General features: G+C 69.6%; 49 protein-coding genes, 1 pseudogene and 1 riboswitch (1 of these 51 cut by a window edge). Of the genes and pseudogenes, 22 read left to right on the top strand and 28 right to left on the bottom strand.

The window, feature by feature from the left end:
* A protein-coding gene (msrB, locus tag HMPREF0321_RS06910) for a peptide-methionine (R)-S-oxide reductase MsrB (protein ID WP_006945288.1) crosses the window boundary here: on the top strand, nucleotides 1-143 show its 3' portion. Its footprint begins 268 nt before the window's first position; the window shows 143 of its 411 coding nt (coding positions 269-411); its start codon lies beyond the left edge, outside the window; it ends in the stop codon at nucleotides 141-143.
* A gap of 180 nt (nucleotides 144-323) precedes the next feature.
* On the opposite strand, the gene HMPREF0321_RS06905 is transcribed toward msrB, so the two are convergent.
* Nucleotides 324-911, bottom strand: a complete 588-nt coding sequence (locus tag HMPREF0321_RS06905) for a TetR/AcrR family transcriptional regulator (RefSeq protein WP_006945215.1) — start codon at nucleotides 909-911, stop codon at nucleotides 324-326.
* Between the two features lie 178 nt (nucleotides 912-1089).
* Here HMPREF0321_RS06905 and HMPREF0321_RS06900 point away from each other — a divergent pair, with 178 nt between their 5' ends.
* The 3 genes from HMPREF0321_RS06900 to betT are packed head-to-tail and all read left to right on the top strand — an operon-like array spanning nucleotide 1090 to nucleotide 6419.
* Entirely contained in the window at nucleotides 1090-2586 is a 1497-nt protein-coding gene (locus HMPREF0321_RS06900; protein WP_006945275.1) for an aldehyde dehydrogenase family protein, read from the top strand.
* 54 nt (nucleotides 2587-2640) lie between these two features.
* Nucleotides 2641-4383: a choline dehydrogenase gene (betA, locus tag HMPREF0321_RS06895; RefSeq protein WP_006945298.1), complete on the top strand. Its 1743-nt coding sequence runs from the start codon at nucleotides 2641-2643 to the stop codon at nucleotides 4381-4383.
* The gene (gene betT, locus HMPREF0321_RS06890) at nucleotides 4380-6419 is read left to right on the top strand and encodes a choline BCCT transporter BetT (protein WP_006945276.1); all 2040 of its coding nucleotides are present in this window, start codon (nucleotides 4380-4382) and stop codon (nucleotides 6417-6419) included. The genes betA and betT overlap by 4 nt, the downstream gene beginning before the upstream one ends.
* 166 nt (nucleotides 6420-6585) lie before the next feature.
* Here betT and hemQ read toward each other — a convergent pair whose 3' ends face one another.
* On the bottom strand, nucleotides 6586-7263 hold the full coding sequence (hemQ, locus tag HMPREF0321_RS06885) for a hydrogen peroxide-dependent heme synthase (protein WP_231729452.1): 678 nt from the start codon (nucleotides 7261-7263) through the stop codon (nucleotides 6586-6588).
* A gap of 106 nt (nucleotides 7264-7369) precedes the next feature.
* Entirely contained in the window at nucleotides 7370-8779 is a 1410-nt protein-coding gene (gene hemG, locus HMPREF0321_RS06880; RefSeq protein WP_197418861.1) for a protoporphyrinogen oxidase, read from the bottom strand.
* Nucleotides 8780-8985: 206 nt separating this feature from the next.
* Between hemG and HMPREF0321_RS06875 the strand changes: the two genes are divergently transcribed.
* Nucleotides 8986-9714 carry a YitT family protein gene (locus tag HMPREF0321_RS06875; RefSeq protein WP_006945201.1) on the top strand — a complete coding sequence of 243 codons (729 nt, stop codon included), beginning with the start codon at nucleotides 8986-8988 and terminating at the stop codon, nucleotides 9712-9714.
* 136 nt (nucleotides 9715-9850) lie between these two features.
* Here the strand turns inward: HMPREF0321_RS06875 and mptB are convergent, their stop codons facing one another.
* Together mptB and hemE are read right to left on the bottom strand one after the other, a co-directional pair.
* Entirely contained in the window at nucleotides 9851-11344 is a 1494-nt protein-coding gene (gene mptB / locus HMPREF0321_RS06870; protein ID WP_006945291.1) for a polyprenol phosphomannose-dependent alpha 1,6 mannosyltransferase MptB, read from the bottom strand.
* Nucleotides 11319-12332 carry a uroporphyrinogen decarboxylase gene (gene hemE, locus HMPREF0321_RS06865; RefSeq protein WP_231729451.1) on the bottom strand — a complete coding sequence of 338 codons (1014 nt, stop codon included), beginning with the start codon at nucleotides 12330-12332 and terminating at the stop codon, nucleotides 11319-11321. The genes mptB and hemE overlap by 26 nt, the downstream gene beginning before the upstream one ends.
* 449 nt (nucleotides 12333-12781) lie before the next feature.
* Here hemE and HMPREF0321_RS14835 point away from each other — a divergent pair, with 449 nt between their 5' ends.
* The gene (locus tag HMPREF0321_RS14835; RefSeq protein ID WP_006945234.1) at nucleotides 12782-13093 is read left to right on the top strand and encodes a GNAT family N-acetyltransferase; all 312 of its coding nucleotides are present in this window, start codon (nucleotides 12782-12784) and stop codon (nucleotides 13091-13093) included.
* Between the two features lie 52 nt (nucleotides 13094-13145).
* On the opposite strand, the gene HMPREF0321_RS06855 is transcribed toward HMPREF0321_RS14835, so the two are convergent.
* Nucleotides 13146-13997 (bottom strand): EamA family transporter, encoded by an 852-nt coding sequence (locus HMPREF0321_RS06855; RefSeq protein WP_006945299.1) that lies wholly within the window; start codon nucleotides 13995-13997, stop codon nucleotides 13146-13148.
* A 207-nt stretch (nucleotides 13998-14204) separates the two neighbouring features.
* Here HMPREF0321_RS06855 and HMPREF0321_RS06850 point away from each other — a divergent pair, with 207 nt between their 5' ends.
* From HMPREF0321_RS06850 to HMPREF0321_RS06830, 5 genes and pseudogenes are all read left to right on the top strand, one after another.
* A complete protein-coding gene (locus HMPREF0321_RS06850; protein WP_006945278.1) occupies nucleotides 14205-14786 on the top strand; it encodes a DUF3000 domain-containing protein in 582 nt (193 codons plus the stop codon).
* Between the two features lie 3 nt (nucleotides 14787-14789).
* Nucleotides 14790-16169: an HRDC domain-containing protein gene (locus HMPREF0321_RS06845; protein WP_006945306.1), complete on the top strand. Its 1380-nt coding sequence runs from the start codon at nucleotides 14790-14792 to the stop codon at nucleotides 16167-16169.
* A gap of 227 nt (nucleotides 16170-16396) precedes the next feature.
* Nucleotides 16397-17614, top strand: coding sequence for a thiolase family protein (locus HMPREF0321_RS06840; RefSeq protein ID WP_006945282.1), 1218 nt, complete (start codon nucleotides 16397-16399; stop codon nucleotides 17612-17614).
* Nucleotides 17614-19743 carry a 3-hydroxyacyl-CoA dehydrogenase NAD-binding domain-containing protein gene (locus HMPREF0321_RS06835; RefSeq protein WP_006945279.1) on the top strand — a complete coding sequence of 710 codons (2130 nt, stop codon included), beginning with the start codon at nucleotides 17614-17616 and terminating at the stop codon, nucleotides 19741-19743. Before HMPREF0321_RS06840 ends, HMPREF0321_RS06835 begins: the two co-directional genes overlap by 1 nt.
* Nucleotides 19744-20048: 305 nt before the next feature.
* A pseudogene (locus HMPREF0321_RS06830) lies at nucleotides 20049-21395 on the top strand (UDP-N-acetylglucosamine 1-carboxyvinyltransferase); the annotation flags it as partial.
* Nucleotides 21396-21485: 90 nt separating this feature from the next.
* Here the strand turns inward: HMPREF0321_RS06830 and hutI are convergent.
* From hutI to hutH, 5 genes are all read right to left on the bottom strand, one after another.
* Nucleotides 21486-22661: an imidazolonepropionase gene (hutI, locus tag HMPREF0321_RS06825; RefSeq protein WP_006945297.1), complete on the bottom strand. Its 1176-nt coding sequence runs from the start codon at nucleotides 22659-22661 to the stop codon at nucleotides 21486-21488.
* Nucleotides 22658-24073: a formimidoylglutamate deiminase gene (locus HMPREF0321_RS06820; protein ID WP_006945302.1), complete on the bottom strand. Its 1416-nt coding sequence runs from the start codon at nucleotides 24071-24073 to the stop codon at nucleotides 22658-22660. Before HMPREF0321_RS06820 ends, hutI begins: the two co-directional genes overlap by 4 nt.
* The gene (locus HMPREF0321_RS06815; RefSeq protein WP_006945237.1) at nucleotides 24070-25311 is read right to left on the bottom strand and encodes an allantoate amidohydrolase; all 1242 of its coding nucleotides are present in this window, start codon (nucleotides 25309-25311) and stop codon (nucleotides 24070-24072) included. Before HMPREF0321_RS06815 ends, HMPREF0321_RS06820 begins: the two co-directional genes overlap by 4 nt.
* A gap of 99 nt (nucleotides 25312-25410) precedes the next feature.
* On the bottom strand, nucleotides 25411-27066 hold the full coding sequence (gene hutU / locus HMPREF0321_RS06810) for a urocanate hydratase (RefSeq protein ID WP_006945281.1): 1656 nt from the start codon (nucleotides 27064-27066) through the stop codon (nucleotides 25411-25413).
* A gap of 102 nt (nucleotides 27067-27168) precedes the next feature.
* Nucleotides 27169-28731, bottom strand: coding sequence for a histidine ammonia-lyase (gene hutH / locus HMPREF0321_RS06805; protein WP_040014638.1), 1563 nt, complete (start codon nucleotides 28729-28731; stop codon nucleotides 27169-27171).
* A 153-nt stretch (nucleotides 28732-28884) separates the two neighbouring features.
* Here hutH and HMPREF0321_RS06800 point away from each other — a divergent pair, with 153 nt between their 5' ends.
* Nucleotides 28885-29667, top strand: coding sequence for an IclR family transcriptional regulator (locus HMPREF0321_RS06800; protein WP_006945301.1), 783 nt, complete (start codon nucleotides 28885-28887; stop codon nucleotides 29665-29667).
* Nucleotides 29668-29743: 76 nt separating this feature from the next.
* Here the strand turns inward: HMPREF0321_RS06800 and HMPREF0321_RS06795 are convergent, their stop codons facing one another.
* Entirely contained in the window at nucleotides 29744-31672 is a 1929-nt protein-coding gene (locus tag HMPREF0321_RS06795) for a BCCT family transporter (protein WP_006945296.1), read from the bottom strand.
* Between the two features lie 276 nt (nucleotides 31673-31948).
* Between HMPREF0321_RS06795 and HMPREF0321_RS06790 the strand changes: the two genes are divergently transcribed.
* Together HMPREF0321_RS06790 and HMPREF0321_RS06785 are read left to right on the top strand one after the other, a co-directional pair.
* A complete protein-coding gene (locus HMPREF0321_RS06790; RefSeq protein WP_006945287.1) occupies nucleotides 31949-32734 on the top strand; it encodes a glycerophosphodiester phosphodiesterase in 786 nt (261 codons plus the stop codon).
* 231 nt (nucleotides 32735-32965) lie between these two features.
* Complete coding sequence (locus HMPREF0321_RS06785) at nucleotides 32966-33358, top strand: VOC family protein (protein ID WP_006945245.1); 393 nt, start codon at nucleotides 32966-32968, stop codon at nucleotides 33356-33358.
* A 20-nt stretch (nucleotides 33359-33378) separates the two neighbouring features.
* On the opposite strand, the gene HMPREF0321_RS06780 is transcribed toward HMPREF0321_RS06785, so the two are convergent.
* The 3 genes from HMPREF0321_RS06780 to HMPREF0321_RS06770 form a co-directional block, all read right to left on the bottom strand.
* Nucleotides 33379-34398, bottom strand: a complete 1020-nt coding sequence (locus HMPREF0321_RS06780; protein ID WP_167539834.1) for a phosphotransferase family protein — start codon at nucleotides 34396-34398, stop codon at nucleotides 33379-33381.
* A 16-nt stretch (nucleotides 34399-34414) separates the two neighbouring features.
* On the bottom strand, nucleotides 34415-36451 hold the full coding sequence (gene dxs / locus HMPREF0321_RS06775; protein ID WP_006945305.1) for a 1-deoxy-D-xylulose-5-phosphate synthase: 2037 nt from the start codon (nucleotides 36449-36451) through the stop codon (nucleotides 34415-34417).
* Nucleotides 36452-36623: 172 nt separating this feature from the next.
* Nucleotides 36624-37001 (bottom strand): hypothetical protein, encoded by a 378-nt coding sequence (locus tag HMPREF0321_RS06770; RefSeq protein WP_139023579.1) that lies wholly within the window; start codon nucleotides 36999-37001, stop codon nucleotides 36624-36626.
* A 112-nt stretch (nucleotides 37002-37113) separates the two neighbouring features.
* A riboswitch (TPP riboswitch) is annotated at nucleotides 37114-37219 on the top strand.
* Between HMPREF0321_RS06770 and HMPREF0321_RS06765 the strand changes: the two genes are divergently transcribed.
* On the top strand, nucleotides 37213-38541 hold the full coding sequence (locus tag HMPREF0321_RS06765; protein WP_006945286.1) for an MFS transporter: 1329 nt from the start codon (nucleotides 37213-37215) through the stop codon (nucleotides 38539-38541). It overlaps the preceding riboswitch by 7 nt.
* Before the next feature lie 89 nt (nucleotides 38542-38630).
* Nucleotides 38631-39263: a hypothetical protein gene (locus tag HMPREF0321_RS06760; protein WP_006945283.1), complete on the top strand. Its 633-nt coding sequence runs from the start codon at nucleotides 38631-38633 to the stop codon at nucleotides 39261-39263.
* Between the two features lie 222 nt (nucleotides 39264-39485).
* Here the strand turns inward: HMPREF0321_RS06760 and HMPREF0321_RS14830 are convergent, their stop codons facing one another.
* Nucleotides 39486-40100, bottom strand: coding sequence for a D-alanyl-D-alanine carboxypeptidase family protein (locus HMPREF0321_RS14830; RefSeq protein ID WP_217490523.1), 615 nt, complete (start codon nucleotides 40098-40100; stop codon nucleotides 39486-39488).
* Nucleotides 40101-40493: 393 nt separating this feature from the next.
* Between HMPREF0321_RS14830 and HMPREF0321_RS06750 the strand changes: the two genes are divergently transcribed.
* The 3 genes from HMPREF0321_RS06750 to HMPREF0321_RS06740 all read left to right on the top strand — a co-directional run bounded on the left by HMPREF0321_RS06750 (nucleotide 40494) and on the right by HMPREF0321_RS06740 (nucleotide 43835).
* Nucleotides 40494-41201, top strand: coding sequence for a B3/4 domain-containing protein (locus HMPREF0321_RS06750; protein ID WP_006945243.1), 708 nt, complete (start codon nucleotides 40494-40496; stop codon nucleotides 41199-41201).
* Nucleotides 41202-41379: 178 nt separating this feature from the next.
* Nucleotides 41380-42879, top strand: coding sequence for an AMP-binding protein (locus HMPREF0321_RS06745; RefSeq protein WP_006945239.1), 1500 nt, complete (start codon nucleotides 41380-41382; stop codon nucleotides 42877-42879).
* Nucleotides 42876-43835: a phosphotriesterase gene (locus tag HMPREF0321_RS06740; protein WP_006945246.1), complete on the top strand. Its 960-nt coding sequence runs from the start codon at nucleotides 42876-42878 to the stop codon at nucleotides 43833-43835. Before HMPREF0321_RS06745 ends, HMPREF0321_RS06740 begins: the two co-directional genes overlap by 4 nt.
* A 121-nt stretch (nucleotides 43836-43956) precedes the next feature.
* Here the strand turns inward: HMPREF0321_RS06740 and HMPREF0321_RS06735 are convergent, their stop codons facing one another.
* From HMPREF0321_RS06735 to HMPREF0321_RS06720, 4 genes are all read right to left on the bottom strand, one after another.
* Nucleotides 43957-44595, bottom strand: coding sequence for a VOC family protein (locus tag HMPREF0321_RS06735; protein ID WP_217490522.1), 639 nt, complete (start codon nucleotides 44593-44595; stop codon nucleotides 43957-43959).
* A gap of 100 nt (nucleotides 44596-44695) precedes the next feature.
* On the bottom strand, nucleotides 44696-44848 hold the full coding sequence (locus HMPREF0321_RS06730) for a ribbon-helix-helix protein, CopG family (RefSeq protein WP_006945277.1): 153 nt from the start codon (nucleotides 44846-44848) through the stop codon (nucleotides 44696-44698).
* Nucleotides 44849-44993: 145 nt separating this feature from the next.
* Nucleotides 44994-47798 carry an aconitate hydratase AcnA gene (gene acnA, locus HMPREF0321_RS06725; RefSeq protein ID WP_006945233.1) on the bottom strand — a complete coding sequence of 935 codons (2805 nt, stop codon included), beginning with the start codon at nucleotides 47796-47798 and terminating at the stop codon, nucleotides 44994-44996.
* A gap of 253 nt (nucleotides 47799-48051) precedes the next feature.
* A complete protein-coding gene (locus HMPREF0321_RS06720; protein ID WP_006945213.1) occupies nucleotides 48052-49335 on the bottom strand; it encodes a class I SAM-dependent RNA methyltransferase in 1284 nt (427 codons plus the stop codon).
* Between the two features lie 84 nt (nucleotides 49336-49419).
* Between HMPREF0321_RS06720 and HMPREF0321_RS06715 the strand changes: the two genes are divergently transcribed.
* Together HMPREF0321_RS06715 and HMPREF0321_RS06710 are read left to right on the top strand one after the other, a co-directional pair.
* Nucleotides 49420-50160, top strand: a complete 741-nt coding sequence (locus HMPREF0321_RS06715; protein WP_006945206.1) for a TrkA family potassium uptake protein — start codon at nucleotides 49420-49422, stop codon at nucleotides 50158-50160.
* Between the two features lie 41 nt (nucleotides 50161-50201).
* On the top strand, nucleotides 50202-50903 hold the full coding sequence (locus HMPREF0321_RS06710; protein WP_006945289.1) for a TrkA family potassium uptake protein: 702 nt from the start codon (nucleotides 50202-50204) through the stop codon (nucleotides 50901-50903).
* Between the two features lie 18 nt (nucleotides 50904-50921).
* Here the strand turns inward: HMPREF0321_RS06710 and HMPREF0321_RS06705 are convergent, their stop codons facing one another.
* The 8 genes from HMPREF0321_RS06705 to HMPREF0321_RS06670 all read right to left on the bottom strand — a co-directional run bounded on the left by HMPREF0321_RS06705 (nucleotide 50922) and on the right by HMPREF0321_RS06670 (nucleotide 56506).
* Entirely contained in the window at nucleotides 50922-51722 is an 801-nt protein-coding gene (locus tag HMPREF0321_RS06705) for a DUF3159 domain-containing protein (protein WP_006945307.1), read from the bottom strand.
* Nucleotides 51719-52117 (bottom strand): OB-fold nucleic acid binding domain-containing protein, encoded by a 399-nt coding sequence (locus HMPREF0321_RS14825; protein WP_006945280.1) that lies wholly within the window; start codon nucleotides 52115-52117, stop codon nucleotides 51719-51721. Before HMPREF0321_RS14825 ends, HMPREF0321_RS06705 begins: the two co-directional genes overlap by 4 nt.
* Complete coding sequence (locus HMPREF0321_RS06695; protein ID WP_006945294.1) at nucleotides 52117-52983, bottom strand: DUF3710 domain-containing protein; 867 nt, start codon at nucleotides 52981-52983, stop codon at nucleotides 52117-52119. Before HMPREF0321_RS06695 ends, HMPREF0321_RS14825 begins: the two co-directional genes overlap by 1 nt.
* 2 nt (nucleotides 52984-52985) lie before the next feature.
* The gene (gene dut, locus HMPREF0321_RS06690; protein ID WP_006945217.1) at nucleotides 52986-53471 is read right to left on the bottom strand and encodes a dUTP diphosphatase; all 486 of its coding nucleotides are present in this window, start codon (nucleotides 53469-53471) and stop codon (nucleotides 52986-52988) included.
* A 2-nt stretch (nucleotides 53472-53473) separates the two neighbouring features.
* Entirely contained in the window at nucleotides 53474-53770 is a 297-nt protein-coding gene (locus HMPREF0321_RS06685) for a DUF4193 domain-containing protein (protein WP_006945221.1), read from the bottom strand.
* 99 nt (nucleotides 53771-53869) lie between these two features.
* Entirely contained in the window at nucleotides 53870-54748 is an 879-nt protein-coding gene (locus HMPREF0321_RS06680; protein WP_006945261.1) for an inositol monophosphatase family protein, read from the bottom strand.
* A 4-nt stretch (nucleotides 54749-54752) separates the two neighbouring features.
* Nucleotides 54753-55871, bottom strand: a complete 1119-nt coding sequence (locus tag HMPREF0321_RS06675; RefSeq protein WP_006945293.1) for a ferrochelatase — start codon at nucleotides 55869-55871, stop codon at nucleotides 54753-54755.
* Entirely contained in the window at nucleotides 55868-56506 is a 639-nt protein-coding gene (locus tag HMPREF0321_RS06670) for a trimeric intracellular cation channel family protein (protein ID WP_006945303.1), read from the bottom strand. The genes HMPREF0321_RS06675 and HMPREF0321_RS06670 overlap by 4 nt, the downstream gene beginning before the upstream one ends.
* Nucleotides 56507-56593: 87 nt before the next feature.
* Here HMPREF0321_RS06670 and sepH point away from each other — a divergent pair.
* Nucleotides 56594-57184, top strand: a 591-nt coding sequence (gene sepH, locus HMPREF0321_RS06665; RefSeq protein ID WP_006945309.1) for a septation protein SepH, incomplete at its 3' end; no start/stop codon positions are given.

Below are 57184 nucleotides of genomic sequence, written 5' to 3'. Positions count from 1 at the left end.
GCATGATACGCACCGAGGTGCGCTGCGCGAAGTGCGACAGCCACCTCGGCCACGTCTTCCGCGGTGAAGGTTTTTCGACGCCGACGGACGAGCGCTACTGCATCAACTCGATCAGCATGACGTTGCGGCCCGCCACGAACTGACGGTCGCCACGCCCGATCCTGACGTAGCCCCAACCCTGCCGCGGAGGATCTGCTCGAAAATTACGCATCTGCACGAGGAATGTGCCGCACACTCCTCGTGCAGATGCGCATTTCTCGTGCAGTTTGCGTCACCGCGCCCTGTCCGCCGGCCCACGCGCGAGCACGAGCGGCGCTCCAATCTCAGACCGCCCGCTCCCGCGCGACGCGATACGAGCGCACGAGCATCTCGGCGGCACGTCGCCCCTCCTCGAGGGCGTCCTCGTACGGTTCGCGAAGCATGAGCGCGAGCGTCCCGGCATAGATCGTCATGAGCGCTGACGCCAGGTGCGGCGCCGCCGCCCCTGCAACGGGTTCGCTGTACGCCAGCAGCCTGTCGCGCAGTAGCGCCGTTTCCTCCTCGAGCACGGCGCGCAGATCCGGGCCAGGGTTGACGATGGCGGCGCTCGTCCCGCTGAACGCGCACCACCGCTCGGGCAGGCGCTCCGCCTGGTAGGTCGCGAGCGCCGGCCACAGCGCGAGCAGGCGTTCCTCATCATCGGCGGCGGCGGCGATCGCGTCGTCCCACACCTGGGTCCAGATGTTCAGGCGACGTCGCAGCGCCGCGGCGATCAGCCCCTCCTTGTTGCCGAAGTGGGCGTAGAGGCTGGGCGGCGATGCGCCCGCGCGCTTGAGGATCGTGTCGACGGGCGTCGCGAAGGCACCTTCGATGAAGAGGAGCGAGTCGGCCGCGTCCAGCAGCCGTTCGCGCACGGGTGTTCGGGTGTTCACATCACCAGAATATAACGTGCGTTATCCTGGTGTCGATAACGCACGTTATATTCCCTCTGGCCACCCGCCCGTCGCGTCGCACGGGCAGGCCAGACCCGCGTCGCGCACGTCACGAGACGCCCGCACCCAGGGCGGCCGGCTCGTCGCCTGCGTCACGCACCGAGCACGAGGAGGCCGAATGAACACCCTGTACATCGACGGCGAATGGGTCGCCGCAGCGTCCGGCGAGAAGCGCACCATCACCTGCCCGGCCGACGGCAGCGAGGTCATCGTCGTGGACGAGGCCGGGGCCGAGGACGCGGCGAAGGCCATCGCCGCCGCACGTCGCGCGTTCGACTCGGGTGAGTGGCCGAACACGCCCGCCCCCGAGCGCGCCGCCCTGCTCGCGAAACTCGCCGACCTGCTGGAGCGGGACAAGGAGAAGGTCGCGCGCATGGAGTCGCAGGACACGGGCAAGCGCTACGCCGAGTCGCTCATCGACATGGACGACATCATCGGTGTCTTCCGCCACTTCTCGGCGCTGACGACGCAGCACGCCGGCCGCGTCGTCGAGACGGGCATGCCGGACGTGTCGAGCCGCGTCGTCACCGAGCCCGTGGGTGTGTGCTCGCTCATCACGCCGTGGAACTACCCGCTGCTGCAGACGGCGTGGAAGGTCGCACCGGCGCTCGCGGCGGGCAACACGTTCGTCCTCAAGCCCGCCGAACTGACGCCGCAGAGCGCGATGTGGCTCATGGACGCCCTCGCCGAGGCCGGCCTGCCCGCGGGCGTCGCGAACCTCGTCCTCGGCCCGGGCTCGAGCGTCGGCGTCGAGATGACGGAGAACGTGGAGGTCGACCTCGTCTCCTTCACCGGTGGCGTCGTCACCGGCCGCGCGATCATGGCCGCGGCCGCCCCGACGGTCAAGCGGGTCGCCCTCGAACTCGGCGGCAAGAACCCCAACGTCGTCTTCGCCGACGCCGACCTGCCCGCCGCCATCGACAACGCCCTGACCGCGATCATGCTCGACTCGGGCCAGGTGTGCTCCGCCGGTGCGCGTCTGATCGTCGAGGAGTCGATCCACGACGAGGTCGTCGACGAACTCGTGCGTCGCTGCGAGCTGATCCGCCTCGGCGGCCCGTTCGACGACGACGCCGAGACGGGCCCGCTCATCAGCGAGGCGCACCTCGAGAAGGTCGACGCCTACGTGCAGCGGGCCGTCGCCGACGGCGCCGTGCTGCGCACCGGAGGCAAGCGCGGCGAGGGTGAACTCGCGAACGGCTCCTACTACCTCCCGACGATCCTCGACGCGTGCGACGCCTCGATGGCGTGCGTCCACGACGAGTCGTTCGGCCCCGTCCTCACGGTCGAGACGTTCTCCGGCGCCACGCGCGAGGAGGCTGAGGACGCCGCCGTCGCCATCGCGAACGACACGATCTACGGCCTCGCCGGCGCGGTGTGGACGGAGAACGCCGGCCGCGCGGAGCGCGTCGCGAAGCGTTTGCGTCACGGCACGATCTGGATCAACGACTACCACCCCTATGTCCCGCAGGCCGAGTGGGGCGGCATGAAGCAGAGCGGCATCGGCCGCGAACTCGGTGAGGCCGGCCTCGGCGAGTACGTCGAGACCAAGCACATCTGGCACAACACGCGCCCCGCGCCCGCCGACTGGTTCTCCGGTCGCGAGCAGGCCTGAGCGCACCCACGACACCGAGACCGATCGAACGATCGAACGATCAGGAGAGACACCATGAAGAAGCATTATGACTACGTCATCGTCGGCGGTGGATCCGCCGGTTCCGCCCTCGCCAACCGCCTCTCGGCGGACGCCGGCACGAGCGTCCTCGTCCTCGAGGCGGGGCGCGCCGACTTCAAGTTCGACCCGCTCATCCACATGCCCGCAGCGCTCATGTTCCCCTCGGGCAACCCGCTGTACGACTACAAGTACGAGACCGACCCGGAGCCCTACATGGGCGGCCGCCGCGTCGCGCACACGCGCGGCAAGGTGCTCGGTGGCTCGAGCTCGATCAACGGCATGATCTTCCAGCGCGGCAACCCCGGCGACTACGAGAAGTGGGCGTCGTTCGAGGGCATGCAGGACTGGGACTACAAGCACTGCCTGCCGTACTTCAAGCGCATGGAGACGACGCTCGCCGGCGCTGACGCCTGGCGCGGCGGCTCCGGCCCCCTCGTGCTCGAGCGCGGCCCCGCGTCGTCGCCGCTGTTCCAGGCCTTCTTCGAGGCGACGCAGCAGGCCGGCTACGCGCTGACGGACGACGTCAACGGCTACCGCCAGGAGGGCTTCGCGCCCTTCGACCACAACACGTTCAACGGCTCGCGCATGAGCGCGTCGCGCTCGTACCTGTGGCCGATCAAGAACCGCAAGAACCTCGACATCGCGACGCTGTCGTTCGTCACGAAGCTGCGCTGGGACGGCAACCGTGTCACGGGTGTCGACTTCGTGCGCGGCGGCCGTCGTCACCACAGCGTCGACGCCGGCGAGGTCATCCTGTGCGGTGGAGCGTTCAACACCCCCCAGCTGCTGCAGCTTTCGGGCGTCGGCAACCCCGAGTACCTGCGCGAGGCCGGCGTGACGCCGCGCGTCGAACTGCCCGGAGTCGGCGAGAACCTTCAGGACCACCTCGAGGTGTACCTGCAGCACGAGTCGAAGCAGCCCGTCTCCATCCAGCCGTGGCTGAAGAAGTGGAAGGCCCCGTACATCGGTGCGCAGTGGCTGTTCCTCAACTCCGGTGTCGGCGCCTCCAACCACTTCGAGGCCGGCGGCTTCCTCCGCACGAACGAGGACGTCCAGTACCCCAACCTGATGTTCCACTTCCTGCCCGTCGCCGTCCGCTACGACGGCACCGGCGGTGACCACGAGCACGGCTACCAGGTGCACATCGGCCCGATGAACTCTGACGTGCGCGGTCACGTGCGCATCAAGAACGCCGACCCGAAGCAGCACCCGAGCATCCTGTTCAACTACCTGTCGACGGAGAACGACCGTCGCGAGTGGGTCGAGGTCGTGCGCACCGCGCGTCACATCCTGTCGCAGTCTGCGTTCGCCTCGTTCGACGGCGGCGAGATCAGCCCCGGGCCCGACTGCGCCACCGACCAGGAGATCATCGACTGGATCGCGAAGGACGCGGAGACCGCCCTGCACCCGAGCTGCTCGGTCAAGATGGGCACCGACGAGATGTCGTGCGTCGACCCGAACTCGATGAAGGTGCACGGCACCGAAGGCCTGCGCGTCGCCGACGCCTCGGTCTTCCCGAGCATCACGAACGGCAACATCTACGCGCCCGTCATGATGGTCGCCGAGCGCGCCGCCGACCTCATCGCCGGCAACACGATGCTCGAGCCGCAGGACCCGCCGGTCTACCGCGCGAAGGCCGGGATGCCGCTGTGGCCCCAGGGAGACGCGCGCAACGACGCCTGGGACGCCAAGGACGAGATCCCGAGCGCCGCGAAGGTGATGGCGGAGCAGCCGTGAGCAGCCCCGCCACCGTCAGCGCCGAGGACGAACAGGTCGTTGACCCCAAGGTCAAGCCTGTCGTCCTCGGCGGCACGGCCGTGTTCATCGTCCTCGTCGCCGGGTGGTGCCTCGTCGCCCCCAAGACCGCCGAGAAGCAGCTCGGTGATCTGACGGCGTGGATGGGCGACTGGTTCGGCTGGTTCTACATCCTGCTCGCGACGGCGACGCTCGTCTTCGTCGCGTACATCGCGCTGCGTCACCCGAAGGTGCGCATGGGCGCCGACTCGGACCGGCCCGAGTACTCCACGTTCTCGTGGGCATGCATGCTGTTCGCCGCCGGCATCGGCACGGACCTCATGTTCTTCGCGGTGGCCGAACCGGCGACGCAGTACCTCAACCCGCCGACCGGGAAGGGCGGCACCGTCGAATCCGCACGTGAGGCGACGGTCTGGACGCTGTTCCACTACGGCATCACCGGGTGGGGCATGTACACGCTGATGGGCCTCGCCCTCGGCTACTTCGCCCACCGCAAGGGGCTGCCGCTCGCCGTCCGTTCAGCGCTGTATCCGCTGTTCGGCAAGCGCATCAAGGGTGGCATCGGCAACGCAGTCGACATCGCCACCGTCCTCGGCACGATCTTCGGTGTCGCGACGAGCCTCGGCATCGGTGTCGTCATGCTCAACGTCGGCCTCGACGTGCTGTTCGGCGCGCCGCAGGGCCTGCCGGTGCAGATCGGCCTCGTCGTCCTCGCCGTCGTCATGGCGACGATCTCGGCGACGTCCGGCGTCGACAAGGGCATCCGCATCCTCAGCCAGCTCAACGTCATCCTGGCGCTGCTGCTCGCGGGTTGGGTGCTCGTGTTCGGCGACACGTCGTTCCTGCTGCGCGCCGCCGTCATGAACGTCGGCGACTTCGTCTCGATGTTCCCCGGCATGACGATGGACACGATGGCCTACGACTACCCCGCCGACTGGATGAACGGCTGGACGCTGTTCTTCTGGGCCTGGTGGATCGCGTGGGCGAGCTTCGTCGGCATGTTCCTCGCGCGCATCTCGAAGGGGCGCACGATCGGGCAGTTCGTCACCGGCACCCTGACGATCCCGTTCCTCTACATCGTCATGTGGGTGACGATGTTCGGCAACAGCGCGATCGAGCGCATCCGGGGCGGGGACGCGGCGTTCGGCGAATCGGCCGTCAACGCACCGGAGACGGGGTTCTTCGACCTGCTCCAGCAGTACCCGGCCGCGACGTTCATCATCGGGCTCGCGACGTTCGTCGGCTTGCTGTTCTACGTGACCTCGGCCGACTCCGGCGCGCTCGTCATGGCGAACCTTTCGTCGACGCTGCCCGACCCGGAGACGGACGCGAAGCCGTGGGTTCGCATCCTGTGGGCCGCCGCGACCGGTCTGCTGACGGTGGCGATGCTCGTCGTCGGCGGCATCAAGGCGCTGCAGTCGGCGACCGTCGTCATGGGGTTGCCGTTCGCGGTCGTCATGGTGCTCGTCATGATCGGGTTGCATCGCGCGCTCGAGGGCGAGCGGCGTCAGAGCGACGCGCTGCGTGCTTCGCTGCGCTCGTCGGTCGTGTCGGCGCCACCCGCGCCGACGCAGGGTTCGTGGCGCAACCGGCTGGCACGCCAGTTCGGCACCGTCTCGCTGCGCACCCTCGAGACGCGCATGACGAGTGTCGTCGAACCGGCCCTCGAGGAGGTCGCGGCCGAACTGCGCAACAGCGGCGTCGACGCCGTCGTCGGGAGGAACGCGGATCCGAGCCGTCACGTCGCGCGGACGGTGACGCTCACCGTCCACGCGCAGGAGCCCGGTTTCGACGACTTCCACTACTTCACGCACATCCGACGGGTGAAGGTCGCCTCGTACGGATCGCGCATGGTGGAGGCCGACGACACCTCGTGCCAGCTCGAGGTCGTCGTGCCCGGCGGCGGCACGTACGAGATCGACACGTACACGAAGGAACAGATCGCGCACGACGTGCTCGATCACTACCAGTGGTGGGTCGGCTCCGTCGACGCCGTCGCGACGGAGGCCGCCCGCTGACGCAGCCTCCCCCGCGTCGTTGAGGTGCTGACGTGACGGGACGCGGGAGGCCGCGGTGAGGCCGCATGACGAAGGCCCGGTTCGAGTGAGAACTCGAACCGGGCCTTCGGGGCCTTCGTCATGACCGGGCGACGATTGCCTCGCCCCGCGGGGCCTCGCGAGAGCGTCAGCGCAGACGCGAGACGAACTTGTCCATCGTCGTCATTGGGCCGGTGAAGAACGGGATCTCGTGACGCACGTGACGGCGCGCCTCGGTGTAGCGCATCTCGCGCATGAGGTCGAGGATGCGGTGCAGGTCGTCGGCCTCGAACGCGAGGATCCACTCGTAGTCGCCGAGACCGAACGAGGCGATTGTGTTGGCGCGCACGTCGGGGTACTCGCGCGCGGCCATGCCGTGGTCGTGGAGCATCTTCTTGCGCTCCTCGTCGGGCAGCAGGTACCAGTCGTAGCTGCGCACGAACGGGTAGACGCAGATGTACTCGCGGGCACGCTCGTCGGCCATGAACGCGGGGATGTGGCCGCGGTTGAACTCGGCGACACGGTGCATCGCCATGTTCGACCAGAACGGCGTGAGGTGACGCCCGAGCTGCGTCGCGAGGAATCCGCGGTAGGCGCTCTGCAGTTCGTCGACGGATTCGCTGTGCATCCACAGCATGAGGTCGGCCTCGGCGCGCAGGCCGGCGAGGTCGTAGGCGCCGCGGACGGTGACGCCCTTGTCGGCGAGCGAGTCCAAGAAAGCCTGCGCCTCGGCGGCGATGGCGTCGCGGTCGCCGTCGATCTCCTTGGAGACGGAGAAGACCGACCACATCGCGTACACGAGCGAACCATTGATGCGATCGACCATGACGTGCTTCGGTTCGGCCTTGCTCGCGGTGTCTGCGGGGGTGTTCGTCTCGGACGTCATCGTCCGCCTCCTTGTCGTCGCACTTCTTCGGATTCTGGTGGAAAGTCTAGGCGCGCGGCGCGCTCGAAGTGACGGCGCGATCCGCGGCCGCGCGGGCCGTCGCGACGCACGCGGGGATGCCGACACCGTGCATCGCAGCCCCTGCGACAGCGAGTCCGGGCAGGTCGGCGAGCGCGTCCTCAGCCCGTTCGATGCGCGCCAGGTGGCCCAGGGCGTACTGAGGCAGCCCGTCCCGCCAGCGCTGCACGTGCTGATCGCGCGGCGTCGGCAGCGGGTGGCCGAGGGCGTGCTCTAGGTCGGCCAGGCCCGCTGCGGCGAGGGCGTCGTCGCCCTCGTCGAGGATCGCGTCGTCGCGGTGGCGTCCGAGCGAGACCCGCACGTACGTGACGTCGGGGGCAGCCTCGGCGAGCCACGGCCACTTGATCGACGAGAACGTCGACGCCTTGATCGTGCGGCCGTCGACGGGCGGGACGAGGAAGCCCGTACCCTGCGGAAGCTGCTGTGCGACAGTCGAATCGAACGCGTAGGTGACGATGGCCATCGAGGCGTACTCGATCTCGGCGATCGCGTTGGCCGCCGCGGGGGCGAGGTCGGCGAGCAATCGGGCTGTGACGGGCGCCGGCGTCGCGAGGACGACGGCGTCGAACGTATGCGGCTCGGGCAGGCCGTCGACGTCGACCTCGACGTGCCAGCCGGCGCGGTGCGCGAGGGCGCGACGCAGGTCTGTGACGGTGGCCCCGGTGCGGATCGCCACTGCCCTGGCGTCGAGGGCTTCGCGAAGTTTCTCGGGCAACGACCCCATGCCCCCGGCGGGTGCGCCGAACACCTGGCGGGCGTCGATCGACGAAACGGCCGACGACGCGGCCGCAGCAGCCTGCGTCAGCGGGGTGCCGGCGCGCAGCGCGGCGTACAGGGCGGGGACGCAGGCGCGCGTCGACAGCTCGCGCGCGTGGCCGGCGTACACGCCACCGAGCAGCGGTTCTACCATGCGGTCGACGACGGCCGAGCCAAGTGCCTGCTCGACGGCGTCACCGACGCTGATGTCGGCGTCAGCATCGTCGAGGGTGAGGCTGACGGCCCGTTCGTCGGCGGCGCGCGCGACCTCGGCGTCGTCGAGGAGACCGGCGGCGGCGTGTGGGTCGGACGGGATGCCCATGAGCGTGCCCGCGGGCAGCGCCTCGAGCGAGCCGCGCGACCACAGCATCGCTGGAAAGCGTTGCGGGTGAACGGAATCGACGCCGAGCTCGGCGAGCAGCGCGACGACTTCGGGCCGACGCCAGAGCGCCGACTCGGCGCCGACGTCGACGGCGTGCCCGGCGATCACCTCTTGGCGCAGCTTGCCCCCGACGCGTTCGTCCGCGTCGAACACCGTCACCTGCGCGTCCGGGTGCGTCGTGCTGACGTGCCACGCTGCGACGAGCCCCGAGATGCCACCACCGATGATGCCGACCTTCATGTGATCCAGCATTTCACCTCGCATCCCCAGCCACGTCGTCGAGAGGCGCCTGCGGCCCAGATGGTGACGAAGGTCCTACGTGCGTACCCGCCGGCATCATTGCGCCGCCTCTGCGCCCCTGGACACGACGCGCACGAGACTCGACTCGCCCCTAGGGTGACGCCATGCGCACGCCCCACCCTACCGCCGACGTTCCAAAGCAGGGCATGCCCACACCGCCACCTGACGATGCGGCCTCGACCGGCGGCGTGCGGCGCCGTCACCGAACCTTGTCGAACCTGACGCCCACCGAGCAACTGCGCGCCGGGCGTCTCGGGCTGCGTCTGCCCCAGTTGTTCGTCGGCCTGACGCTGTACGGCGCCGCGATGGGTCTGTTCGTGCGCAGCCATGTCGGCCTCGACCCGTGGGACGTGTTCCACATGGGCGTCAGCGAACACACGGGGCTCGACATGGGCACCGTCACGATCATCACGTCGTTCGCCGTGCTGCTGTTGTGGGTGCCGCTGCGCCAATGGCCGGGGCTCGGGACGATCGCGAACTCCGTCTGGATCGGGCTCGCCCTCAACGCGACGCTCGCCGTCACGCCCGACGTGCACGGCGTCGCCTGGCAGGTGGCGGTCTTCGCGCTCGGGCTGGTCGTCAACGGCATCGGCGGTGCGATGTACATCGGCAGCCAGCTCGGCCCCGGCCCGCGCGACGGGTTGATGACAGGCCTGCACCACCGCACCGGTGCGAGCCTGCGGCTCATCCGCACCGGCATCGAGGTGAGCGTCCTCGTCATCGGGTGGCTGCTCGGCGGCGTCGTCGGGCTCGGCACCGTGGCCTACGCCCTGCTCATCGGCCCGCTCGTGCAGTTCTTCCTGCCGTGGTTCATCGTCGACCTGCACCGTGGAGCTGCTACGCCCCATGAAGACGTCGGCCCCGAAGCGCACTGAGCCACTCGCGCCGCCCTCCACCTTCACCGCGCTGCGCGCCTCCCGAGCGCAGCTGAGTCACTTCGTGCGACCCGCGTCGGTCAGGACTGACTCACGTGGCACGAAGTGACTCAACCGCAAGAACGAGCGCCGAACCTCAGGCACTCAGCCAGCGACGCACCCGCGGTGGCAGGTCGTCGCTACGGCGCGTCAGCGCGAACTGGTGCGCCGCGACGACGACGGCCGCAACGAGCAGACTCGCGCCGGCGAGCGTCGTGTCCCACATGACGGTGAGCGCGGACGCCACCCCGAGCGTCATGACGAGGTGGATGCGGCGGGTGCGCATCGCGAGCAGCACACCGCACGGCAGCACGGTGAACGCGTACCAGGAGTGCACGACGGGCGCGAGCAGGACGACTGCGGCGAACACTCCCGCGTTCGTCACCATCGCCGACGGCAGTTTGCCCGTCGGCCGGCGCAGCGCCGCCCAGATGACGAGGATGACGGCGAGACCCATGCCGGCGCCGCGGATGAGCGCCATCGCGAGGTCGCCGGCCTCGTCGCTGACGAAGCCGAAGAAGTAGCGGGGCAGGTAACCGAGAGCCGTGGGGATCGAGGCGGGCGTGACGACGACGCCCGGCACGCTGAGCGCGCGGATCCAGCCGACGCCGAGGCCATACGGGATGCCGCACAGCGCCGTCACGAGAGCCCCCAGCAGCCCCGCCTGTGCGAGGCGGGCGAAACGTCGACGCAGGTCGACGCCCACCGGCAATGACAACAACACGACGGGGACGACGGCCACGATGGCGGTGAACTTGACCCCTGCGGCGATACCGACGAAGACGGTGGCCCACACCCAGCGCCCCGCCGCTGCCCACACGAGCGCGACCGTGACGAGGCCCATGAGGAGCACGTCGTTGTGCTCGCCACCGAAACCGTGGGCGAGCATGAGCGGGGAGGCCAGCGTCAGGGCGCTCGCGAGCGCGGGGCTGACGTCGAGGCGACGCGCGAGACGCGGCACGGCCCAGGCGGCGAGGACGAGCCCGATGATGATCGGGACGCGCTGCAGCCACACGAGAACCGTCGGTTCCTTCACGACCTCGGTGCACAGGGCGCCCCACGTCAGGGGCAGCGGCCCGTATGGCGTCGGCGTGTAGCGCCAGATCGGGTCGACCATCGAGGTGAGCAGTTCGGGCATCTCCCCCGGGGAGACGACGTACGGGTCGCGGCCCGACTGCGTCAGCGCTCCCTGCGCGAGGTAGCTCCAGCCGTCGTGGGAGAACATCGGCGGCGCGATGAGCCACGGCAGGGCCCACAGTGCCGTCAGGCGCCTGACGACGGCCGTCGCCGCGCGTTGCGCGACGCCGTCGCGGGGCGTGTGCCGGGTGGCGCGCACGAGGTCGATCCAGGCCCACGCGAGCAACAGCATGCCGGCAGCGACGATGATCCAGCCCGCGACGCGCCCCAGCTGCTGCTGGTAGAGCCAGTGCAGCGGCGCGAGCACGTCGCGCACCGGGCCCGGCGGCAGGTCGTTCGTCATGAACCCGCCGAGCATGGCGAGCGCGGAGCCGACGACGCCGCGCGCCGTCAGCCCCTTGCTCGTCGTGAGCGCCTGGGCGGGGCGCTCAGCGCGCGGAAACGCTGTGGACACGCTCTACGACCCGAGTGACGACGTCGGGGTCGGTGCTCGGCAGGACGCCGTGACCGAGGTTGAAGATGTGGCCCTTCGCGCGCCGCCCGGCTGCGACGATCTCGTCGACACGCGCCGCGAGCGGCTCCCACGGCGCGAACAGCAGCGCCGGGTCGAGGTTGCCCTGCAGCGCGTACTGGTTGCCGGTGCGCTCGCGGGCCGCGTCGAGGCTGACGCGGAAGTCGACGCCCACGACGTCGGCGCCCGCCTCACCCATCGCACCGAGCAGCTCGCCCGTGCCGACGCCGAAGTGGATCTTCGGCACGTCGATGCCGGGCAGATCGTCGACGGCGGCGAGGGCCGTGCGGGAGTGGGGCTGGACGAAGCGCAGGTAGTCGTCGAGCGGCAAGTTGCCGACCCACGAGTCGAACAGCTGGATGGCGCTCGCGCCCGCTGCTGCCTGAACGCGCAGGAAGGCGCCCGAGATCTGCGCGAGGCGCGCGCACAGGTCGTTCCACAGCTGCGGATCGCCGTACATGAGCGCCTTGGTGTTCTCGTGGTTCTTCGACGGCCCACCCTCGATGAGGTACGACGCGAGCGTGAACGGCGCGCCGGCGAACCCGATGAGCGGAGTGCCACCGAGCTCGGCGGTGATGAGCTGCACCGACTCGGTGATGTCGGTGACCATGTCGGGCGTCAGCTCGGGCAGACGCTCGAGGTCGGCGCGCGTGCGGAACGGTTGGGCGACGACGGGGCCGACGCCCGCGACGATGTCGAGGTCGACACCGGCCGCAGCCAGCGGCACGACGATGTCGGAGAAGAAGATGGCCGCATCCACGTCGTGGCGGCGCACGGGCTGCAGCGTGATCTCGGTGACGAGGTCGGGGCGGCGGCACGACTCGAGCATCCCGACGCCCTCACGCACCTTGCGGTACTCGGGCAGCGAACGCCCCGCCTGCCGCATGAACCACACCGGCGTGTACGGCACCTCCTCGCCGCGGGCAGCCATGATGAGGACGGAGTTGCGCGGGTCTGCGTTCACTTCGGTCACGTCGTGGATTCTCTCACGCGCCCCTTGCCGCGACGCGGTGATCCGCGCGTCGAGGGTGTGACGTCTCACGCGGTGAGTGTCGACCGACGCACCACGAGTGGTAACAGCACGGCGCGTGGCGGCAGCGTGACGCGTGGCGGGAGCACGGCGAGTGGCCGCGGTGGTCCGTCGAGGTGCGTCGCACGCCCCGGAACCGCCCCTCCTGCGATCTGCGACCACATCTGCAATCTCGTCCCCTTCGGCGATTCCTGTTCCCTTTCGCGATTCTTGGCCACCCTCGCGATTCCTGTCCTCATCGGCGATTTCTGTCCACGTTCGCACGTCCGACATAGAGTCGCGCCTTGTCGGAGTCGCTCCCAGTCCGTCCCGCTCCTGCGGCGCGTCAGCCGCCCGCTCATGCTGGCCCCATGACGACCGACACGCCGACGCCGTACGCCGACGGCGCCGCACGTCCCGCTGACGAACTGCGCACCCCGCGCCTGACGCTGCGTCGATGGACGAATGACGACGTCGACGCCTCTCACACCGGCCGCGGCTACGTGACGGAGGCTGCGCGCGCCATCCTCGACGAAGCGCTCGCCGGCGGCCTGCGCCGCGTCGTCGCCGTCACCGATCTCGACAACCACGCCTCGCAGCGGGTGGCCCGCAGGATCGGCATGCACCACGTCGGCCGCGCACGCGTCCATGACGACCAGGAACTCGAGTTCTTCGTCAGCTGACGACGGACGCGCGCAGCGCCCGCGACGCGCACGGCGCCGAGCGGACGTCCCGTCACACCGTCACGAGAACAACGCCGACGACCGTCAGCGCCACCCCGACGAGCTGCACCATTCGCAGCCGCTCGGCAAGCACGACGCGGGCGAGGACGAGCGTCGCGACGGGGTACAGCGAGCCGAGCACGGCGACGATCGACACCTGCCCCTGCGCCGACGCCCCCGCGAACAGCAGGTTCGCCGTCAGGTCGCCCATGCCCAGCAGCGGCAGCACGAGCACGTCGCGGCGCGTCAGCGGTTCCCGGGCCAGCCCCCTGGAGCGCAAGGTGAACAGCGTCGGCAGCAGCAGCGTCAGCGACCCGCAACGCATCGCCAGCATGGCTCCCGACAGGTCGTGCCGCGCGCCACCGTCCATGCAATACAGCGACACCCCGAATCCGAGCGCGGAGATGCACGCGAGGACGACGGGGCGTCGTCCGACGTCGCCGCTCAGTTCCGGTCCGCTCGCGAGCACCGCGCCTGCGAGGGCCACGAGCAACCCGATACCGATCGCGGGCGTCCACGCGTCCCCGCGCACGAGGCCGAGGACGACGGGGACGATCGCGCCCAGCGCCGTGATCGGCGAGACGACACCCATCGTCCCGCTGGACAGCGCCGCATACAGACACATCAGCCCGACGGCACCGCTCAGCCCCGCGCCGACGCCCCACGTCGCCCACGACGTCCAGTCGGACGAGCCGTGCGTGCCGGAGAGGGAGACGACGCCGAAGAAGATCAGTGCCGCGACGAGTCCCCCGAGCTGCGACAGGGCCACCACCTTGACGGGGTGGAAGCGTTTCGCCCACAGCCCGCCCACGAAGTCGGCCGTGCCCCACACGGCGGAGGAGAGCAGCGCCACGAACGTCACCATTCGCGCCACTCTAGGGCCATACGCCCGGCGAGACCCCAGCGCACCGCCTGTCCCCATCTGCGATTTTCGTCCACATTCACTCCTGGTGAATGTGGACGAAAATCGCAGATGGGGACAGGAATCGCCGATGGGTCCGGGCGGGGCCCTTGACGACCCGCGCGGCGTGGCTCCCAGGTTTCGCGTGATAACGCCCCTAGGGTTACCGCCATGGGCATGCACACGTTGAGGCACGATGACGCGACGTATTTCGCCGACGTCGTCGAAACGGTCAAGGCCGCCGCCGTGCGCCCGCAGGTGCACCTCACCGAGGTGCCCGCGCCGCGTCGCATCGCCCCGCACGCCGTCGCGTTCTCGGCGGAGGTCGTCGACCCCAAGAACGCTGACGACGTCCTCGGCACCGGCCGTTTCGTCCTGCTGCACGACCCCGCCTCCCCCGAGGCGTGGCACGGTACCTGGCGCATCGTGACGTTCGCGCGCGCCGAACTCGAATCCGAGATGGCGACCGACCCTGCGCTCGGCGCCGTCGGTTGGGACTGGCTCCTCGAATCGCTCAAGGACGCAGACGCGACCTACTCCGCGGAGGCCGGCACTGTCACCCGTGTCGTCAACGAGAGCTTCGGCGGTCTCGGCGAGCGCCCCTCCAGCGTCGAACTCGAGGTCCGTGCGTCATGGACGCCCGACGAGTCGAACATCGCCGCGCACCTGCTCGGCTGGTCGAACCTCATGTGCACCGTCGCCGGTCTGCCCCCCGTTCCGGAAGGTGTGACGGCGCTTCCCGGGCGCTTCTGATCCATGAACGACTCCCCCACCTCACGACCCGCGGCGCACCGCGACGAAGCCCCGCCAGCGCGGCGAGCGAGCGCCGAGCCTGTATCGGCCCGCTCTTCCTCGAGTGAATCCCCGGAACCGCAGGAAACGCCTGCGTACCCCCTCCTCGAAGCACCGGCGGACGGCGTCCCGGACGTCATCACGACCGCTGCTCAACTCAAGGAATGCTGCGCCGCCATTCGTGCTGGCCACGGCCCGGTCGCCATCGACGCCGAGCGCGCCTCGGGTTTCCGCTACGGCAACGACGCCTATCTCGTGCAGTTGCGCCGCGAGGGCGCGGGTACGTGGCTCATCGACCCCGTCCCGCTCAACGATCTGAGCAGCCTCAACACCGCGATCGGCAGTGCCGAGTGGGTGCTGCACGCCGCGACGCAGGATCTGCCGTGCCTCAAGGCCCTCGGTCTGCGCCCGCGCAAGCTGTTCGACACCGAACTCGGCTCACGTCTCGCGGGTCTGCCGCGCGTCGGCCTCGCCGCCGTCACCGAGCACTTCGTCGGTGTGACGCTCGCGAAGGAGCACTCGGCGGTCGACTGGTCGACGCGCCCCCTGCCGCACGATTGGCTCGTCTATGCGGCGCTCGACGTGGAGCGGCTCGTCGAGGTGCGTGACGCGCTCGCCGCTGACCTCGAGGCGCAGGGCAAGGCCGAGTGGGCGCGTCAGGAGTTCGAGGCACTGCTCGACTTCGAGGGCCCGACGCCGAAGAAGGAGCCGTGGCGACGCACGTCCGGCCTGCACGCCCTGCGTGATCTGCGTCAGCTCGCCCGCGTTCGCGCCCTGTGGCAGACGCGCGAGGACATCGCGCAACGCCGCGACACGACGCCCGGGCGCGTTTTGCCCGACGCCCTCATCATCGACCTCGCACGACGCAACCCGCACGACACCTCCGGCCTCGTCGGCCCGCCCGCCATCCGCCCGCGCGTCGGTGACGGTTCCGCGCGACGCCGCCGTCCGCGTCCTGCGCACCGGGGTCTCGCGCGCTACGGCGAGCGTTGGCTCGCGGCGCTGAAGGCCGCCGACGCCTTGCCGAACCGCGAGCTGCCGACGGCGACGCAGCGAACCTCGGCTCCCCCGCCGATCCGCGCGTGGCATGACAAGAACCCGGCAGCGGCCGGGCGTCTTGACGACGTCCGTTACGGCTTGCAGCGCTTCAGCGAGGAGCGTCGCGTACCCGTCGAGAATCTCGTGACGCCCGATCTGCTGCGCCGCGTCATCTGGTCACCGCCCGCCGACACGAGCGAGGACGGCTGGCACGCGGCGCTGAGCGCCGGCGGAGCTCGCCCGTGGCAGTGCGACATCGTCGCTCCGCTGCTCGCCGAGGCGGCTCTCGACCACCCGTCGCGCTGACGCCCTGCACGCCCGGCCCACGGGTCCCCGCCGTGCCTGCACGCCCACCGAACGCCCGCTGCAGCTGCGTCACGTGCCGCTGCGTGCGGTCAGTCAGGACTGACGCACGCAGCGCCGGGTGACTCACCCAGCCCCCTCCCGTGCACGAATCCACCCCCTTTCGTACTCAGCGGTAACAAAGCGCGTTAGCCTGGGCACGTCAGCTTCGTCTAGCTTCGGGAGGCATCGTGCCCCGCACGCTCCATGAGGTCGTCTTCGTCGACGGTGTTCGCACGCCGTTCGGCAAGGCCGGTGAGAAGGGCATGTACGCCCAGACCCGCGCCGACGACCTGGTCATCAAGTGCATTCGTGAACTCATGCGCCGTCAGCCGAACCTGCCGCCGGAGCGCGTCGACGAGGTCGCCATCGCGGCCACGACGCAGATCGGCGACCAGGGTCTGACGATCGGGCGCATGGCTGCTCTGTTGTCGGGCCTGCCCAAGTCGGTGCCCGGTTACGCCATCGACCGCATGTGCGCGGGCGCGATGACGGCCGTGACGACGTCCGCGTCCGGCATCGCGTTCGGCGCGTACGACGTCGTCATCGCCGGTGGTGTCGAGCACATGGGCCGTCACCCCATGGGTGAGGGCACCGACCCGAACCCGCGCATCGTCGCCGAGAAGCTCGTCGACCCGAGCGCCCTGGTCATGGGCAAGACGGCCGAGAACCTGCACGACCGTTACCCGGCGATCACGAAGGAGCGCTGCGACGCGTTCGCCGTCGCCAGCCAGAACAAGCTCGCGAAGGCGTACGCGGAGGGCAAGATCCAGCAGGATCTCGTTCCCGTCGCGACGCGCAACGTCGAGAAGGGCTGGGGCCTGGCCACGGCCGACGAGCCGCCGCGCCCCGGCACGACCGTCGAGGAACTGGCCAAGCTGAAGACGCCGTTCCGTGCGCACGGCAACGTGACGGCCGGTAACGCGGCTGGTCTCAACGACGGTGCGACGGCGTGCATCCTCGCCTCCGAGGAGAGCGCGCAGGAGCTCGGCCTGCCCGTCGGCATGCGCCTGGTCGACTTCGCGTTCGTCGGCGTCGACCCCGAGGTCATGGGCATCGGCCCCGTCCCGGCCACCGAGAAGGCTCTCGCCAAGGCGGGCCTGACGATCGACGACATCGACCTGTTCGAACTCAACGAGGCCTTCGCCGTGCAGGTGCTGGCCTTCCTCGACCACTTCGGCATCGACGCCGACGACGAGCGCGTCAACGCCTACGGCGGCGCCATCGCGACGGGTCACCCGCTCGCGAGCTCCGGCGTGCGTCTCATGACGCAGCTGTCGCGCCAGTTCGCCGAGCACCCCGAGGCGCGCTACGGCGTCACCGCGATGTGCATCGGCATCGGCATGGGTGGCTGTGTCATCTGGGAGAACCCCAACCACCCTGACTACGGCAAGGAGAAGACGGCCTGATGAGCGACAACCAGACTCAGTCGAGCGCCGAGAACGCGCGCGCCGAGGTCGTCACGCACGCCCTCAGCCAGGACATCACGCTGCCGTCGACCGACGGCAAGGGCGCCGGGACGTTCGTGCTCGTCACCCTCGACAACGGCTTCGACCACACGAAGCCGAACAGCTTTGGCCCACAGGGCCTCGCGGAGCTGGAGAAGGCCGTCGACGCCGCCGCCGAGCGCGCCGCGAAGGGCGAGATCGTCGGTTTCGGTGTGACGGGCAAGCCGTTCATCATGGCCGTCGGCGCCGACCTCATGGCGTTGCCGTCGATCACCGACCGTGAGCAGGCCGTCGACATCGCCGAGCAGGGTCACCGCGTCTTCTCGAAGATCGCCGACCTCGACGTGCCGACGTTCGCGTTCGTCAACGGCGCATCGATGGGTGGTGGCGTCGAGATCGGTCTCTACTGCGACTACCGCACGATGAGCGCCGACGTGCCCGCCTACTCGCTGCCCGAGTGCTTCCTCGGCCTCGTGCCCGGCTGGGGCGGCACGTACCTGCTGCCGAACCTCATCGGCGTGGAGAACGCGCTGCAGCTCATCATCACGAACCCGCTGAGCAACAACAAGATGGCGACGGGTGCCCAGGCGTTCAAGCTGGGTGTCGCCGACGAGCTGCTCGCCCCCGTCACGTTCCTCGAGGACTCCCTCGCCTTCGCGGCCGCCGTCATCAGCGGCGAGAAGAAGGTCGAGCGCCCGGAGGTCAACAAGGACGAGGCCGCGTGGAAGGCCGCGTGCGACAAGGCCCGCGCCTTCACGATGCAGAAGACCGGTGGCGCCGCCCCCGCTCCGCTGCGCGCCATCGACCTCGTCGAGGCCGCCCGCACGAACACGCGGGCGCAGGGCTTCGCCGGTGAGGACCAGGCGCTCGGCGACCTCATCATGAGCGACGAACTGCGCGCCGGTCTGTACGCGTTCAACCTCGTCCAGAAGCGTGCGAAGCGACCCGCTGGTGCGCCGGACAAGGCGCTCGCGCGCAAGGTGACGAAGGTCGGCGTCGTCGGCGCCGGTCTCATGGCCAGCCAGATGGCGCTGCTGTTCATCCGCCGCCTCGACGTGCCCGTCATCATGACGGACCTCGACCAGGCACGCGTCGACAAGGGTGTCGGCTACGTCCACGACGAGATCGACAAGCTGCTCGCCAAGGGCCGCATCTCGCAGGACAAGGCGAACCGTCTCAAGGGCCTCATCACGGGTTCGACGAGCAAGGACGGCTTCGCGGACGCCGACTTCGTCATCGAGGCCGTCTTCGAAGAGATGGGTGTCAAGAAGAGCGTCTGGGCCGAGGTCGAGCAGATCGTCACGCCCGAGTGCGTCCTCGCGACGAACACCTCCTCGCTGTCGATCACCGAGATGGCAGCGGACCTGAAGCACCCCGAGCGGGTCGTCGGGTTCCACTTCTTCAACCCCGTCGCCGTCATGCCGCTGCTGGAGATCATCCGCGGCGAGAAGACGGACGACGCGACGCTCGCCACGGCGTTCGCCACCGGCAAGTCGCTGAAGAAGACGTGCATCCTCGTGAAGAACTCCCCCTCGTTCGTCGTGAACCGCCTCCTCGGCCGGTTCATGGGCGAGGCGGGCAAGATCGTCGATGAGGGCACGCCCGTCGAGGTCGTCGAGAAGGCGTTCGCCGGTGTCACCCCGATGCCGCCGTTCATGCTCATCTCGCTCGTCGGCCCCGCCATCGCGCTGCACAACTCGGAGACGCTGCACGGCGCCTTCCCGGAGCGCTTCTACGTCTCGCCGAACCTCGCGAAGGTCGTCGAGGAGAAGATCCCGAGCTTCTACGGCGCCGACGGCAAGCTCGACGACTCGATCTTCGAGAAGTTCAGCAAGCCGGCGGACGCGAAGGTGCTCAGCGAGGAGCAGGTGCGCGAGCAGGCCCTGTCGGCCCTGGCCGACGAGACCCGTCGCATGCTCGACGAGGAGGTCGTCGCGGCCCCGATGGACATCGACCTCGCGATGATCACCGGCGCCGGCTTCCCGTTCTGGAACGGTGGCGTGACGCCGCTGCTCGACCGCACCGGCATCGCCGAGAAGGTCACCGGTCAGCGCTTCCTGCCGAAGGGCGCCGCGAGCGTCGCCCGCTGATCGCGGTCTGACGGCGGCGTGAGCCGCCCACGCGGGGCGTACCTCTTGACGGGGTGCGCCCCGCACCCGCGTCTCGACACGCCGACCGCGACGATTCGGGGCGCTCGCGGCGGTGGCATACCATCGTTGAATCGCTGCGCATCGGCGAACCGCGACCGGCCGCACGGCCCGGTCGGCCGGCTCGCACCGGTGCGCGTGGGAATGACGGGGTGAACCGCAGTGTTCTTCCCGCCGACGCGTGACGTGCCCCCGGGTCGCGTCGCCGCTCGTCACACCTCGGCGTGATGGGTTCATCTGCACCAACTGATTCGGAGATTGTCACTGTGTCCAGCAACGCGCCCCTGAACCTTCGGATCATCGGCGGCAAGCAGCTGTCCGGGTCTATCGACGTGCGCACGAGCAAGAACGCCGCCGTCGCCTGCCTGTGCGCCGCGATGCTGAACAAGGGGCGCACGACGCTGCGCAACCTCGCGCGCATCGAAGAGGTCAACCGCATCACCGAGGTGCTCGACTCCATCGGCGTGCAGACGCGCTGGCTGCCGGGCACGAGCGACCTCGAGATCACGCCGCCCGCCAAGATCGACCTGTCGACGATCGACGAGGTCGCGGCGCGCCGCACCCGCACGATCCTCATGTTCCTCGGCCCGCTCATGCACGAGTTCGACTCGTTCGAGCTGCCCAACGCCGGCGGGTGCGACCTCGGTGCGCGCACCGTCGAGCCGCACCTGCACGCGCTGCGCGCGTTCGGCATGGAGGTCGTCGCGAAGGACGGGTACTACAACGTCGAGGTCAACAACTCGATCCGCCCGACGAAGCCGATCGTCCTCATCGAGCGCGGCGACACCGTCACCGAGAACGCCCTGTTCGCCGCAGCCCGCTACGAGGGCACGACGATCATCCGCAACGCCTCGAGCAACTACATGGTCCAGGATCTGTGCTTCTTCCTCGAGAAGCTCGGCGTGACGATCGAGGGCATCGGCACGACGACGCTCAAGATCACCGGCGTCGCCGAGATCAACGAGGACGTCGAGTACTTCCCGAGCGAGGACCCGATCGAGGCGATGAGCCTCATCGCAGCCGCCATCGTCACGAAGTCCGAGATCACGATCAAGCGCGTGCCGATCGAGTTCATGGAGATCGAACTGGCCATCCTCGAGGAGATGGGCTTCCAGTACGAGATGAGCGACGAGTACACCTCGGACAACGGCTTCACGCGCCTCGTCGACATCACGACGAAGCCGGGCCCGCTCAAGGCGCCGACGGACAAGATCCACCCGCTGCCCTTCCCCGGCCTCAACATCGACAACCTGCCGTTCTTCGCCGTCATCGCTGCGTGCGCCGAGGGCAAGACGCTCATCCACGACTGGGTGTACGAGAACCGCGCGATCTACCTCAACGAGCTGACGAAGATCGGTGCGACGGTGCACCTCATGGACCCGCACCGGGTCATGATCGAAGGCCCCGCCAAGTGGCGCGCCGCCGAGGTCATGTGCCCGCCCGCGCTGCGCCCCGGCGTCGTCATCCTGCTCGGCATGCTCGCCTGCCCCGGCACCTCGACGCTGCGCAACATCTACGTCATCAACCGTGGCTACGAGGAGCTCGACGAGCGTCTCAACGCCCTCGGCGCCGACATCACGAGCTTCCAGGACTGATGCTCGACGGCTGCCTGCGCGGCATGCCACGACGAAGCCCGCCCGGTCGCGTACCGGGCGGGCTTCGTCGTGCCTGGGGCCCGTCGTTCCTCAGACCTCCAGCGTCCGCGCGATCGGCACGCCCGGTCGGTAGCAGAGGTGACGGTGGCTTGGCGCGTCGAGAACGGCAAGGTCAGCGCGCGCACCGGGGCGGATGACGCCCACGTCGTTGCGCCGCAGCGCCTGCGCGCCGCCGGCCGTCGCAGCCCACACGGCTTCGGCGGCGCTCATGCCCATCTCGCGCACGGCGAGGGCGATCATGAACGGCATCGAATCGGAGTAGCACGTGCCCGGGTTGCAGTCGGTCGCGATGGCGACGCTGACGCCCGCGTCGATGAGGCGCCGCGCATCCGGGTAGGGCGAGCGGGTCGAGAACTCGACGCCGGGCAGAAGCGTCGCGACGGTCGACGAATCGGCCAGTGCCGCAACGTCACTCGCCGACAGATAGGTGCAGTGGTCGACGCTCGCCGCACCGAGCTCGACGGCGAGTTGGACGCCCGGTCCCTCCCCGAGCTGGCCGCCGTGCACACGCAGTTCGAGCCCCGCGTCTCGGCAGGCGCTCAGGATCGTCGCGCTCTCGTCGCCGTCGAAGGCGTGCGCACTGCCCGGCTCGCAGAACACGTCGGCCCAGCGAGCGTACGGGCGGCACGCCTCGAGCATCTCGCCGCAGACGAGGTCGACGTAGGCGGCACGATCGCTGCCGCTCGGCACGACGTGGGCACCGAGATAGGTCGTCTCCGGCGTGAACTCGCGGGCGATGCGCAGCGCTCGCGCCTCGTCCTCGACCGTCAGCCCGTAGCCCGACTTCACCTCGACGCACGTCGTGCCCTGCGCGCGCATCTCGGCGATGCGCCGCGCGACGAGCGCGGTGAGGCGGTCGTCGTCAGCGTCGCGGGTGGCGGCCACCGTGGTGGCGATCCCGCCCCCGTCGTAGCGCTCGCCCGCCATACGGGCGGCGAACTCGGCCGAGCGGTCGCCGTCGAAGACGAGGTGTGCGTGGCTGTCGACGAAGCCGGGCATCAGTGCGGCGCCGTTGACGTCGACGCGGCGGTCGGCGTCCGGCGCTCGGCGCGCCTCGCCGACCCAGGCGATGCGGTCGTCTTCGACGACGATCGCCGCGTCGGTGAGGAGGCCGAGCAGGCGCTCGTCCTCGCTCGCGCCAGCGCGGGCGTGCTGCGGGTCGTTCGTCACGAGTTCGGCGATGCCGGTGACGAGCGTCGTCGTCATGTCTGCCTCCAGAAGGGGTCGATGGCGTCGTGCAGGAGCCGCCCGATGCCGCCGGGCGCGGGCGTCTCTTCGAGGCGGTGGCGCCCGCCGCGCACGACGACGCGTCCGTCGACGATGACGTCCGTGACGTCCTGCGCAATCGCGGCGAGCAGGATCTGGTCAGGCGAACAGCCTGCGGTGCGCAGAGATTCGGCCTCTACGACGACGAGGTCGGCGCGCGCTCCGATGACGATCTCACCGGCGTCCGCCCAGCCGATGCTCGCGTGCCGCGTCGCCGCCGCGAGAAGGTCGCGCGGGCTCAGGCGACCGCGCTCGTTACTCGTCAGCCGCTCGTGCATCTCGAGGCCGCGGGCTTCTTCGAACATGTCGATGACGGCGTGCTGGTCGCTGCCGAGGCTCAGCCGCGCGCCCGCGTCGTGCAGTGCAACGGCCGGCCCGATGCCGTCGGCGAGGTCGCGTTCGGTCGTCGGGCAGAAGCAGGCCGTCGCACCCGCGCGGGCGAGCGTCGAGACGTCGTCGTCGCTCAGATGCGTCGCATGGACGGCGGAGAAGCGCTCGCTCAGTGCGCCGGCTTCGTGGAGCAGACCCACGGGCGTGCGCTGGTAGTGGGCCAGTGCGGCGGCGTTCTCCGCAGGCTGTTCGGAGACATGGGCGTGGAGGATCTCCCCCGGCGTCGCGGCGACGACGTCCGCCAGTTCGTCGCGAGCGACAGCGCGCACCGAGTGAATGGCCGCGCCGACCACGGTGTTCTCGTCACTGAGTGCGTCCTCGCGCAACTGCGCGTGACGCCGCGCCCAGGCGTCGACGGAGCCGTCGCTGAAGCGCCGCTGCTCAGCGCTCATCGCGGCGTGGCCATCGGTGTCGAGGCCTCCGTGGAGGTAACACGTGTCGAGCAGCGTGAACCGGATGCCGGCCTCGCGGGCCGCTTGACGCAGCGCAGAACCCATGGCGTTCGGGTCGTCGTAGGGCGTGCCGTCGGGGCGGTGGTGGACGTAGTGGAACTCCCCCACCGCCGTGACGCCGGCCAGCGCCATCTCGGCGTACACGGCGCGCGCCAGTGCGAGGTATGTCGACGGATCGAGCTGCGCCGCAACGCGGTACATACGTTCACGCCACGTCCAGAACGTGCCACCGTCGTCATGCGTGCGCCCGCGCAATGCGCGGTGGAACGCATGGCTGTGGCAGTTCGCGAAACCGGGCAGTGCGACCCCGTCGAGCCTGATCACGTCGTCCGAGGATGCGTCGTCAGAGGACACGCCACTCGGCGTCCCGCCACTCGATCCACCCGACAGCCCATCTCTCGGTGACGCATTCGCCGTCACCTCGACCCATCGCCCGTCCTCCTCGACGAGTCGGACGTCGCGCGCGAGGCCGTCGCGAAGGTGCGCGAACGGCACGTGGTAGATGGTCATGAGGCGAGATCCTCGAGCACGCGGACGAGTGCGTCGACGCCGCGCAGGCAGTCGTCGGTCTGCGCGAACTCCTCGGGCGAGTGCGACGTGCCCGTCGGGTTGCGCACGAACAACATGACGCTGGGGATGCCGTGGTTGGCGAGGATGCCAGCGTCGTGGCCGGCACCGGTGCCGAGCATCGGCACACCTTCACCGAGTGTGCGGTGCACGCGCGCGACGAGGTCGGCGTCGAACGGGGTCGTCGGCGTCCATGACTCCTCCCGCCATTCGCCACCGAGTTCCGCTGCGCGACCTGCGATCTCGTCGATCGCTGCGCGCACGTCGTCCTCGCGGACGCCGCGGGCGTCGACCCACGCCGTCACGTGGGAGGCGATGGCGTTGATGCCGCCGGGCGTGACGTCGAGCTTGCCGACGGTCGCGACGACGCGGCGCGCGGCACCGTCGTCACGCGAGGTGGCCGCCGCCCGCACCTGCTCGATGAACCGGGCGGCCTTGACCAGCGCGTCGTCGCGGTCGCCGAGCGCCGTCGTCCCGGCGTGGTCGGCGTGCCCGGGCAGGTCGGCGCGAAACCGTCCGTGCGGCCAGATGTCGGTGCCGACCGCGACGGCGGCGCCGAACGGATCGCCCGCTGCGTCACGGGGCAGGTCGACGAGGGCCCGCCCCTGTTCGACGTGCACCTCGACGAAGCACGCGAGGCGCGCGAGGGCCGCGTCGTCCCGCCCGAGATCCGACGGCTCACGCCCAGCGCGCTCCCACGCCTGTGCCATCGTGACACCGTCGGTGTCGCGTAGGCCGAGGGCGCGCTCGGCCGTCACCGCTCCGGTGATGAGGCGCGAGCCCGCGCAGGCGACGCCGAAGCGCGCGCCCTCCTCGTCGACGAAGTTGACGACACCGATCGGGCGCGCGGGCGCGAACCCCGACTCCTTGAGTCGGCGCACCGCGAGCAACGACGAGACGACGCCCAGGGGTCCGTCGAACGCCCCGCCGTCGGGCACCGAGTCGAGGTGCGATCCGGTGGCGACGCCAGGCGTCCGATCCGGCTCGCCCCACCACGCCCACTGGTTGCCTGCGCGGTCCTCGACGACGTCGAGACCGAGCGCTTCACACTCGCCGTCGAACCATTCGCGGAGCATGGAATCCTCACGGCTCCAGGCGAATCGGCGGTATCCGCCACTGTGCTTGTCGCGCCCCACCGGGGCGAGGTCGGCCCACAGGCCCTCGAACGTGCGCTCGGTCATCGAAACCCTCCGGGTCCTCGTCGTCATCGGACATGTCCGGCCGGAAGCGGGGCGGGGCATGCCGAGCACGCCACGCCCCCGCGTCCGACGCCGTCCCGCTCAGCCCTCGCTCATCGGGATGCGGACGCCGCGCTCGGCGGCAACGTTCTCGGCGGTGTCGTAGCCTGCGTCGACATGGCGGATGACACCCATGCCGGGGTCGTTCGTCAGCACGCGCGCGATCTTCTGCGCGGCCAGCGGCGTGCCGTCCGCGACAGAGACCTGCCCCGCGTGCATCGAGCGTCCGATGCCGACACCGCCGCCGTGGTGCAGCGAGACCCAGCTCGCGCCGCTCGCCGTGTTGACGAGGGCGTTGAGCAGCGGCCAGTCGGCGATGGCGTCGGAGCCATCCTGCATGGCCTCCGTCTCGCGGTAGGGCGAGGCGACAGAGCCGCAGTCGAGGTGGTCGCGCCCGATGACGATGGGGGCGCTCACCTCGCCGTTCGCAACCATGTCGTTGAAGCGCAGGCCGGCCTTGTCGCGTTCGCCGTAGCCAAGCCAGCAGATGCGCGCCGGCAGACCCTCGAAGTGCACCTTCTCGCGGGCGCCCTTGATCCAGCGGTGCAGGCGCTCGTTGTCCGGGAACAGGTCGAGCACCGCCTCGTCCGTCGCGTAGATGTCCTTCGGGTCGCCCGAGAGCGCCACCCAGCGGAACGGGCCCTTGCCCTCGCAGAACAGCGGGCGGATGTACTTCGGCACGAAGCCCTCGAACTCGAACGCGCGGTCGTAACCGCCCTGGCGCGCCTCGTCGCGGATCGAGTTGCCGTAGTCGAACACCTCGACGCCCTTGTCCTGGAAACCGACCATCGCCTCCACGTGACGCGCCATCGACTCCTGCGCTCGCTCGGTGAACTCCTCGGGCTTCTTCGCTGCGTACTCGAACCAGTCGGCGACGTCGATGCCGATCGGCAGGTAGCTCAGCGGGTCGTGCGCGCTCGTCTGGTCGGTGACGATGTCGATGGGCACGTCGCGGCGCAACAGCTCTGGGAAGACCTCGGCGGCGTTGCCGACGACGCCGATCGACACGGCCTTCTTCGCGTTCTTCGCAGCGACGGCGCGGTCGATGGCGTCGTCCAGATCGTCGGCGATCTCGTCGAGATAGCCGTGCTCGACGCGGCGGCGCAGACGCGCCGGGTCGACGTCGACGATGAGGCACGTGCCACCGTTCAGCGTGACGGCAAGGGGCTGGGCGCCGCCCATGCCGCCGCAGCCGCCGGTGAGCGTCAGCGTGCCCGCGAGGGTGCCACCGAACATGCGCTCGGCGATCGCCGCGAAGCACTCGTACGTGCCCTGCAGGATGCCTTGGGTGCCGATGTAGATCCACGACCCGGCCGTCATCTGGCCGTACATCGTGAGACCCATCTGCTCGAGGCGGCGGAACTCGGGCCACGTCGCCCAGTCGCCGACGAGGTTCGAGTTCGCGATGAGCACGCGCGGCGCCCACTCGTGCGTCTGCATGACGCCGACGGGCCGGCCCGATTGCACGAGCATCGTCTCGTCGGCCTTCAACGTCTCGAGTGTGCGCACCATCGCGTCGAAGCTGCGCCAGTCACGTGCGGCGCGGCCGGTGCCGCCGTAGACGACGAGGTCGTCGGGGCGCTCGGCGACCTCCGGGTCGAGGTTGTTCATGAGCATGCGCAAGGGGGCCTCGGTGGCCCAGCTGCGAGCGTTCAACTGGGTGCCGCGGGGTGCGCGGACGGGACGGGCGCCTTCCATGGGGTGCTCCTCGGTCTGATTCGGCGGAACTGCGGGTGGGTCGATGCGGAGGGTGGAGGGACGATCGCCCGCTGGTGTGCGTGAGCAACCGTCCAGGACGCGTCAGTCGAGCGAGCCCGCGGCTCGGGCGGCGGCGTCACGGACGGCGCCGCTCTTGACGAGCGCGACGGCGCGTTCGATCTCCGGCGAGAGGTAGCGATCCCGCCCCGGCATGCCGGCGGGCTGGCCGGCCTCGTCCGTCAGCGCGGCGATGACGGCGGCCGCGACCGGCCCGGGCGCCAGCGGTGCGCGCAGCTTGATGCCGCGCGTCGCCGTCAGCGTCTCGATGGCGAGGACGCGGGCGAGACCGTCGACGGCCCGACGCAGCTTTCGGGCGCCGGCCCAGCCCATCGAGACGTGATCCTCCTGCATCGCGCTGCTCGGGATCGAGTCGACGCTCGCGGGGCTCGCGAGCCGCTTGAGTTCGCTGACGATGCCGGCGGCCGTGTACTGCGCGATCATGAGGCCCGAGTCGGTGCCCGGGTCGTCGGCGAGGAACGGCGGCAGGCCGTGGTTGCGGGCGACGTCGAGGAAGCGGTCGGTGCGGCGCTCGCTCATCGACGCGACGTCGGCGATGACGATGGCGAGGAAGTCGAGGACGTACGCGACGGGCGCTCCGTGGAAGTTGCCGTTCGACTCGACGCGGCCGTCGAGCGTCACGACGGGGTTGTCGACGGCGGCCGCGAGCTCACGGTTCGCGACGGTCGTCGCGTGCTCGAGGGTGTCGCGGGCCGCGCCGATGACCTGCGGCGAGCAGCGCAGCGAATAGGCGTCCTGCACGCGGGTGCAGGCGCCCGGTTCACGGTGGGATTCGCGGATGCCGCTGCCCGCGAGCACCTTGCGCAGGTTCGCCGCCGAGAGCGCCTGGCCGGGGTGTGGGCGCAGCTGCTGCAGGTCGTCGGCGAAGACGGCGTCCGAGCCGAGCAGGCCCTCGACGCTGAGGCCGGCGGCGACGTCGGCGCTCGTCAAGAGCATGCGTAGATCGGCGATGGCGAGGCACAGCATGCCGAGCATGCCGTCCGTGCCGTTGATGAGCGCCAGGCCCTCCTTCTCCTGCAGCTGGACAGGCTCGATGCCGGCGGCGCGCAGCGCGTTCTCGCCGTTCGTCAGGTGGCCGGCGGCGTCGACCACCTCGCCCTCGCCCATGAGCGCGAGCGCGCAGTGCGCGAGCGGCGCGAGGTCGCCGGAGCAACCGAGCGAGCCGTACTCGCGCACGACCGGGGTGATGCCGGCGTTGAGCATCGCGACATACGCGTCGAGCGTCTCGGGACGGATGCCGGTGCGCCCGGTCGCGAGCGTCGAGATGCGCAGGAGCATGAGCGCGCGCACGACCTCGCACTCGACCGGTTCACCGCTGCCCGCGGCGTGCGAGGCGACGAGGCTGCGCTGCAGCTGCTGACGCTTCTCGAGCGGGATGTGCTGCGTCGCGAGCGCACCGAAACCGGTCGAGATGCCGTAGTGCGGCACCGGGTCGTTGGCGAGGGCGTCGATGATCGCGCGGCTCTTCGCGACCTCCGCGCGACTCGCCTCGCTGAGCACGATGCGCGCGTCATGGCGGGCGACGGCGACGACGTCGTCGATGCTGAGGGCGCCGATGCCGACCTCGACCTCGCAGGCAGCGCTCATGTCAGGGGGCGTGACGCCGGCGCCGGGCGTCGCGGCGGGGTCGTGGTGGTGCTGAGGCATCGAGGCGTTCGTCATGACACCACCTTCGCCCGTGACCACACTCGTGCGTGACCCAGGACGCGCTTTTTGTCTCGGATACGAGACACTGGGCGCATGTCGTCGTACGTCCCCGCCGCCGAGCACGTCCTCGCGCTCTTGCAGCGCATCGCCGCGCGCCCCTCGCCCGCACCGGCGGCGGCTCTCGCCCGTGAGCTCGACCTGCCCCGCTCGTCCGTCTACAAGTTGCTCGGCGTGCTGCGCGCCGCAGGGTTCGTCACGCACGACGAGGGGACACGACGCTGGGGGTTGGGGCCAGCCGCGCACGAGCTTGGCTCGGCCTACCGGCGTCAGGCGCCGCTGCAGCGCGCGGCGCAGAGCATCGTCACCGACCTCGCGGAGCGGACGGGGGCCTGCGCGCACCTCGCCGTCCTGCACGGGCGCGACGTCGTGTACGTGCTCGAGGAGCGACCGCTCGGGGTGCCGCCACTCGTCACCGACGTCGGCGTGCGGCTGCCCGCGACCGTGACGGCGAGTGGCCTTGCGATTCTCGCGGCCCTGCCCGCTGCGCAGGTGCGTGCGCTGTTTCCGCGCAGCGACGACCTCGTCCGACGCCGTGAGAACGGCAATGCGCCGGGGACGCTCAAGGAGCTGCGCTCACAACTCACGCAGGTGCGCCAACGCGGCCATGCCTGGGAGAACGGCTCGGTGACGGAGGGCTTTGCGTCCGTGGGGTGCGCGGTGCTCGACCACAACGAGCTACCGGCCGCGAGCCTCGCGGTGACGTGGGACGAGGGGCGTCTCGCGCGCCACGGTGAGGATCCGGCCGAGCGACACGATCGGTTCGTCGCGGCGTGTCGAGCGAGCGCGCAGGCCCTCACTCGCCGATTGAACGGGTGAATGATTGCGGGGCTGAACGGCGCGAGGCCCCCGTGGAGGTGAACTCCACGGGGGCCTCGGGCGAACGGCGCGCTGCTCAGGAGCGCCCGTCGTCCTTGGCGTGCTTGCCGCCGCCCCACGGGCCCGTCGTGCGACTGATGCGGTAGTCGATGCGGTTGTCGACGCGGTGGTCGACCTGGCGGCCGAAGTGCTCGTCGAAGTTCGACTGCAACTCCTGACGCACGTACTCGACGCGACCGAGGAACTCCTTCTCCTCACGACGGCGGTAGTCGTAGCGCACCGCCTTGAACGTCGCGACGCACATGAGCACGAGCACGACGCTGAACGGCAATGCCGTCGCGAGAGACGCCGCCTGCAGCGCCTTGAGCCCGCCGGCGAGGAGCAGGCCGATGGCGATGGCACCTTCCATGAGGGCCCACAGCACACGCGACCACGTCGGCGGGTTGGGGTGACCACCGGAGGCGAGCATGTCGACGACGAGTGAACCCGAGTCGGAGGAGGTGATGAAGAAGACGGCGACGAGCAGGATCGCGATGACGGACAGCACCTGCCCGAGCGGCATGTCCTGCAGCACCGTGAACAGCACCTTCTCCGCGACGACACCGTCGGTCTTGTCGACGAGACCGCCGTCACCGAAGAGCTGACGGTGGATGCCGGCGCCGCCCATGACGGCGAACCAGACGAACCCGACGAGCGTGGGCACGAGAAGCGTGCCGGCGATGAACTCGCGGATCGTGCGCCCGCGGGAGATGCGGGCGATGAAGACGCCGACGAACGGCGCCCAGCTGATCCACCAGCCCCAGTAGAAGATCGTCCACGCAGAGTTCCAGTCAGCGCCCTTCTCCCCCGTGTAGGCACCGACGTCGAAGGTCATGCCGAGCACGTTGGCGAGGTAGACGCCGAGCGCCTCGGTGAGGTTCTGGAACAGGAACAGCGTCGGGCCGAGCAGCAGCACCGAGATGAGCAGCAGACCGGCGAGGCTGAGGTTGATGTTCGACAGCCACTTGATCCCCTTGCCGAGGCCGGAGACACACGACAGCGTCGACAGGAACGTGATGCACACGATGAGGATGACGAGGATCGTGTTGTCCGTGCTGTCGAGGATGCCGATGGACTTCAGACCGGAGGCGATCTGTTGCACGCCGAGACCCAGCGACGTCGCGACACCGAACACGGTGCCGAAGATGGCCAGGATGTCGACGAGGTCGCCCATCCAACCCTTGACGCGCTCGCCCAGGATCGGCTCGAGAGCCCACCGGATCGAGATGGGGCGGCCGCGACGGTGGATCGCGTACGCGAGGGCCAGCCCGATGACGGCGTAGATCGCCCACGGGTGCAGACCCCAGTGGACGAAGGTCTGCGCCATCGCGAGCTGTGAACGCTCGGCCTCGCCTTCGGGCCAGCCGGGCTTCGGCATCGTCGTCGCGTAGGTGAGTGGCTCACCGACGCCGTAGAAGACCAGGCCGATGCCCATGCCCGCGGCGAACAGCATCGCGAACCAGGAGAAGACCCCGAACTCGGGCTTCTCGTCGTCGTTGCCGAGCTTGATCGAGCCGTAGCGGCTGAGACCCATGAAGGCGGCGAAGGCGATGAACCCGCCGATGACGAGCATGTAGTACCAGCCGAAGTTCGTGACGATCCACGACTGCATGTTCGTCAGCACCTCACCGGTGCCGTCGGGGAAGGCGACGCCGAGCACGGCCACCGCCAGGATGACGATGAGTGCCGGCCAGAAGACGCGTGGCGCGACTCCGCCCTTGCCGAGGCGCACGCCCTGGCGTCGCAACTTCTCTGCGATGACCTCGTCGTCGTCGTCCTCGGCGATCTGCGCGGCGTCAGACAGATCGGAGGGCAGCGGGTCCGACGACTCGCCCTCGTGGCGCGCCGCTTCCTCTGGTGTCTGCGGGGTTGCGGCCTCCGTCTCCGGCGCAGCGCTGTCGTCGGTGATCGCCGTTGCCGGGGTGGCGCCCGGCGGGCCGTCGGCCTTCGGTTCTTCGTCTTGCATGCGATGTCCTCCCTGGTGTCCATCGTGCGGTCGGAAGTCACGACTCTTCCGGATCGCAGGCCACATCTCAAGTTGTTACTGGCCGGTACCCGGTCGGATCTGCTCGCGATCGAGTTCGGTCCGCGGTGGTCTGCCGCGACCGTGCGTGCTGGACGATGCCGCCTGTCGACCGAACACTGCTGATGCCCGCGATGCCGAATGAGCGCCCCGGACGCCTGACTGTGGCACGATGCGGGAACCCGTTTCGTCTCCCGTCGCACGTGAGGACCGCTGCTCATGACCAAGGCAACCTCGCATCTCGCGTCGGGGCCCGTCGCCCTGGCCCACCGCGGTTTCTCCGGTGGCACCTCGCATGCGCTGGAGAACTCGATGGCGGCGTTCCGCGCGGCTGCCGAGCTCGGCTACCGGTGGGTCGAGACCGACGTGCACGCCACCGTCGACGGGGTGGTCGTCGCCTTCCACGACACGACCCTCGACCGCACGAGCGACGGGGCCGGCGCGATCGCGCACCTGCCATGGGAGGTGGTCGCACGGGCGCGCATCGCCGGGCACGAGCCGATCCCGCGACTCGAGGAATTGCTGACGCAACTGCCGCAGGTGTGCGTCAACATCGACGTGAAATCGGCCGGCGCGGTCACATCGCTCATCGAGTGCATCGAACGGTGCGGCGCGCACGATCGCGTCCGCATCGCCTCCTTCTCCGACGCGCGGCGCCGAGCCGTCCTCGCCGGCCTGACGCGACCGGTCCGTTCATCGCCAGGGCAGTCGCGCACCATCGCGCTGTGGCTCGCGGCGCACCTGCCGGTGCTCGGTTCGCCCCTCGTCGCGCGCCTCGCGCACGGCATCGACGCCGTGCAGATCCCCGAACGTCAGGGCCGCCTGCGCGTGCTGACGCCGAGACTCCTGCGCGTCCTGCACGGCGCCGGGCTCGACGTCCACGTGTGGACGGTCAACGAGCGCGCCGACATGGAGCGTCTGCTCGACCTCGGCGTCGACGGCCTCATCACCGACCGCGCCGACGTGCTCAAGGACGTCCTCGTCGAACGGGGTGAATGGGGCTGAGCAGAGCGGCTCGATGGGCGATCGCCTGGTTTCGTCAGCCTGCAGCGCGGACCTCGTCTTTGATGGCGTGACCGTGCAGAGGCCAGGTGCGGTGTGCTGGACGCACGTGGTTGGGAGTGCGCCGAAGTGGCGAGGCGCGATCGCTGAGCCGCGACCGTCGAGAATCGTTGACACGGCGGGTATCCGGCGAAAGTATCTTTACGTCAAGATACTTTCACCGGAAGGCGCCTCATGCTCACGTTGCATCATGTCCAGGTCTCGATGCCCGAGGGTCGCGAGGACGACGCCCGACGTTTCTACCGCGATGCCCTCGGCCTCGACGAGATCGCCAAACCCGGCGTGCTCGCACAGCGCGGCGGCGCGTGGTTCCGCGCGTTCGCTGACGACGGCGCCGTCGCGGCCGAGATCCACCTCGGGATCGACGAACCGTTCGTCCCCGCCAAGAAGGCCCACCCCACCCTCGTCGTCGAATCGACAGCTGCCCTGGAGGCCCTTGCCGCGCGCATCGAGGGCGCCGGTTTCGACGTGAACTGGGCCGAGCGCCACACCCTCGACGGCTACGAACGCTTCCACTGCCGCGACGCGTTCGGCAACCGCGTCGAGGTGCTGACGCCCGAGCTCTGACGGCTCGCGAGCGCGATGCGTCAGTCGTGCGACGGCTCGGGCGCATGCCCGAGGGAACGGTTGATCTCGGCGATCAACCGGCGTCCGTGCACACCCCACGCGTGCCGCTCGTCGGCACTCGCGCGCGTCAGGGCGCGCTGCCACGTGAAGACGCGCCCGACCCGGGCGATGAGCAGGGCGTCGTCGACGGCGGCGCTCAGCGCAGTGCTCGAGACGACGTCGCTCCACACGCTGAGGTAGGCGCGCAGGATGCGCTCACGGGCTGCGCGGGCGGCGTCGTCGTCGAGTCCCTCGCCGATGCGCTCGAGCGGGACGAGCAGCGAGCACAGCGGGTTGCCGACGCTCGCGTCGCCCCAGTCGAAGATGCGCGCGTCGTGAGCGCCCGCCGAGGTGCCGTCGGCAAAGACGTTGCCGGCGTGCAGGTCGTCGTGCTGAATGGTCAGCGGCAGCCCGACGGCGTCGAGCCGCTGCGCGGCGCGGCGCACCTCACGTGTCGTGTCGGGTTTGAGCCCAAGGCGTTGCCACCGGCGAGCAGATTCGCGCGGCGACATGTCGGGCACGCCCGCGTCGCGCAGTTGATCGACGACCCGCGTCGACGAGCGTTGCAGTCGCGCGTAGCGTCGCACCACGGACGACATGAGGCTGACGGCGTCGTCGTCACGCTGTACGTCACGCAGCACCGGGCCCTGATCGGGCATGAGCAGCCAGCCGCGCTCGGGGTCGTCGGCCCACACGACCGGAACCGCGTCGGGCGTGACGGAACGCAACGCGCGCAGGATGGCGGCCTCGGGGCTCATCTCCGGGCTCGTCGCCTTGAACCACACGCGCCCTTGATCGGTCGTCTCGGCGACGAGCACCGTCGACCAGGGACGCACCCGCGGCTGCAACGGCGTCGTCGGCACACGTTCGAGACCGCGCCGCGCGAGGGCCGTGTCCATCCAGCGCACGGCCTCCCAGCGCCACGTCTCACTGCTCCAGATCGCGCTCGCGGGCGCGACCTGATCAGAGCCGGGGAGAACAGGAAGATCGGGTGACTTCACCACGTCGTTCGACCGCTCAGTCGATGTCGGCGTGAGCGGCGACCGGCATGGCGTCCCCGAGATCACCCGTCGCACCGGCATCACGTCCCGCGGCCTGCGTGCCTGCGTCACCGTCGCGGGTGCCTGCACCGCCGCCAGGCGCGTGTGCACCACCGTCGTACACATCGGCGCGCGTGAGTGCTGCGTCGTCGCGCCCGAGAGCGTCGACGATGTCGGCGGCCGTCAGCCCCACGGTCGCGAGCACCTCGCCGCGCGAGGCGTGGACGAGGAACTCCTTGGGAATGCCGAACGTGTCGAGCGGCGTGCGCACACCGGCTTCACGCAGGCGTCGCGCGACGGCGCTGCCGACGCCCGCCTCGACGAGGTTGTCCTCGATGACGACGACCCGGCCCGCGGCGCGGGCGAGGTCGACGAGTTCGTCGGCCACCGGGTAGGTCCAGCGCGGGTCGATGACCTGGACGCGACGGCCCTGATCGGTGAGCAGATCGGCGACGCCGAGTGCCGTCGAGACCATCGACCCGACACCGACGACCAGCACGTCCACGCCGTCGCCGCCGTCGGGTTCACGCATGACGTCGAGGCGACCGAGACGCCTCTCGGCGACGAGCGGGTCGGCGACGTCGCCCTTGGGGAAGCGGATGACGCTCGGCGCGTCGTCGATGTCGACGGCCTCGCGCAGCAGTTCGCGCACCTGTGCGCCGTCGCGCGGGGCGGCGAGGTGCAGGCCGGGCACGATCGAGCAGATCGACATGTCCCACATGCCGTTGTGCGAGGCGCCGTCGGAGCCGGTGACGCCGGCACGGTCGAGCACGAACGTCACGCCCTGACGGTGCAGTGCGGTGTCCATGAGCAGCTGGTCGAACGCGCGGTTGAGGAACGTCGCATAGACGGCGACGACGGGGTGCAGGCCGCCGTACGACAACCCGGACGCCATCGTGACGGCATGCTGCTCGGCAATGCCGACGTCGAACACGCGCTCGGGGTACTTCTTCGCGAACCCGTCGAGCCCGACGGGGATGAGCATGGCAGCCGTGATGGCGACGATGTCGTCGCGCTCGGCGCCGAGGGCGACCATCTCGTCGCTGAACTCGTCGGTCCAGATGCGGCCACTCACCTCGAACGGCAGGCCGGTCTCGGGGTTGAACTTGCCGATGCCGTGCCACTGGTCGGCCTCGTCGGAGAACGCGGGCTCGTAGCCGCGGCCCTTCTGCGTGATGACGTGCACGAGGGTCGGCCGGCCGTAGTCGCGAGCGCGGCGCAGCGCGGCCTCGACCGCCGCCTCGTCATGTCCGTCGATCGGGCCGAGGTACTTGATGCCGAGGCTCTCGAAGACGCCCGTGTCGGGGTAGACGATGTCCTTGAGACCACGCTTCACGCCGTGCAGCGCCTCGTACATCTTCGTCCCGACCTTCGGCGTCGCCTGCAGGCGGTTCTTGCCCCAGTCGAGCACCTGGTCGTAGGTGTGCATCGTGCGCATCGTCGCGAGGTGGTGCGCCATCCCGCCGATCGTCGGGGCATAGGAGCGCTCGTTGTCGTTGAGGACGATGACGAGCGGCAGGTCGGCGTCGGCGGAGATGTTGTTGAGCGCCTCCCACGCCATGCCGCCGGTCAGGGCGCCGTCACCGATGACGGCGACGGTGTGACGGTCGCTCTCACCCTTGAGGCGGCGCGCCTTGGCGATGCCCTCGGCCCAGCTCAGCGACGTCGAGGCGTGCGAGTTCTCGACGACATCGTGCTCGGACTCCTCGCGGCTCGGGTAACCCGACAGTCCGCCGGATTTCTTGAGCTTGCTGAAGTCGTGACGCCCCGTCAGCAACTTGTGGACGTAACTCTGGTGGCCGGTGTCGAAGACGAACGTGTCCTTCGGCGAGTCGAAGACGCGGTGCATCGCGATGCTCAACTCGACGACACCCAGGTTGGGGCCCAGGTGCCCACCCGTCTTGGAGACGGATTCGACGAGGAACTGACGGATCTCGGCGGCGAGCGCGTCGAGCTCCTCGGCGGGGATTCGCTTGAGATCGTCCGGACCCGAGATGGTTTCCAGCAGCGTCACGTCTCACTCAGCCTTTCGAAAGTGCAGTCTCCTGAGTCTAGGTCGTCGACCGCGCAGCCGCCATGCGGGCGTGGGCACCCTCCCGTCGCGCCCCCGTCGGAGCCGGTAGCGCCGTCGGAGATCAAAGGCCGGGACTCTGCCCGCCCACGCACCCGCCCCGAACGCCGGCGCATCACAGCCGAGGGACGAACGTCTTGCCGCGCATCGCCTCGTGCACGAGACGGACGGCGCGCGCCGTGGCACGCAACCGCAGCCCCTCCGCGGACAGGTGCTCCATCACCTGCGGCACCGCGCGCGGTGGCAGCTCGTCAGCGAGGTCGACGCGGATGCGGCGATATGACTCGCGCATCGCGCCGAGTTGAGCGTCGACATGCCACGTCGCCACCCAAGCGAGCGCCACCGGGTGACGGCGCCATGCGTCGTAGGCGCGAAAATCCGAGGGGCACTGATCGAGCAGCCACTGCGTCGCCGCCTCCTGCCACCCCGGCGCACCCGGCGGCGGCACACCTTTCGGCCAGCCCGGAGGGCCGGTGTTCACCTCGTCCGACATGACCCCAGCGTACCCCATTGTTCGAACACGTGTTCTATTTGATGACCGCCCCACGAGACCCGCAGACCGGCGCGACGCACTCCCCCGAAGCCGGGTGCTCTGTGGCATGCTGAGCCCGTCACACGGGAGCCCGAGGCGCGGGCTGAGAGGGCATCGCCATGCCGACCGTCCAACCTGATGCGGTTCATGCCGCCGTAGGGAGTGTTCGATCGTGTCTACCCTGACGCCTGCCCCTTCCCCTGCCCACGACGATGCGCCGCGCCTGGCGCCGGCCGCCGCCACCCCAGAACGGCGCGAGGCCCGCCGCAGCGCCCTCGTCGGAAATTTCGTCGACCAGTTCGACATCTTCCTGCCCGTCATTGCGCTGGGTGGGGTGCTGTCGACGCGTTCGACGATTCCCGACGGCCTCGTCTTCGCCGCGACACTCCTGGGCCGCCCCCTCGGGGCGTTCGCCCTCGGCACCCTGGCCGATCGTCGCGGACGAGCCCGCGTGTCACGCGGCGCACTGCTCGGCCTGAGCGTGTGCACCGGCCTCATGGTGACGCTCCCCCTGCACACCTCGACGTGGGCCGTGGCCGCTCTCCTGGCGTTGCGCTTCGCCGCCGGATTCTTCCTCGGCGGGCAGTACTCCGCGGCCATCCCCCGCGCCCTCGCGCTCACAGAGCCGCAACGACGCGGCCACCTGAGCGGCCTCGTCATGGCGATGTCACCCCTCGCGAACGCCACCATCGCTGCCGCCACGATGATGCTGACGGCCTCACTCGGCGGCGCGTACACCACGTGGGGGTGGCGCCTGCTGTTCGTCGTCGGCGCACTCCTGCCGTTGATCCTGGCCCTCACCGCGAGGTCAGCGCACGCCGGGCCGGCAGGTCACAGCCACTCTTCCCACGAATCCGACAAGCGCGATCCCGCCGCGCACGTCGCGACCGACGACGAGGAAGAGCGCGTGACGGGCCGTGTCGTGGCCGCATTGTTCACCCTCATGACGGGGTTGTGGTTGTTCACGATGATGGGCGTCTCGGTGCTGACGAGTTCGCTGCGCCCGCACTTGTCCCCCCATGACGTCGGGCTCGTCATGCTCGTCGCGACGGCCTTCAGTGCGCCGACGATGGCCGCGGCGGGTGCCGTCTCGACGCGTGTGGGCCGTTCACGCTTCTTCATGGCGTTCGGAGCACTGGCCTGCATCGCCGCCCCCGCCGCCTATCTCGCGGCGATGCATGCGGCGTCATCGGGCAGCATCGTCGCCACGACGATCGCCGCCGCGGCCGTCCAGATCGTCACCGTCTCCGCCTACGGCCCGGTCGGCGCCTACCTCGCCGAACACTTCCCCGAGTCGCGACGTTCGCGCGGCTACGGCAGCGTCTATTCGGCGTCGGTCGTGCTGCCCGGCCTGTACCCGTTCTGGCTGCCCACCGTGACGCAGTGGCTCGGCCGTTCGGCCGTCGTCCCGCTCGTGCTGTGCGTCGCGGGCCTCCTCGTCACTCTTGCCCCCGCGTGGATACGCGGAAGTAACGTTGGTGGTTACGAAAAAGTAAGTTGAGTGGGTGAAATCAGCTCGAACCGGTGGCGACGCCGTGATGATCTTGTTAACGTCGTGACTCGGTTCACATCGACTATCGAAGGATGAGCATGTTCACCACACGCCGTACCGCCAAGATCGCCCTCGTCGCCACCGCCGTGGCCGGCACCGTCACGATGGCTGCGCCCGGCGCGCAGGCCGCGACGAGCGACACGACGAAGGACACCATCTGGAACCTCGGCTACGACACGTCGGCGACGACGACGATCAAGAAGTCCGGGCAGTCCTCGACGACGACCGGCTTCACCTTCTCCACCCTCCACGTCGAGAAGGGTGACTTGAGCTCCGACATCATGCTCAAGGACTTCAAGATGCCGGTGAAGCTCGGCAAGCTGCAGATCGCCATCGCGACGATCTCGCAGGAACCCGTCGGCAAGGCCGTCGGAACGATCGACCCGAACACGCACAAGATCGTGCAGACCCAGAAGGTCAACCTCCACATCAAGGATGTCTCGGCCACGGGTAAGGGCCTCATCAACCTCGTCGGCAAGAACTGCCGCACGAGCAGCCCCATCACGCTGACCGTGACGGGCAAGCAGGGTGGCTTGTTCGACCCGATCAACCTCTCGGGCACGTTCACCATCCCGAACTTCGCCAACTGCGGCCTGTCGACGAGCCTCGTCAACAGCCAGGTGGCCGGCCCCGGCAACACGATCAACATGACGCTGACGCCGCACGGCTGATTACGGCCAGCCTCACACGCATCATCTCGGCCGCCGGTACCCCACGGGTGCTGGCGGCCGACGCGTGTCGACTGACGGCAACCGCCACCCGCCCCGATAGCCGCTCGAGCATCACGCACCTGCACGACGAATGTGCGGCACATGCTTCGTGCAGACGCGTAATCGTCGAGCAGCTGATGGCCGGCGCGGTTCACCCAGCGGTTGCGACCTCCGTCACCGTCGTCACCCGACGAAGTTGTAGTGCCACCACTCGGGGTTGGACCCGCGCCGATCCATGTAGTCGGGGCGGTCGAATCCCCAGCGCTTGGAGTTGGCCGTCAGCCACACGTCGTAAGAACGCCCGAAGTACAGAGGCGAGTTGATCGCGTTCGTGCGGGCGATGCCGAAGTCGATCGCGTTGCCCAACCCGTGGTTCGAGGTGCCGGGGACGGCCGCGCGGGGGTAGCCGAGAGTGCGGTAGAGCAGCTGCTGACGGCTCAGGGTGCGGTAGGCCTCGGTGATCGTCAGCGCCACACCGAAACGAGCCTTGAAAGCCGCGGCCAGTCCGAGATATCCGACGGCCGCCGCGCGCGAGAGATACCGCGGCTCGTGCGGCAGGTTGCTGACGTTGACGCTCCAGCTCGGCAGTCGCGTGACGGCCGACATCGGCAGACGGCCGTTCACCGCGCGCGCCGTCGTCGCGACGAGGACTGCGGACGTCACCCACCGCCCCTTGAACGCACCCTCGGCGATGCGGAACCACAGGCCGCTCGCGTCGTAAGAGCCTGTCAGCGTCGTGGTGCTCGCCAGCGTCCCGACGATCCGGGCGCGCGGTTCCAGCGTGGGCTGATCGCGCACGTTGACGCGGTAGGAAAGCGTCGCGGTCGTCCGTCGCACGAGGACCGACGTTGCCCCCGCACGGGCCACCTGCCTCGACGCAGGAACCGCTGCGAAAGCCTGCGGCGCCCCTTCGATCACGAGGGCCGTCGTCGCCGCAGCGAGGCCGGCGTGTCGAAGTGCGCCACGTCGCGTCAGTGTCTGCATCGCAGAATTCCCCCGTCACTCGTCGGCGCGCTGCCCGCCCCGCCATCTGCCTCTTGAGTGTGACACACATCACCGCGGCTCGCGGGATCGTGCGTCACGCTCGTGAGACAGCGGCGCGCTGCGGCAGCACCGGTGCGGCCACCGCCTCGAGACACACCCCCACCCGGGGGCACCCACGCGTCGTGCCGTCCGCGCGAGAATGGGCCCATGACTTCTTTCGACGCCTGGCTCGAAGCCGCTTCCATCGATGACTCCGTGCGCGAACTGCGCCCCGATTACCGTGCCGTTCTCGTCGTCGCGCGGGGCCTGCACGGCGGTGCGTCGAACGAGGAGAGCGAGACGCTGCTGTTCGCCGCCGAGGAGCACGTACGCGGCATGCTCGAGCACACCCCTCCCGAGGAACTGCCGCACATCGCGGCCTGGCGCGACGCCTACCGCGCGTTCGGCGCGAAACCGCAGCGCACACGCAACTCGGCGGAGGCGCTGCTGCGCCGAGCCGACGCCCTCCCCCGCGTCAACGCGCTGACGGATGCCTACAACGCGGTGTCCGTGCGTCACCAGACGCCCCTCGGCGGTGAGGATCTCGACGCCTACGACGGTCCGCTGCGCCTCACGCGCGCCACCGGCGACGAGGAGTTCTCGACGATGTCCTCGGGCGCCGAGACGCTCGAGCACCCCGACGCCGGCGAAGTCGTCTGGCGGGACGACGCCGGCGTCACCTGCCGCCGTTGGAACTGGCGTCAGTGCTATCGCACGCGTCTGACGGACGACACGACGAACGCCATCTTCATCTGCGACATCCTCGACGTCGAGCCCGGCGACGGCGAGCAGCGCGCCACCGAGGTGCGCGACGCCCTGTGCGAGGCGCTCGAGGCCGTCAGCCCCGGAGTGACGCTGACGAGTCGCATCCTCTGATCCATCGGCGGCGCCGATGGTGCCCGGGTTTCGCGACATCGGCGCCCCGTTTCCCGGGCAACACCGGGGCGGCGACGTCACGTCGCGCGCCTGCCGACTCACTCGAACTGCCGAATAACGCCCATGAGGGGCCTCTCACCTCTACCGTGATTCACATCACGATGACATGAGGTGACGCATGCCGAACATGGCCGACCCGATCTGGACGCACGCGACGAGCGCACCCGAGCGCCCCGCGCTTCGCAGCCCGAGCACGACCTGGAACTACGCCACGCTGAGGGACAAGGCGGCCGCGTTCGCGGGTCATCTACGTGACCGCGGCATCAGCCAGGGCGACCGAGTCCTGCTCATCGCCCCCTCCGTTCCGGAGTTCGCCGTCGCCTACTACGCCGCGCAGGCCGTCGGGGCGATTGCGGTGACTCTCAACACCATGTCCACTCCCGCAGAGATCGAATACGTGGCGACGGACTCGGGCGCTCGGCACATCGTCGCGTGGCACGCGAGCGCCGCGGCTGGCGAACGCGTCGCGAGCAAGCTGACGATGGACCTCGTCATCCTCGATGCCGGCGCCGACGCCGCCACGCGGGCCCCGCTCGACGAACCCGTCGAGCGCGCTGACGCCGACACGGCCATCCTGCTGTACACCTCCGGCACGACCGGCCGCCCCAAGGGGGTGCAGCTGACGGTGGCGAACCTGTTCGCTGTGGCGAGCGCGTTCATCACGCAGCTGAACTTCGCATCGACGGAGAAGTTCGGTACCGCGCTCCCCCTGTTCCACGTCTTCGGTCAGTGCGTGTGCATGAACACCGTCATGCTGGCCGGCGGGTCGTTCTCGGTGCTCTCTCCCTTCGAACCACGCGCGATGTTGGCGATGATCCGCGACCACGAGATCAACGTCGTCGCGGGTGTGCCGACGATGTGGAACTACCTCGTCCACGTCGAGGGCGATTTCGGGCCGAAGGACTGCCCCGACCTGCGCCTCGCGGCCTCCGGCGGTGCGAGCCTGCCCGTCGAGGTCATCGCCGCCTTCGAGCGTCGCTTCGCCTGCACCATCCTCGAGGGGTACGGCCTGACGGAGACGACGGGCGCCGCGAGCTACCACCGCGACGGCATCGAGCAGCGCGCCGGCACCGTCGGCGTCGCGCTGCCCGACACCGAGATCGTCATCGAGAGCCTCGACGGGGGCCGCGCGCCCGTCGGTGAGGTCGGACAGGTGCTCGTCAAGGGCCCGACGGTCATGAAGGGGTACTGGAACAACGAGGCGGCCACCGCCGCGGATCTGAGCGACGGTTGGCTGCGCACCGGCGACCTGGGCCGTCTCGATGGGGAAGGCTACCTGGCGATCGTCGACCGGGCGAAGGACCTCATCATCCGCGGTGGGTACAACGTCTACCCCCGGGAGGTCGAGGAGGTGCTCTACAGCCATCCCGACGTCGTCGAGGCAGCCGTCATCGGCGTGCCGGACGAGCGCTACGGCGAGGAGGTCGCAGCCGTCGTCGTCCTGACGCCGGGGCGCGAACTGAGCGCCGACGAGCTGCGCGCGTGGCTCAAGGAGCAGCTGTCCGCGTACAAGGTGCCCCACCTCATCCGCTTCGACGACGCACTGCCCAAGGGCGCCACCGGAAAGATCCTCAAGCGCGCCATCGAGTGGACCACCGACGAAGGAGCAACACCATGACGCAGGTCCAGACCGTCACCGGCCCCATCGACGTCGAGCAGATGGGTGCGACTCTCGTCCACGAGCACATCTTCGTGATGAACGAGGAATACCGTCTCAACTACGCCGAGTGGGACGAGCATGCCCAGATCGCCGATGCCGTCGAGCAGCTGACGCAGCTCGAGGGGCTCGGCATCGACACGATCATGGATCCCACCGTGCTGGGGCTCGGGCGCTACATCCCGCGAGTGCAGCGCATCGCGCAGCAGGTGAAGCTGAACATCCTCGTCGCGACGGGCGTCTACACCTACAACGAGGTGCCGTTCCAGTTCCACCACAGCGGGCCGGGGCTGTTGTTCGACCAGCCCGAGCCGATGGTGCAGCTCTTCCTGAAGGACCTCAACGACGGCATCGCGGACACCGGAGTGCGTGCCGCATTCCTCAAGTGCGCCATCGAGGAGCAGGGCCTGACGCCCGGCGTCGAACGCGTCATGCGTGCCGTCGGCGCGACGAGCGCGCAGAGTGGCGCGCCGATCACGGTGCACACGCACGCCGCGAGCGAATCGGGGCTCGTCGCGCAACGCGTGCTGGCAGAGGAAGGCGCCGACCTGAGCCGGGTCATCATCGGTCACAGCGGCGACTCGACGGACCTCGACTACCTGTGCCGCCTCGCCGACGCAGGCAGCTACCTCGGCATGGACCGCTTCGGCCTCGACGTGTTGCTGCCCTTCGAAGAACGCGTCGACACCGTCGCGGAATTGTGCCGACGTGGGTACACCGAGCGCGTCGTCCTCGCGCATGACGCGTCGTGTTCCATCGACTGGTTTCCCGCCGAGGCACGCAAGGCGGCCGCGCCGAACTGGAACTACCGCCACATCAGCGAGGACGTCCTGCCGGCCCTGCGTGAGCGCGGCGTCGAGGATGCTCAGATCACGACAATGCTCGTCGACAACCCGCGCCGCCACTTCGGCGGCTGACCCTGGCGCCGAGCACTCCGGCACCTGTGTCCGCACGAAACCCGCCCGAAGGTTGAGGTGATTCGCGCTCCATGGAGCGCGAATCACCTCAACCTCCCGCGCCGCCGAGGGGCCCGCGGCCTCAGACGGACGCAGCGTCGGCGAGTCGTTCGTAGCCGTAGAAGTCGCGCTGGCGTTCGTTCACCCAGACGCGAGGCCCGTCGGGGGCGCTGATGAGCGCGGTGCGCCCATAGGTCTCGTCGACGATCTCGACTTCCACCCCGGCCTCGCGACACAGGCGCTCGAGATCGTCGAGCGCGTCGATCTGGAACGACAGTGCGGCACCGCCCTCCCCCTCGTGGACGAGCACCTCGCCGCCGCCCGCCGCGACCATCTCGACGAAGGTGCCCGCGTCACTGCGCAGGACCGGGTGGAGACCCAACGCCTCGAACGCCGTGACGGTCGTGTCAATCTCGCCGACCAACGACAGCGGCGTCACCATGAGCGCACCCGGTCGTCGCGGCCCCGTCGGCACCCGTCCTTCGACGACGGCGACGTCCGGCCCCGCAGGGCCGCGGTGCACGTCGAGCACGCGGCCGAAGTCCTCCGTCACCATCGTTCCGCCAACCCCCACCGCGGCCAGGGCGCCGCGCGCGGCATCGAGATCGGCGACGACGACCTGCAACGCGCAGGAGCCGACCGGCGCCTCGTCGGAGGCGGCATGCACGCCCAGCAACCCACCGCCCGGCATCTCGAACTCGGCGTACTCGGGCGAGGTCACGACCGGGTCGCCTCCCAAGGCCCGCGCCAGGTCACTCCATCGCTCGACATCGCCGGTGAACACGATCTGCCTCACCGCCACGCGCTGCATGCCCTGCTTTTCATCGCTTCTCCTCGAGGTAGTCGCTCACGACGCGCCCGACGAAGGCGGACAGGCTCAGCCCCTCGTCGATGCTGCGGTGCTTGATCTCTCGAACCAGGTCGGCAGGTAGGTAGACGTTGAACTGTGTCTTCTTCAGACGACCCTCGACCATCACCCCTCCTCGTTAGCTTGCTAGCAATGCAGCATGGACGACGACGTTACCGCGCCAGAAACAGGAAGTTGCTCGACACGACGACGCGGCCCGGCTCCCCGAAGGGGAACCGGGCCGCGTCGCTCGTGCAGGTGGGTCAGATCGCTCAGGCGGCGTTCTTCACCAGGTTGCGTAGCACGTACTGCAGGATGCCGTCATTGCGGTAGTAGTCGGCCTCACCGGGGGTGTCGATGCGAACGACCGCGTCGAACTCGATCGGCTCGCCGCCGTCCTTCGACGCGACGACCTTGACCGTCTTCGGCGTCGTGCCCTCGTTGAGCGCCTCGATGCCGGTGATCTCGAACGTCTCGGTGCCGTCGAGGCCCAGGTCGTCCGCGGTCTTGCCGGCCGGGAACTGCAGCGGCAGCACGCCCATGCCGATGAGGTTCGAGCGGTGGATGCGCTCGAACGACTCGGCGATGACGGCCTTGACGCCGAGCAGACGCGTGCCCTTGGCAGCCCAGTCGCGCGAGCTACCCGAGCCGTACTCCTTGCCACCGAGGACGACGAGCGGAACGCCGGCCTCCTGGTAGGCCTCGGACGCTTCGAAGATCGTCGTCTGCTCACCACCGTTGAGGAAGTTGCGCGTGAAGCCGCCCTCGACGCCGTCGAGGAGCTGGTTCTTCAGACGGATGTTCGCGAACGTACCGCGCACCATGACCTCGTGGTTGCCGCGACGCGAGCCGTAGGAGTTGAAGTCCTTGCGCTCGACGCCACGCTCGGCGAGGTACTTGCCCGCCGGGCTGTCGGCCTTGATGTTGCCGGCCGGGCTGATGTGGTCGGTCGTGACGGAGTCGCCGAGCTTCGCGAGCACGCGAGCGCCCTTGATGTCGGTGACCGGCGTCGTCTCCATCTTCATGCCGTCGAAGTAGTTCGGCTTGCGCACGTACGTCGACTTCTCGTCCCACGCGAAGGTCTTGCCCTCGGGCGTCTGCAGGCTCTGCCAGCGCTCGTCACCGGCGAAGACGTCGGCGTACTCCTTCGTGAACAGGTCCTTCTTGATCGCGCCCTTGATCGCGGCGTCGACCTCCTCGGCGGACGGCCAGATGTCCTTGAGGAACACATCGTTGCCGTCGTCGTCCTTGCCGATGGCGTCGTTCTCGAAGTCGAAGTCCATCGTGCCGGCCAGCGCGTAGGCGATGACGAGCGGCGGGGAGGCGAGGTAGTTCATCTTGACGTCGGGGCTGATGCGGCCCTCGAAGTTGCGGTTACCCGACAGGACGGCCGTCGCGGTGATGTCGTTCGCGTTGATCGCGTCCGAGATCTCCTGCTCGAGCGGACCCGAGTTACCGATGCAGGTCGCGCAGCCGTAACCGACGAGGTAGAAGCCGACCTTCTCGAGGCTCTCCCACAGACCGGCGGCGTCGTAGTACGCGGTGACGACCTTCGAGCCGGGCGCCATCGACGTCTTGACCCACGGCTTGCGCGTCAGACCCTTGTCGGCGGCCTTCTTCGCGAGCAGACCGGCGGCCATCATGACCGACGGGTTCGACGTGTTCGTGCACGACGTGATCGAGGCGATCGCCACGTGACCGTGGTCGAGCGTGAACGAGCGACCGTCGTTCATCTTCACCTCGACCGGCTTCGAGATACGGCCCTCGGCCGACGGCACCGCGGCCTCGACGGGCGTGACGGGCGTGGAGTTGTCGGCCTGCTCGTCGCTGCCCGGCTGCATCGGGTCGGAGGCCGGGAACGTCGTGCCCTCGACGCCGTTGCCCTCGACACCCGAGGTGTAGCTCGGCAGCTGCTCGCGGAACGTCTTCTTCGACTCGGACAGGATGATGCGGTCCTGCGGGCGCTTCGGGCCGGCGATCGACGGGACGACGTCGCCGAGGTCGAGCTCGAGGTACTCGGAGAAGCGGGGCTCGTTGCTCGGGTCGTGCCACAGGCCCTGCTCCTTGGCGTAGGCCTCGACGAGAGCCACCTGCTCGTCGTCACGGCCCGTCAGGCGCAGGTAGTCGAGCGTGACGTCGTCGATCGGGAAGATCGCACACGTCGAACCGAACTCGGGGCTCATGTTGCCGATCGTCGCGCGGTTGGCGAGCGGAACCTCGGCGACACCGTCGCCGTAGAACTCGACGAACTTGCCGACGACGCCGTGCTTGCGCAGCATCTCGGTGATCGTGAGGACGACGTCCGTGGCTGTGACGCCCGGCTTCGTCGAGCCCGTCAGCTTGAAGCCGACGACGCGCGGGATGAGCATGGAGACTGGCTGGCCGAGCATGGCCGCCTCGGCCTCGATGCCGCCCACGCCCCAGCCGAGCACGCCGAGGCCGTTGACCATCGTCGTGTGCGAGTCGGTGCCGACGCAGCTGTCGGGGTAGGCCTTGCCCTCGCGCACCATGACGGTGCGGGCGAGGCGCTCGATGTTGACCTGGTGGACGATGCCCGTGTCCGGCGGGACGACCGCGAACTCGTTGAACGCCGTCTGGCCCCATCGCAGGAACTGGTATCGCTCCTCGTTGCGCTGGTACTCGATCTCGATGTTCTTCTCGAACGCCTGCGGGTTGCCGAAGTCCTCGATGATGACGGAGTGGTCGATGACCATCTCGGCCGGGGCGAGGGGGTTGATCTTCGCCGGGTCGCCGCCGAGGTCGCCGACGGCCTCACGCATCGTGGCGAGGTCGACGACACAGGGAACACCGGTGAAGTCCTGCATGATCACGCGCGCCGGCGTGAACTGGATCTCGGTGTCGGGGTCGGCGTTCTCGTCCCAGTTGCCCAGAGCAGCGATCTGCTCCTTCGTGACGTTCGCGCCGTCCTCGGTGCGCAGCAGGTTCTCGAGGAGAACCTTGAGGCTGTACGGGAGGTTCTTGCTGCCCTCGACCGTGTTGATGCGGTAGATCTCGTAGCTGTTCGAGCCAACCTCAAGGCTGCCCTTTGCTCCGAAGCTGTCCGTGCTCTGACTCACGCCGACTCCTTCGTCTGTTGCCTGGGCACGCACCCCTCGGGCACGCGTCCCGCGTCATTTATCTTGACGTCAAGATAATCAAATCACACGCCGGGAACGGGCCTCAGCAAAGGCATGCCTAACTTCGACAGCCCCGTCGTGACGCCGCTCTCACGATCGATCGTAGGCCGATCCGACGCGCCTGTCTGCCCGTGCGCACACTTGGTCGCGCCTGTTCCTGCTCACTGCGTGCGCGCCGAAGAACGGCTGACGATCAACCCCGCGGACGCAGCGTCGCGATGCACTCGACGTGCTGCGTCATCGGGAACGCGTCGAAGCCGCGCAGGTTCGTCAGCTCGTACCCGTGCGACACGAAGTAGCCGAGGTCGCGCGCGAGTGCCGCCGGGTCGCACGCCACGTACGTGACGACGCGCGGTGCGAGGCCGACGATCGTCGCGACGACATCGCGTCCGGCACCGGCGCGCGGTGGGTCGAGGACGACGACGTCGGCGCGCTCCAGCGGCAGGCGCGCCTTCTCCACGGGTGAGGTGACGAGGTCGACGTGGCGCGCACCGCCCATGTTGGTGCGCGCGTGGTCGACTGCGTCCGCGTCGGCTTCGACACCGACGACGCGCCCGTCAGGCCCGACGAGGTCGGCGAGCGCCCGCGTGAACAGGCCGACACCGCAGTACAGATCGAGGGCGCTCTCCCCCGGCTGCGGGTCGGTCTCGTCGATGACGGCGTCGAGGAACGTCGCCGCGGCGCCCGGGTGGACCTGCCAGAAACCGCGGGCACTGACGTCGAACTCCGCACTGCCGTGCGCCGATTCGACGACCTCGCGGACGGTCGGCGTCGTCTCACCCTTCGGCTGAGGCAGTTCGATGCCGATGATGTCGTCGCCGACACTCGGGCGCACCAGGTCGAACCCGGTGACGCCGGCGTCGAAGCGTTCGTGCAGGGCGGGTGTGAACCCGGCATCGGCGATGAGGCAGTCGTCGATCACGACGAGGCGGTGCGAGCGGTGCTCACGCAGTCCGGCCACGCCACCGTCGACGGCGAGTTCGAGGCGGGTGCGCCAGCGCAGACCTTCGGCTATCGGGCCGTCACCGGGCAGGGCCTCGACGGTGAAGTCGGGGAAGCGTGCGTCGACATCGAGCTTCGCGATGCGGGCGAGCTGTTCGCGCACGACGTCGGCCTTGAGGCGGCGCTGCGCGTCGAGACTCGCGTGCTGCCAGTCGCAGCCCCCACACAGGCCCGGCCCGGAGAACGGGCACGGCGGCGTCACCCGATCCGGTGAGGCGTTGAGGATCTCGATGGCGTCGGCGCGCAGGAACTTGGACTCGCTCGTGCCGTCCGTGATGCGCGCGACGACGCGCTCCCCCGGCAGCGCGTGACGCACGAACACGACGCGCCCGTCGTGACGCGCGACGCAGTGACCACCGTGCGCGACGTTCTCGACGTCGAGCTCGAGGCGCTGCCCCTCCATCGCAGTGCCCTTGCGGGTGCGTCGACGGTTCTGCGCGCTGCGGCGCCCGGGTGCGGTGCGAGAGGTTGCCATACGCCCCAGGGTTCCTGTCGTCGCCGCGAAACGCAACGAAGGTGGGCTTGGCTCGGATGGACACGGCTTCGATAAGGTCGAAGCGTGCACTACGTCATCATGGGTTGCGGTCGCGTCGGCTCCTACCTCGCGCGCAACCTCCAGGACGCCGGCCACTCCGTCGCTGTCGTCGACCGCGACGAGGCGGCGTTCCGTCGCTTGCCGAGCTCGTTCGAGGGCAGGCGTGTCGTCGGCATCGGTTTCGACCGCGACACCCTCGTCGCCGCGGGCATCGAGCAGGCGTATGCGTTCGCCGCCGTGTCCAGCGGCGACAACTCGAACATCCTCGCCGCACGCGTCGCGCGCGAGACGTACGGCGTCGACCACGTCGTCGCCCGTATCTACGACCCGGGCCGCGCCGAGATCTACGAGCGCCTCGGCATCCCCACCGTCGCGACGGTGCGCTGGGCCGCCGACCAGGTGATGCGGCGGCTCGTACCGCAGCAGGCCGTCACGGTCCACCAGGACCGTACGGGCAGCGTCAGCATCGTCGACATGCCCGTGGACGCCGCGTGGATCGGAACCCGCTACCGCGACCTCGAAGCCGCGACGGGCACGCGCGTCGCGTACGTCGCGCGCACCGGCACGGCGCTGTTGCCACGCGAGGATCTCGTGCATCAGGACGGCGACACCGTGCATCTCGTCCTCGCCACCCGCGACGTCGAGCGTGTCGAGGCCGTGCTCGCGGCACCGCCGTCGAGCATCACGGGTGTGCGCCCTGCGTCGTCAGGAACCGCGTCGTCCGGACATGCAGAAGCGTCCAACCCGACGACCCGCCGGCCCTGAGTCGACCCGCCGCCCGTCCGATCCGAACCGAAAGGCCCAGCATGCGCGTCGTCCTCGTCGGAGCAGGCAGCGTCGGACGTTCCATCGCCCGCGAACTACTGCTCAACGACCACCAGGTGCTACTCATCGACAAGTACGCTCGCGAGTCCCGCGTGCAGTCGATTCCGGAGGCCACCTGGCTGCTCGCCGACGCGTGCGAGGTCACGACGCTGCACGAGGCCCAGCTCGAGGCAGCCGACGTCGTCGTCTGCGCGACCGGTGACGACAAGGTCAATCTCGTCGTCTCTCTGCTCGCCAAGACCGAGTTCGGCGTGCCGCGCACCGTCGCACGCGTCAACAACCCGAAGAACGAGTGGATGTTCGACGACGGCTGGGGCGTCGACGTCGCCGTCTCGACGCCGCGGCTCATGACGGCGCTCGTCGAGGAGGCCGTCAGCGTCGGTGACCTCGTGCGCCTGTTCGAGTTCCAGCAGGGCAAGGCGACGATGGTCGAGCTGACGCTGCCCGCTCACGCGCCGTTCGTCGGCAGCCGCGTCGACGAGGTGCACCTGCCCGCCGACTGCGTGCTCGTCGGCATCATCCGCGACCAGCTCCCCATCGCACCGAGCCCCCACGACACCCTGCATGCCCTCGACGAACTGCTGTTCCTCGCGACCCCGTCGGCCGAGCGCGAGCTCGCGGCGACGCTGACGGGCCGGCGCCCCGAGGAGATCTCGACGGTGCACTCCGACCCGCAGGCCTGAGGCCGATCTGGGCTCGCGTCAGCGACCCTCGTCGGTCTCGACGGGCCCGCTGTGCTGCCCGCGCCCGAGGTTCTCACCGCAGGCGATGTTCTCGGCGCGCGCGTTGTTCTCGACGAGCCCCGTGTGCTCGGCGTGTTCAAGGCGCTCGTGGCCCTCGGGGTCGTCGTGCAGCAGCGGGTCGTGCGACTCGAGCGGCGTCTCACCCTTGACGAGCAGCAGCACCATGAGCCCGAGCGCCGCGAGGTACAGCGGCCAACCGAGCACGATCTTGCAGACGCCGAGCGCGGTGACGTCGTCGGCGAGGTACAGCGGCACCATGACGGCGAGACGGATCGCGAACAGCGCGGCGAACACCCACGTCAGGCGCGTGCAGACGCGCACCATCGAGCGGCTGCGCTGCCATGCCGTCGGGTCGTCCTTGAGGTTCGGGTCGCCGCCCGCGACGATGAAGCCCACGAGCGGCCAGCGCACGGCGATCGACAGCACGCTGATCGCGAGCATGACGCCGCCCTGGATGAGCCCCGGCAGGAACACGTCGGAGGCGTGCCCGGAGCGCTTCGCGAGCAACGCCGCGAGGGCCGTCGCGAACGCAGCCATGAGCACGAACCTCAGCGTCTGACGCTGCACGAGACGCAGCAGCGCGGCGAGGACGAGAACGGCCCCGGCGGCCAGCAACGCGGCGTTGAGGTTCTTCGTCGCCGTCCACACGATGACGAAGGCGACGGTCGGCAGGGCGGCCTCGCAGGAGCCGCGCCAGCCGCCCATCGCGCTCGACAACCGCTCGCGGATGACGGCCTCGACGGTGTTCGGTGCGTTCACGGCTGCTCCTCGGTGCGTGGGCTCGGCACCAGTTCGTACGCGGGGTTGAAGATGGCAGGCCGGGTGCGATGCGTCGCGGCGAGACCGCACGCCCGCACGGCAACACCGGGCTCGATACCGCCGATGTGGCGTCGGCCCAACCACACGAGCGCGACCTCGTCGCCGTCCGCCTCGCGGACCTGGGCGACGACGGCGGGCACGTGATCGCCCGCGGCTCGCTCGTCGACGGAGGCGATGACGCCCTCGACGACGCGCGGTGTGCGCACCGGCGCGAGGCCCGGCATCGACGCCGGTTCGCGTTCCGGTGGCGAGTCGAGGCGGTGCGAGCCTCGCCGACGCTCGACGCGGCGTCGCAACCCGGTGGGCGCGACGCGGCGCGCGAGCCACGGACGCATCAGCGGGTCTCCGCGATCTCCGGGCCGCGCTCGAGGGGGCCGACGGTGGGGGCGTCGGTGTGCTGTTCGTGCTCCTGCGCGCTCGCCTGAGCCTGCGCCATGAGCTCGGGCGGCAACGTCAGTTCGAGCAGTTCGCGCGGGGCGCGCGGGTCGGAACCACGGTGCACGACGACGGTGCGGACGAACTCCATCGCGCGGGCTGCGGCGTCGTCGTCAGTGGCTGCGTCACCGGAGAGGACGGCGCGCAGGAACCAGCGCGGGCCGTCGACGCCGACGAAACGAGCCGGCGAGAACGTCGTGCGTCCGTCGGGTCCCTGGCCGGGCATCCGCACGTGCAGTTCCGTGCCGAGCGGTCCGTCGACCTCCTCGGCCGTGCCTCCGCCGGCGACGATCGCCTCGGCGATCTCGCGCCGGATGCCGTACCAGACGCCCGTCGTCTTGGGCGCGGCGAACACCTGCAACTGCACCGCGGACGTGCCGGCCTCGCCGAAGACGGCCGTCATGCCCGTGAGGGTCTGGGACGTCTCGTCGACGTCGAGGCGCAGCTCGATGTCCTCGGTCGGCACGAGGCGCAGTGAACCGAAGTCCATCTCATCGCGCGTCGGGGCCGAGGCGGAGTCGTAGGGGCCGTCGCTCAGGTCGACCTCCTCCCGCGGACGCAGCTTCGAACGGCGTCGGCGCGCAGCCTCGTCGTCCTCGGCGCTCGGCTCGTCGAGGTCGACAGCGTCGGCATCGAGGTCGCCGGCGTCGAGGTCATCAACGTCCGTGGAAGCGTCGTCAGCGGTCGTGGTCGGTTCGACCTCTTCGCTCGTCGCAGCGTCCTTCGCCGCGTCGGCGCCCTTCTTGCGTCGTCCGAAAACGGCCATGTTCACTTTCCCTCTCGCTGGGGCGCGCGCCCCGTGTCGAAACCACCGCTGGAGCCGTGGCCGGATTCACCGCGTTGCGTGCTCGTCAGCGATTCCACGTGCTCGAACACCACGTGCTCGACGCGCTGGATGACGAGCTGGGCGATGCGATCGCCGCGCGAGATCGTGAAGGACTCGCGCGCGTCGGTGTTGATGAGGTTGACCTGGATCTCGCCGCGATACCCCGAGTCGACGACGCCCGGTGCGTTGAGCACCGTGATGCCGTGGCGCGCCGCGAGCCCCGAGCGGGGGTGCACGAAACCGGCCCAGCCAGGCGGCAGTGCGAGCGCAACGCCCGTCGGGACGAGCGCACGGTGGCCGGGCGCGAGCGTCAGGCCGATGCGGGCACGCAGGTCCGCGCCCGCATCGCCGTCGTAGGCGTACGCGGGCGGCTCGAGACCGGCGTCGAGCTGGAGCACCTCGACGTGCAGGGCTTCGGCGGCACTCATCCTCAGGCGCAGTCGCTGCAGACCGGCAGGCCGCCGTCTTCCTCGGCGAGCTGGCTGCGGTGGTGGACGAGGAAGCACTTGCTGCAGGTGAACTCGTCGGCCTGACGCGGCAGGACGCGGACGGACAGCTCTTCGCCGGACAGGTCGGCTCCCGGCAGCTCGAAGCCTTCGGCGTGCTCGGTCTCGTCGACGTCGACGCTGCCGGACGACTTGTCGGTGCGCCGGGACTTCAGCTCCTCGATCGAATCCTCGTTGACGTCGTCGTCGTTCTTGCGGGGGGCATCGTAATCAGTTGCCATCAGTGTTCTTTCTTCGCTGCGTGCGTGAGGGTGGGCGAAGCGCCCCCATCACTTGATTCCCCGCTGTAACGCGCGGCTGAGCCATTTTGTGCCCGCATACTAACGTGCCGCGGGGAAAAGGCAACCGCGAAGCGCCTCGTGAATCTTCGGGGTCGACGCGACGGCCATGGTCTTACCCGCGGGTAGCCCGGGCATGCCGCTCATGAGAGCGCCCGCCTCGGTTGCGATGACCTGGCCGGCGGCCTGATCCCAGGCGTTGATCCCCGACTCGTAGTACGCGTCGAGAATGCCCTCGGCGACGAAGCACAGGTCGATGGCGGCCGCGCCGGCGCGACGCACGTCACGCACCTGCGGCAGCAACGATGCGAGCATCTGCCCCTGCTCGCGGCGTTTGTCGGCCTCGTAGCCGAACCCGGTGCCGACGAGGGCAAGCTCGAGTCGCTTGCACCCGCTGACGGCGAGCGGGCGTCGCCGTCCCGCCCGGTCGACGACCTCGGCGCCCTGGCCGTGGCCCGCGACGTACGTGCGATCCAGCTCCGGCACCGCGACGGCGCCCGCGACGGGCAGCCACGCGCCCTCGCGGGCGGTGTCGCCGACGCACACGGCGACGGAGACGGCGTAGAACGGGTGGCCGTAGAGGTAGTTGACGGTGCCGTCGATCGGGTCGATGACCCACGTCAGCCCGGACGTGCCGGCGCTCGCGCCGTCCTCCTCACCGAGGATGGCGTCGTCGGGGCGCGCCGCCGCGATGCGCGCGCGCAGCAGTTCTTCGCTGCGACGGTCCATGACGGTGACGACGTCGACCTCGCTCGACTTCGTGTCGGCGACGCCGAGGATGTCGGGGCGTTCGTCGACGATGAGCTCGCCTGCCTCGCACGCGAGGTCGAACGCGAGAGCACGCAACGCGCGCAGGGTCGCGACGTCCGGCACGAGGTGCGTCAGCGCGCCGAGGCCGTGCTCGCCGGCCTGTTCGCTCATCGCATCAGTCCCGACCGCACAGCGCGGGTTTCGCGGCGCGCAGGTTGGGGCAGCAGCCGGGTTCGCAGACGCTGGGTCGCGCCTCGCCGGGCCACGCGGGGTGCTCGGGCGATTCGCCGCGTGCCTCCGCGGCGCGTTCCTCGAGCAGGTCGACGAGACCGTGGACGAACTCGGGGTCGATGCCGACCGTCGGCGCGCGACGCATCGTCAGCCCCAGGCGCTCGGCGGTCTCGGCGGCCTCGGTGTCGAGGTCGAACGCGACCTCCATGTGGTCGGAGACGAACCCGATGGGCGCGACGACGACGTGCGTCACGCCCCGCTCGGCGAGGTTCTCGAGGTGGTCGTTGATGTCCGGTTCGAGCCACGGCTGCGTTGGCGGGCCCGAACGCGAGCAGTACACGAGCGCGCCCTCGAGCTCGCGTGACAGCGTCGCATTGGCCTCCGAGAGGATCGCCGCGCCCAGCTCGTCGTGCTGCTGCCAGTACAGGTTGCCGTCGCCGTCACCGGGGCCGGAGGTGTCGTCCATCGCGAGCGGGATCGAGTGGGTGACGAACACGACCTGCACCTGCTCGTCGGGAACGCCCGCGAACTCACGCAGGGCGTCCGTCACGAGGCGCGTGTTGGTGCGCGCGAAGCTCGGGTGCGTCGCGAATTGCCGCACCTTGTCGATGCTCAAGGCGCCCTCGGGGACGCTGCCGTCCTCGGACAACTCGTGCGAGGCCGCCGCGAGATCCTCACGGTACTGACGGCACGAACTGTAGGAGGAGTAGGCGCTCGTCGTCAGCGTGACGACGCGGCGCGCGCCGTCGGCGTACGCCTCGCGCAGCGTGTCGGCGAGGAACGGTTCGGAGTTGCGGTTGCCCCACACGATCGGCGTCGTGATGCCGCGACGCTCGAACTCGGCGCGCAGCGCCGCGATGAGGGCACGGTTCTGATCGTTGATGGGGCTGCGCCCACCCATGATCTCGTAGTGGTGCGCGACGTCGGCGAGCCGCTCGTCGGGGATGCCGCGCCCGGCCGTCACGCGGCGCAGGAACGGCATGATCTCGTCGGCCTTCTCAGGGCCGCCGAACGACGCGAGCAGCACCGCGTCGTAGGGCTCGAGGGCGTTCGCTTCGGTCATGGGCGATCTCCTGTTCGAAGGGGCTGCGGCGCGTTGAGGTCGAGGATGACGGCCACGATGCGCAGCACGAAGACGATGACGACGCAGCACCACAGTACGGGCACGCTGTAGTGGTGGCTCTCGTGGGCCACGACGACGAGGGACGAACCGAGCAGCGCCGGCACCGCGTACAACTCGCGGCGCAGCACCTCGGGGACCTGGCCCACGATGACGTCACGCATGAGCCCGCCGCCGACGGCCGTCAGCACGCCGACGAAGATCGACGTCGTCGCACCCATCCCGTACGACAGCGCCTTGATCGATCCGGCGACGCAGAACAGGGCGAGGCCCGCGGCGTCGAGGATGCGCACGAGGCGCGCGATGCGGCTCACCTCGGGGTGCAGGACGAACGCACAGATGCCGGCGAGCACGCAGACGCCCATGAGGCGCCAGTCGCTGACGCCGACGGGCGGCGTCTGGCCGATGAGCAGGTCGCGCAGCACCCCGCCGCCGAGGCCTGACATGCCGGCGAGGACGATGACGCCGAGTACGTCGAGGCGTTTGCGCACCCCGACGAGCCCGCCCGACAGGGCGAAGACGAAGACGCCGACGAGGTCGAGGACGAGCTGCAACGAGTGGCTTTGCGTGAGCACCATGGCAGGCGACACGCTATCGCGGGCGGGGCGGCCTCCCGGAATCGTTCGTGGGAGCATGGCAGGGTAACGCCCAAGGTCTGGTTACGGATGGAGTTCGTCGTGCAGGAATTGCGTTTGGTGGGGGTCGCGGAAGACGGGGCGAACCTCCTGCTCGCCGACAGTGACGGCGGGCGCTTCACCCTCGCCATCACCGACGAGTTGCGCACGACGATCCGGCGCGATCGTCGTGAGCCGGCCAGCGCCGACGGCCAGGCCAAGCAGGAGAACCCGCTGCGTCCGCGCGACGTGCAGGGCCTCATCCGCGGCGGCGTGCCGCTCGAGGAGATCGCCGAGCGCGCCGGCTGGTCGCTCGAGAAGGTGCAGCGCTACGAGGGCCCGATCCGCGCCGAGCGCGACTACGTCTCCGAACTTGCCCAGAGGGTGCAACTGTTCGGTCGCGGTGAGACGACGACGCTTCGCGAGCGCGCCGACCGCCGTCTCGCCGAACGCGGCGTCGAGGCCGAGCGCGTCGTGTGGGACAGCTGGAAGAACGACGACACGCACTGGACCGTCATCGTGCGTTTCCCCGCAGGCGGCCGTCAGCGCGAGGCGACGTGGCTGTTCGACCCGGTCAACCGCGCGCTGCGCACCGTCGACGACGAGGCCCGCTGGCTCGGCGGCGACGAGATCGCCGCGGCC

The organism is Dermacoccus sp. Ellin185 (assembly GCF_000152185.1).
In the GTDB taxonomy this organism is placed as follows: Bacteria; Actinomycetota; Actinomycetes; order Actinomycetales; family Dermatophilaceae; genus Dermacoccus; species Dermacoccus nishinomiyaensis.
This window is presented reverse-complemented; position numbering and strand designations above follow the sequence as displayed.

Coding starts and splice junctions, on each gene's coding strand:
- HMPREF0321_RS06815 (WP_006945237.1), bottom strand. CDS start 25,311: ATGACCGAGCGCACGTTCGAGGGCCTGTGGGCCGACCTCGCCCCGGTG.
- HMPREF0321_RS06795 (WP_006945296.1), bottom strand. CDS start 31,672: ATGCAAGACGAAGAACCGAAGGCCGACGGCCCGCCGGGCGCCACCCCG.
- HMPREF0321_RS06770 (WP_139023579.1), bottom strand. CDS start 37,001: ATGTCGGACGAGGTGAACACCGGCCCTCCGGGCTGGCCGAAAGGTGTG.
- HMPREF0321_RS06855 (WP_006945299.1), bottom strand. CDS start 13,997: ATGGTGACGTTCGTGGCGCTGCTCTCCTCCGCCGTGTGGGGCACGGCC.
- HMPREF0321_RS06740 (WP_006945246.1), top strand. CDS start 42,876: ATGACGCAGGTCCAGACCGTCACCGGCCCCATCGACGTCGAGCAGATG.
- HMPREF0321_RS06820 (WP_006945302.1), bottom strand. CDS start 24,073: ATGACCATCTACCACGTGCCGTTCGCGCACCTTCGCGACGGCCTCGCG.
- betA (WP_006945298.1), top strand. CDS start 2,641: ATGAAGAAGCATTATGACTACGTCATCGTCGGCGGTGGATCCGCCGGT.
- dut (WP_006945217.1), bottom strand. CDS start 53,471: ATGAGTGCCGCCGAAGCCCTGCACGTCGAGGTGCTCCAGCTCGACGCC.
- hemG (WP_197418861.1), bottom strand. CDS start 8,779: ATGAAGGTCGGCATCATCGGTGGTGGCATCTCGGGGCTCGTCGCAGCG.
- HMPREF0321_RS06710 (WP_006945289.1), top strand. CDS start 50,202: ATGCGCGTCGTCCTCGTCGGAGCAGGCAGCGTCGGACGTTCCATCGCC.
- HMPREF0321_RS06845 (WP_006945306.1), top strand. CDS start 14,790: ATGAACGACTCCCCCACCTCACGACCCGCGGCGCACCGCGACGAAGCC.
- HMPREF0321_RS06675 (WP_006945293.1), bottom strand. CDS start 55,871: ATGACCGAAGCGAACGCCCTCGAGCCCTACGACGCGGTGCTGCTCGCG.
- HMPREF0321_RS06670 (WP_006945303.1), bottom strand. CDS start 56,506: ATGGTGCTCACGCAAAGCCACTCGTTGCAGCTCGTCCTCGACCTCGTC.
- HMPREF0321_RS06850 (WP_006945278.1), top strand. CDS start 14,205: ATGGGCATGCACACGTTGAGGCACGATGACGCGACGTATTTCGCCGAC.
- HMPREF0321_RS06900 (WP_006945275.1), top strand. CDS start 1,090: ATGAACACCCTGTACATCGACGGCGAATGGGTCGCCGCAGCGTCCGGC.
- hutU (WP_006945281.1), bottom strand. CDS start 27,066: ATGGAAGGCGCCCGTCCCGTCCGCGCACCCCGCGGCACCCAGTTGAAC.
- HMPREF0321_RS06785 (WP_006945245.1), top strand. CDS start 32,966: ATGCTCACGTTGCATCATGTCCAGGTCTCGATGCCCGAGGGTCGCGAG.
- HMPREF0321_RS14835 (WP_006945234.1), top strand. CDS start 12,782: ATGACGACCGACACGCCGACGCCGTACGCCGACGGCGCCGCACGTCCC.
- HMPREF0321_RS06720 (WP_006945213.1), bottom strand. CDS start 49,335: ATGGCAACCTCTCGCACCGCACCCGGGCGCCGCAGCGCGCAGAACCGT.
- HMPREF0321_RS06875 (WP_006945201.1), top strand. CDS start 8,986: ATGCCCACACCGCCACCTGACGATGCGGCCTCGACCGGCGGCGTGCGG.
- HMPREF0321_RS06685 (WP_006945221.1), bottom strand. CDS start 53,770: ATGGCAACTGATTACGATGCCCCCCGCAAGAACGACGACGACGTCAAC.
- hutH (WP_040014638.1), bottom strand. CDS start 28,731: ATGAGCGCTGCCTGCGAGGTCGAGGTCGGCATCGGCGCCCTCAGCATC.
- HMPREF0321_RS06760 (WP_006945283.1), top strand. CDS start 38,631: ATGTTCACCACACGCCGTACCGCCAAGATCGCCCTCGTCGCCACCGCC.
- HMPREF0321_RS06695 (WP_006945294.1), bottom strand. CDS start 52,983: ATGGCCGTTTTCGGACGACGCAAGAAGGGCGCCGACGCGGCGAAGGAC.
- hemE (WP_231729451.1), bottom strand. CDS start 12,332: ATGGCTGCCCGCGGCGAGGAGGTGCCGTACACGCCGGTGTGGTTCATG.
- HMPREF0321_RS06730 (WP_006945277.1), bottom strand. CDS start 44,848: ATGGTCGAGGGTCGTCTGAAGAAGACACAGTTCAACGTCTACCTACCT.
- HMPREF0321_RS06835 (WP_006945279.1), top strand. CDS start 17,614: ATGAGCGACAACCAGACTCAGTCGAGCGCCGAGAACGCGCGCGCCGAG.
- HMPREF0321_RS06800 (WP_006945301.1), top strand. CDS start 28,885: ATGTCGTCGTACGTCCCCGCCGCCGAGCACGTCCTCGCGCTCTTGCAG.
- hutI (WP_006945297.1), bottom strand. CDS start 22,661: ATGACGACGACGCTCGTCACCGGCATCGCCGAACTCGTGACGAACGAC.
- HMPREF0321_RS06680 (WP_006945261.1), bottom strand. CDS start 54,748: ATGAGCGAACAGGCCGGCGAGCACGGCCTCGGCGCGCTGACGCACCTC.
- HMPREF0321_RS06750 (WP_006945243.1), top strand. CDS start 40,494: ATGACTTCTTTCGACGCCTGGCTCGAAGCCGCTTCCATCGATGACTCC.
- hemQ (WP_231729452.1), bottom strand. CDS start 7,263: ATGGTCGATCGCATCAATGGTTCGCTCGTGTACGCGATGTGGTCGGTC.
- HMPREF0321_RS14825 (WP_006945280.1), bottom strand. CDS start 52,117: ATGCGTCCGTGGCTCGCGCGCCGCGTCGCGCCCACCGGGTTGCGACGC.
- HMPREF0321_RS06745 (WP_006945239.1), top strand. CDS start 41,380: ATGCCGAACATGGCCGACCCGATCTGGACGCACGCGACGAGCGCACCC.
- HMPREF0321_RS06790 (WP_006945287.1), top strand. CDS start 31,949: ATGACCAAGGCAACCTCGCATCTCGCGTCGGGGCCCGTCGCCCTGGCC.